Origin of the sequence: Botrimarina sp. (assembly GCF_040219535.1) — a bacterium.
Taxonomy (GTDB): Bacteria; Planctomycetota; Planctomycetia; order Pirellulales; family Lacipirellulaceae; genus Botrimarina.
In genome coordinates, this window is record NZ_JAVJSH010000020.1 from 1 (window position 1) to 55,192 (window position 55,192).

Sequence of the window (55,192 nt, forward strand, 5' to 3'; positions counted from 1 at the left end):
AGAGAGGCTAACTAGCTTTGCCAGCCGCCGCGTGTCGCGCGGCGAGGTTTCGCCGTAGGCGAGCCGAGACCGCCTAGCAACGCAGCCCGTGAATCGATCGACCCAGAACCAACGCATTGGGGGAGGCTGTAGGCTGGAGGCTGGAGGCCGGAGGAAGCGCCGGGGGCGTTGCTTGGGCGCCTAAGTTGGTTTTCGAAGCCGGATCGGCCGACCGGCGGCCGCGGAGCGGCCTGCGCGCGTCCTGCAGCCCTCGGCCTCCAGCCTCCAGCCTGTCGCCGCAGGCTACGCCTGCGCCAGCTTGTACTCGACGAAGCCGACCATGTCGCGCACGGTCAGCTGCTTGCCGAGCTTCTGGACTTGGGGGTCTTGCTCGAACGCGGACAGGTCGGCGAAGGGCATCCGCTCCTTGAGCTTCGTGATGCCCACGTCGTTGACCTTGCCGTCGGACACGTAGTCGGCGTTGGTGAGGATGTCCTCGGGGAACAGCTCGCCGCGCTCGATCTTGATGTCGAACGCCTTTTCCAAGCGGAACACGATGTCCAAGAAGTCGATGCTCTCCGCGTCGAGGTCGCCCTGGAGGGTCGCCTCGGGAGTGACCTCGTCCTCTTCGACGCCCAGCGCGTCGACGAGCGCCTCCTGCACCTTCGCGAAGATCTCTTCTTTGGTAGCCATGCCGGTTTCTCGGACTCGGTTACGGGAGTCAGCGGGCCGCAGACGCTCGCCCGCCACGCTATCGGCGCCATCACGCCGGGGTTCTGGCCGCGGCGCCGCTTAGTCGCATCACCGCTTCGATCGACCTCATGTAGCGGACAACATGAGCGTCGACTTCCGCCAGCGCGGGATCTTGGTCTCTGAGGTTGTATCGTTGCATCACCAGCCGCCCGGTGAGGCTCACGCTGTCGCCCACCGTGCCGGTGACCTTGAACGTCGCGTGCACGTCGTCTTTTTTCAGCAGCTCGGTCACCACCTCCAGCCGCGAGCCGGGGCGTACGAAGTCGGCGTACTTGACGTTCTTCGCCTCCTTCAGCTCGACCACGCTGTGCGCGTAGTCCTCGGTCAGCCGCAGCAGCCAGGCCGACGCCTGCGTGGCCGCCTCGAGCATGAACACGCCCGGCAGCACCGGGAACTCCGGGAAGTGGTCCTGGAGGTACTCCTCGCTGTAGCTGACCTGCTTCGACGCGACCAACCGCTCGGCGCCATCGAACTCTTCGATCTTGTCGAGCAGCCAAAACCGCATCGAATTTACGGAACGCTGTAAAAATGGGGGGGATGGGTCGAGCGAGCCGCGGATTATAGCGGCGCCACCGATCGGCCACAACGCGGTCATCGGCCGCCGCGTTCGACCAGCGAACCCCACGGCGAGCCGGCGACATGAGTCGTCGGTGGAAGCACCGGGTCGGGCCGCCGACCGCGAATGGCTACAACACCCACGACTCACGTCGTGGGCTCGCGGGCTATCGCCGGTGCTCTAGCTGGCTTGGGCTGCCGGCTTACTGACGAGGGCGGCGGCGGCGGCCGGACGGCTTGAAGCGGTCGCGCACCGAAGCGATGGCCTCCGCCAGCCGCTCGACCTCGCCCGGCGTGTTGTAGAGATAGAAACTGGCCCGCGTGCTAGCGGTCAGCCCCAGCCGGTCGTGCAGCGGCTGCGTGCAGTGGTGCCCGGCCCGCACGGCGATCCCTTCACGGTCCAGCAGCTGCGCGATGTCGTGCGCGTGGGGGCGGTCCAGCACGAAGCTCACCAAGCCGGCCCGCTCGTGCTCCGCCGGGTCGGGGCCCAGCAAGCGGATCCCCTCGATGCCCGATAGCCGCTCCCACGCGGCCTCGCCCAGCGCGAGCTCGTGCTCGTGGATCGCGTCGAGGCCGATCGCCTGCAGGTAATCGATCGCCGCCCCCAGGCCGATCGCCTGCGTGATCGGCGGCGTGCCCGCTTCGAATTTCGCGGGCAGGTCGGCCGGCGTGAAGCGGTCGTCGTAAACGCGGTTGATCATGCTCCCCCCGCCCATGAACGGGGGCATCGCTTCGAGCAGCTCCTCGCGCCCGTACAAGAGGCCCACGCCCGAGGGGCCGCAAAGCTTGTGGCCGCTGCAGACGAGGAAGTCGCAGCCCATCGCGCGCACGTCGGTCGGCATGTGCGGCGCGCTCTGGGCCGCGTCGACCAGGGTGACCGCGCCGGCCAGCTTCGCGAGCCCGCATAGCATGGCGACCGGGTTGACCGTGCCGAGCGTGTTGCTGACCGAGCTGAAGGCAAAGAGCCTCGTGCGGTCGGTGAGCACCTCGCCCAGGCGGTCGACCTCCAGCCGGCCGTCGTCGGTCATCGGCACGTGCTTGATGACCGCGCCGGTCCGCTCGGCGAGCTGGAACCACGGGACCAGGTTCGAGTGGTGCTCCATCGGCGTGAGGAGGATCTCGTCCCCCTCGCGCACATTGGCGTCGCCCCAAGAGCGGGCGACCGCGTTGATGCCGGCCGTCGTGCCGCCGGTGAAGATCACCTCGTGCTCGTGCTCGGCGCCGAGGAACGCCTGCGCTTTGCGGCGGGCCGCCTCGTAGGCGTCGGTCGACCGCTCGCTGAGCGTGTGCACGCCGCGGTGCACGTTCGCGTAGTCGCGCTCGTACGACTGCAAGACCGCGTCGATCACCGCCTGCGGCCGCTGGCTGCTGGCCGCGTTGTCAAGAAACGCCAGCGGCTTGCCGTTCACCTCCTGCGCAAGGATCGGGAAGTCGTCGCGCAGCGACTCGGGGAGCAGGGCGGCGGGGTTGGCTTCGGCTAGCTTCATTGATTCACCGCGGAGATCGCGGAGCACGCGGGGTAAAGAATCGGACGCGGATCAACGCTGATCGAGCGGATAGTCGCGGACTACGCGCCGACGGATGTCATAGGGACTTCTACGCTCAAGTCGTCCGACAGTTTACCGGTGACCTCGCGAAGCCTTTGCAACTTGCCGTGTTTGGCGTCACGCAGTGCATTGTGGAAGCGGTAAGTCTGCGGTTGTCGCCATGGCCGGAGGATGACAACGATAGGGTTGAACTCCTTCTCGCCGGCGAAGAAGCGAAACGCCAGCGTACTCCACGACAGAGTCGGCCACCGCTTTCGTTCCGACCAGTTCAGCACGGCCCCACGACGTCCGATCGCGGGGATGACGGCCCCTTCGAAGTAATCTTGCCAGTTGGGGCTATTCGAGTAGACGATTAGCGTGTCGAGCCCACGCGCCCGCCAAGCAATCCAGAGGCAAACCAAGAAGGTCGCGTTCCGAACCGCTAGGCAGAGGAGGAAAGACGCAACGATTGGCAGCAGAAGCAGAACCAACGGGAAGAAGACAACTCGCTTCGCCAACCGGAGCCATCGCGACCCGTGTTGATCCGCGCTCATCAGCCCAATCCGCGTTTATCCGCGTTCCGTTCTTCCTCTCCGCGTCCTCCGTGCTCTCCGCGGTGAATCCCCCCGGCTCCGTGGTTACCCCGCCACCGGCGAGTGCACCGCCTGCCGGATCACCCGCCAGCCGAGCAGCGCGCACTTTTGGCGGTTGGGCGTCAGGCGGGGGCCGTAGAGCTTCAGCATGTCCTCGGCCGAGAACCGCTCGACCTCGTCGACGGTCTTGCCGCAGAGCTCCTCCAGCAGCATCGAGGCCGACGCCTGGCTGATCACGCAGCCGTCGCCCTCGAACGCACAGTCCGCGACCTTCCCGTCCGCGTCGAGCTTCAGCGCGATCCGCACGACGTCGCCGCACAGGGGGTTCTTGTCCTCGTGCGCGTGGGTCTCCCCTTCGAGGGGCCCGTTGTGGAACGGGTCCTCGTAGTGGTCGAGGATGTGCTCTTGGTAGATCTCTTCTTCGTCGGTCATCGCTGCTGGTACGGGGGACGTCAGGGTTTGGGCCTCTCCGGTCGACCACCCTCAACTCTAGAGCCCACGCGGCTTTGCGGCAACGCGGCGGACGCCTCCGGCCCGATGGATTATCGTAGAAGCCTCGTTCGATCGTCCGCTGCACCCCAACACTTCGTCGCTGCGTTATGCGAGTCGCCCGATCCCTCGTTGCTGTGGGGGCCTGCGTCGGTGCGGCCGCCGTGGCCCAGGTCTTGAACGCCCAAGCCCCAACGCCGCAGGCCCCGGCCGGGCGCGGTGAGGGGGTCGACCCGCGATCGATGGTCACGATGACCATCGCCAACGCTCAAGAGCTCGTCGCCGCGGCGCCGGACCCGGGTCTCTCGCACGACCTTCTCAAGGCCCTCGGCGAGCGTGAGCTCGCTTTCGAAGCGTTTCGCCGGAAGAACAAACCGGGCGAGGCCGGCGCACAGGAACTGGTCGTCGCGCTGGTCCACTTGGCCGCCCCGGACGGGGTCGAGGCCGTCCTGCCGATCGGCGCCCAGTTGGGCGTCGGGCCGGTCGCCGACTTCGACGCGTTTGTCGACTCGATCGACTACGCAAGGGTCCTCAGCAAGAGCGCCGACCGACGCGTGCTGCGTGTCGAGGTCGATCCAGCCGAGATCACCCTTGAGAAACTGCGGCAGCGTTACGAGTCGCACCCCGCCCCGCACTTCTCGGCAAGGCGGCTCTTCGAGCAACCCGCTACCGGATTCGGCGACATGCACGCTGCGCTCCCCCAGCCCTCGCAGGTCCGGGACTTGCTCGGCGGCGGGCCAGAGCAACTGGGGGCAGCGATCGAGGAGGGCAACCGTGTCGAGATCGACCTGGCGAAGACCCCGTTCCGCGCGACGGTCCGCGACATGGAAACCGACGCGTTCGGCAACCGATTGGCCTTGGTCGAACTCCGCGACACCTCGCCGCTCGAGAAAGGATTGCGCGACGCCGGGCTGCGCGCTCGGGTGCGACGCTCCGAGTCGATCGCTTTTTGGGCGCCGGTCAGCCGGCTACGCAAGGCGACCGGCCCCGATATCGCTCCCGCACACGAGCGGACCTGGACCGACGCTACAGGCAAGTTCCGCATCGAAGCGACTTACGTGGGCCTCGACGGGGAGAGCGTTCGGATACGAAAAAGCGGCGGTAAAGAAACCCTCGTCCCGCTGGCCAAGCTATCCGACGCCGACCGGCGGTACGTCGCCGACCGGCGAGCCGCCGAGGCGGCGCCCATCGAGAAAAACCCTTTCGCCGACCCGAAGGAATCAGAGTCGCGATCGCTACGCGCCGACTGGAGCGGCGTGGCCGCGGTCCGTGTGCAACCCGACGCCCGTCAGGCCCGCTACGCGCCGCCCGCGGCGGCGAGCCCGGTCGAGCCCGCGGTCGATTCGCTGCAACTCGGCCGGCCGCTCGACCCGGGGCCCCTCGGCGAGCGGCTGATTCGGCTCGACGTGGCGCCCGACGGCTCGGCGGCGATCGCGGTCGTCGAGTCGGGCTTGCCCGCGGAGGAACGCCACAGCGTGCAGTACCTCGATTTCTCCGACGGACGGGCCGAACCGCTCTACGCAACCCCGGCGGGCTCGGTCGTGCTCGACGCGGACGCCGCCCAGCGTGTGGTGCTCCTCAAGGGCGGCGATGTCGCCGATCAGTCCGCAAGGCTTTTCGTGTACCACTTGGCGCCCGACGGCCTGCGTCCGAGCGTCGATTTCGACGCGGCGCCTCCCGACGCGTTCCACGAGCAGCTCGAAGCGGCCTACTCACTCGCCGGCGGCCGCGTCATGACGCGCTGCCTCGCCGGCGACTACGTCGTGTGGCGTCGCGACGACGCGAAGGCCCTGCACCGCCTGCCCGGTTCGATCTCCGGTTCTGCCGTGCAGGTGGCGCCGGACCGGCGTCACGTCGCGATCGGCGGCGACGGAATCGCTTTAGTCGACACGCAAGCGGGCGCAACGGTGGTCGCCATCCCCGATCGGTTCGGCCGCGTCCACTCGATCGGCCTCGACTCGACGTTGTCGCGGATCGCGTTCGCCACGTCCGAGGGCTTAGTCCTTGGCGGCGACCTGCGAACCGGCAAGAGGTTATTCCTGCTGACCGCGTCGTCGAGGGACGCGATGCAGATCGACTGGATCGGCGGCTGGCTGCTGCTCGATGGCGCCGACGTGATCGAGCCGCATTACCCCGTGACCCTGTGGCGATACTTCGTCGCCGACAGCTTCAACGAGCACTACGCAACCGCCCGCGCCGGGAGGGTTTGGTACGGCCCCAAACGCGGCGGCAAGGGCGGCCTCTACGTAGGGTCGATACCCGCGCCGCACGACGCGATGACCCGGACCCATGGCGAACTGCCGCCGGTCGACGAGTTGCTCCTGGTCGAGCGGGGTGACGATGTGCGGCTCGAAATCGACACCGACCTTGGCCCGCAGACCGCGGAGCGGCTGCGAGACTCGGTCGGCGAAGCGCTCGCCAGCGCGGGCTACCGGGTCCGCCACGAGGACGACCCCGAGCCCTTAGCCGCTCGGGTGCGGGTCTCGTGCAAAGCGCTGCCTCAGCAAGAGCTCCGCATCAACACCACCGGCCGTCCCTTCCCAAAGGACAAAGATCTCGAGCGACGCACCGTCAGGCCCTACGCGTCGAGCATCGAGATGCTCGTCGACGAAGAGGTCGTTTGGTCACAGGGGTGGACCGCGCGGCCTGGCCACATCATTCACTTGCTTCCCGGTGAGGAGCTAGACGACGCACTCAAACGGCTCACCACGCCCGACGTCGACAGCTTGGCCGAGGCCAACTTCCCGGTCGAGGTCACCCAAGACGGCCGGGCCACGGCCGGCGGGCACTACGGCGCGTCGATCCTTTCGCACGAGGGAGTCGTGCAAGACTGGAACGACAGTTCCGAGGTCCGCTGACAGCGACGCCACGCCCGGCCAATTCCGTTAAAGCGCCCCGCCGATCGGGCGACAATAGACCGATTTTCGCGGCGTCGAACGTGACCACCGAGCGTCGCGCGTCACGGTGTAACGAAACGCGGCAGTGTAACGCATGCCTAAACCCTGGCGCGGCAACGGCTTAACGGCGGTTTCGTTACCGTTTCGCGGGCACTGGCGGATTAGTTGGTTGCTGGGGAGTTTTTTCGGGGGCGGCCGCGCGGTTTGCCCGATGGCGGGGCGTCTGGCAACAATTCGCCGGCCTTGCCAGAGTCGCTAGCGGCTGCGTACTATCAGCGGGATGGCGGAGGAAGCATCCGGCACGAACGGCACGAAGAATCCTACTTCCACGGCAGATGTCGCCGTGGCACGCTGGCGCACGATTCGCACGCTGGGAATCTGCGGCTGCGTTGCCTATTGCGTCTATCTGATCACTGACGCCGTGAAGGAGCTATTTGGTCAGCCCGTTTGGGTCACGGTGCTAGTGGCCGTTTTGGGCGCACTGACTGCCGCGCTGCCTCAACTGCTGGTTTGGTGGAAATTCCGGAAGTTCACGAAGGAGCGTCTTGGCCGAATCGCGGTGCTAGAATCGGAGAAGGATCCGCAGCGTTCGTCCAGTGGCCTTGAGTCAGATGGAGGACACCAAAGTGATACTTGAATACGCACAGCTATTCTTAGGCACTTTCGGCCTGACGCTCAGCGTGTCCTATCTGATTTGGTGTCGGGTGCGGATCACTGTGGTGCGCCAGGAGCTATTCGAGGTTCGGGACCGCCTATGGGATGAGGCTCGCGATATTGGCGCACTCAACGACCCGGCCTACTTGTACGCCCGCGATCGGCTAAACGATGCGATCGTGTTGGCCTACCGCTTGTCGCTGCCTGCTTTGATCGCAGCGATGATCCGGCAGAGCGAATCGCCGCGAACCGAAGTGCCGAAGAGCGACAACCAGGCGCTGCAAGCGGCCATCGAAGGGGCCCAGAGAATGGCAGCCCGACATATCGCACGGTCGGTCGTCATCTACCGTCCATTCACGGGAGTGCTCGTCCTGCTGACCGTCGGTACGATGGGCATCGTTGTCGAAAGGATTTATTGGCTCTTGTCTCAGCCTTTCGGCAGCGGCGGGAACCACGGTCGACTTGCTCACGCCTGATAGGCTGCCTCCGCGGCCGTTTCGAGCAGCTCCTTAATCGTCCAAGCCTTCTCCGCCAGCCCGCTGGCCATCGCTGGAGTCTGCTTGCCCTCCAGGCCCGTGTTGACGCGGCACCAGTTGTACCAAGCGAAGAAGATCGCTTGCATCGCGACGTGGTGTTCCATGCTCTTGCTGTGGCCGTTGGTGAGCCGCGTAAAGCGACGCAGGTGCATCCGCAGGCTGAGGTTGACGCGCTCGACGTGCGACGTGCTGACCCGCTCTAGGTCCGGGTCGCCGAAGCGGGGCTTTTTCTCGGCGGCTATTATCTTGGCCGGCGAGTAGCGGGTGGTGACCTGCGTGCTCGCGTAGGTCTTCACGACCTGGGCGAAATCGACCCGCTCCCCCAGCGTGAACGGCACGGCCGATCGGTAGGCTTGCAGGCCGTCGCTGGTGACCTGCATGCGGCCCGTCGTCGCCTTGCGGAGCTTCCGCACGACCCGGTAGCAGTCCTCAAGCTCGCGGGCGCCGACGTGGTGGGCGAGCACGAACTTGGTGTTCGCTTCGATGGCGATCCAGGTCCAGGAGTCGCCGCATTCGTCGCCGTAGCCGCGATCGATCCGCCGCTTCTCCTTGAGCCCCACGAAGCTCCAGATTTCGTCGATTTCGACGTGGTCGGCTTGGACCCCTTCGACGCTGTCCAGGAGCGCTTGGCAGTTCTCGCCCACCGCGAGGATCAGGTCGCCGATGGTGTTGCGGTCCAGGCCGGTCAGCCGGCTGGCGGCCCGGATGCTCATGCCCTCCAGGAGCATGCCTAGGACGGTCTGGGCGTCCCGCAGGCTGATCCGCATATCGCCGATCGGCTTGGCGGTCTCTTCTAGCCAGGTGTGGCCGCAGAGCTTGCAGCGAAGCCGCTGCTTGCCCGAGGCGTTCTTGCCGTGCTTCTTGTGGCTCTCGTGCGTGCAGACGGAAATGACCATTGCGTTTGCTCCCGGGTGGGGGCTCCCGCTATGATCCAGGTACTAGGCTGGGATCGGGCGAGAGCCTGATTTCGGTTGCTCAGGGCCGGTTGCCGCCGGCTCTGAGCTTTCTTCACTGCCTGTTATTGTAGCTACAACTACCCTCGGCACAAGGGTTGACGGAAACGTTTTTGTGGCTACCTTTACGGCATGGCCCGACCCGAAAAGCCGCCCGAAGAGCGCAAAGAAAACGTGCTCCGTATCCGCATGACGGAAGCGGAGCGCGCCGAGCTTGACAAGGCTGCCGACGGCAAGACCTCTAGCTGGGCGCGTGCGGTGCTCTTGAGGGCTGCCCGTAGAGTCAGCCGCTGAGCGGAGAGAGGGGGTTACGATCCCTTCCGTAGGCGCACGGAACCCTCCGGCAGCTTATAAGGCTGCTGCGCCGCCAAGACGCGGGCCGCTCTCCGAAGAGAGCGGACTTACGGCCGCTTAAAAGAAAACGCTCATGGCCGCTGTAGACAGCCACGAGCGTTTTTGGGTTCGTTCGATTCGGCTACGACGCCAAACAGTGCAAACCAAAATTGATGATTGTCGTCGTGCCTCCGATGGAGCGGTGCCTAGCCCAAAAGTAAACGCCGACGAGAGTCCCGTCGGCGTCTGGTAGGTAGCAATTTGACGCTACGCTGCTCGATCCCTGAGCCACGCTTTTTTGAATCTCCGATTCCGCGTGCATTACGAGGGCGTCGGCAACTTGCGCAGAAACCCCTAGCCCGGCGATCCGGTCAGCGATCGGTTCCGCCCAAACGACGCTTGAGTTCATCGCGTAGCTCATCCGTGGTTAGCACATCGCCTCGCTCGGCGGCGGCGACGCACTCAGATTCAAACTCCATGTCCCATTCGGGCGACGGTCCCAAGACGCCCAAGCCGGCCAGAGCGCGACTGATCGCCTTTTGTACCGTTTCGATGCTGTTAAGGCTATCGGTAGAACCAACAGCCATTAGCTCCTCGACAATGCGGGCGCGTACGACGGGCGCATATTCTCCAATTAGCCGCCTGACTGGGGCCGGCAGGGCGCTGCTTTGGTTGCCTAGAGTTCCGGTTGCCATGTGTCCCTCGCGCAATATGAGGCCCCAATGCCAGTTGATTCGGCATGGGGCCAGTCGTCTCTTTCCGTAATCCGCCGTGCGATGCACGGGAGCGTGCGAATTTCGCCCTTGCTCTTGTTGACTCTGACCCTCCTCAAACCTACTACGCAAAGAGTACGCATTAGGCGGACCAAAAGCGAGATCCGTTGCGAGATAGCGTAGCCACAAAATCCCGGTTGCGATAACGTTGACAGTTTGTCAACGTTATCGCAAAAACCTGCCTCCGTCAACCTTGACATCGCTTTAACCGCCATTCGCGCCGTCATATTGACCGCCTACCCGTAGGGTAGCCACCCCCCAGACCCCACCCTCGCACCAAAACCGCTCCCGGTGCCGCAGCATCGAAACCCGCAGCGTGCCCTTGAGCGACGCCGGCCCCCGCTTGCTGACGTAGCCGGCGTCGGCCACCGCGACAGCCAACTCCAGGAGCGTCAGCGGCCCCCGCTCGGCAAGAATCCGCTCGGCGATCGCGATAGAGGACTCGGCCCGGAGCGGCTTCTTCGCCCTCGCTTGCGGGCACTCCCGCAGCAGGCGGCGCTCCACGGCCCGTATCTCTTTCTTGGCGTGGGCGTAGTCCAGTTCGGCGGCCCGGATCGCGGCGTCTCGCCGCGCCTTGGCCTGCGCCTTCAAGCGGTCGATCAGTTCCATGCCGCCGAGGGTAGAATCGGCGGAGAGCCTCGGGAACGGGGCGGGCGGCCAGCAACCGTTTAGTCAGCCAGTGCCGTTTCGCGTGACACGCCGTTTTTTAGGCCGTGTCGCGTTTCAAACCGAGAAGCCGCGGCGCCGTGTGGCGATGCGCCGCAGGCCGCTCAGCGGCAGCGGATCAGTAGCAGCCATCGGGCGGCAGCGGATCGGGCGTGTCAGCTGCGCTGGCCCAGGTCGCGGATGTCGGCCGCCGTGAGCTTCTTCTTTTCGAGCGGCTCGGGCAGGGCCTCGGGTTTCGCGTCGCCCGGGTCGGGCAGCCGTTTGTCGGCCAGGGGCTGGCCGCACACGGGCTGCTCGCGGCGGAGCGTCATCTGGCCGTTGGCGATCGCCAGGATGTCCTTGGCGGTCAGCATCCGCCGGCCGCGTGGGCCGGTCGGCTCCTCGGGCTGCGAGTCGGCGGCCGAGCCGGACTGGGCCGACTCGTCGGCCGCGGGCTTCTTGGCGGCGCGGGCCGCTGCGAGGATTTCTTCGGTTGTCATCGCCAAGCACACCCCTACGCCGCGGCTTCCCTGGTGAACCCCGCCTGCCGGTATCGGACCTTGCGGCCGGCCCTCCGTTGCTCCCCCGATTTTGCCTGCCGGCGGCCCCCGAGGGAAGGCGCATCGAGCGCCGGCGGCCGGTCGGTGGCTCGTTGCGGCGGCCGCGCCGGCGGGGCATACTCGCAAGTCTTATCGACAGCTGCCGATCCGCCAGCCCGCTCACCCCGCTTGAGGCCCCACGAGATGCGCCACTCGACCCGCCTGGCCGCCGCTGCCTGTTGTCTGTTGTTCGTCGCCGGCTCGGCGGCCGCGCTGGAGTACCTGCCCGGCATGGCGTGGGACGAGCCGCGAGTGGTCGACCCCGGCCCCACGGACGACGCGCCGCCCTCGGACGCGGTCGTGCTGTTCGGCGGCGAGGACCTGTCGGCCTGGGAGAACGCGCAGGGGTGGAGCGTCGAGGACGGCGCGATGGTCGCCGGCAAGGGGATGGTCCGCAGCAAGGAACAGTTCGGCGACTGCCAGGTCCACATCGAATGGTCCGCCCCCGAGCCGGCCGAGGGGAGTGGCCAAGCCCGCGGCAACAGCGGCGTGTTCTTGATGGGCAAGTACGAGCTCCAGGTGCTCGACTCGTACGACAACAAGACCTATCCCGAGGGGCAGGCCGGGTCGATCTACAAGCAGATCCCGCCGATGGTCAACGCGATGCGGCCGCCGGGCGAGTGGAACACGTACGACATCTTCTGGACCTGCCCGAAGTTCGCCGACGGCGAGCTGCTGTCGCCGGCCACGGTGACCGTGGTCCACAACGGCGTGCTGGTGCTGAACCACTTCACGCTGCTGGGCGACACGCCGTACCACCGGCCGCCGCAGTACGAGGACATCGGACCGAAGGGCCCGATCGCGCTGCAAGACCACGGCAACCCGGTCCGCTTCCGCAACATCTGGGTCCGCGAAATCGCCGCCCCGACCGGCGCGCAGGGCGAGCCGATGTTCCGCGAAGGGGACCGCACCTGGCCGGTGGAGCAGGGCGCGGCGGGCGAGTGACGCTAGCCGGGCCGCACGCCGGCTAAACCAAATCGAGCGGCGAGGGCCGCCGGTGGCGCTTGGCAGCGCAGCCCTTGCACAGGCCGCTGATCGTTAGCCGGTGGCCGGTCACACGGAAGCCGTGCTCGCGGGCGACCGCCTCGCGCAGAGCGAGCAGCTCGTCGCTGCGGAACTCGATCAAGCCGTCGCACTGGGTGCAGTGCAGGTGGTCGTGCTGGGGGTAGCCGTAGTCGGGCTCGTAGACCGCCCGGCTGCCGAGGGTCATCTTCCGCAGCAGGCCGGCCTCGACCAGCTCGTCGAGGGCCCGGTAGACCGTCGCGCGGCTGACCCGCTCGCCGCCGCGGGCCTTGCGGTTGAGCTGGTCGATCAGCTCCTCCGCGTCGAAGTGGTCGTGGCGGGCGAACACGTGGTCGACCAGGGCCCGACGCTGCGACGTGGTCCGCTTCCCCTTGCTCTGCAGGTACTCGTCGAAACGCTCCTGCGGCGTCATCGACACACGGACCTCGCCCAGCGAGAAGTCGCTGGCCGTCGAGTCGACGGCGCCGTCGGTCAACGGAGCAGAGTGGGGAATCATCCGGTCGCGATGGCGGGGCGGGTTCGGTTGGGCCTATCGGCCATCCTAGGGACCGCAGCCACGAGGAACAACCAACCGGCTCAGCGACCAAACACCCCAGCCTACAAAACACCGGAGCCTCGGGCGTCGGCCCGGGGAGTGCTAGCCGAATCCCTCGACGGCAAACTCCCCGGGCCATCGCCCGAGGCTCCGGTAAGGGATTTCCGGGGGCCGGCCGCTGGACGATCGGGGCTAGCCGATCTGGTCGAGCAGCCGGTCGAGGGCCGTATCGAACTTGTCGATCGACTCGTAGCGGCCCGCGGCGATCTCGCCCTTCAGGCGGTTCACCAAACCGCTCCGCACGCCGTCCGGCCCGGGGATCCCCTCCGCGGCGCGGGCGTCGAGCGCCTCGGCGGCGGCGGAGGCTTTCTGAGCCTCGGCCGAGAACGTCACCTGGTCGGACGCCTGCGCGCCGGCGGCCGGCGCGGCCGAGCGGCGGAAGTGGGGGCCTGACAGGGCTTGGGGACCGTGGATCTGGGTGGGGCCGTTGACTTGCATCTTGCGTTGGACTCCTAACTCGCGTGGCAGCCACGCCGACGGGTCGGCGTCATCGAAGGCTACGCCATCGGGCGTGGTGGCTGGTGGGTCGATTCTACGGGGAACTGGCGAACTCGTTCAGAGCGTCGCCTAGGCCCTGGGGCACATGGCGCCGCTCGCTGGACTCTTCTGGCCAGTTCCTTCTGACCCGTACGCCGAACCAACTAGGCTGACCGAGCGTCGCGGGCCGTACGCTCCGTACGGCCTGGCTCGGCGGTGGTTCGGCGACTCCGCCTCCTTGTGGCGGCCGCTCACTAGCGGTGCTAGCGGGCGGCTTTGCGATGAGTCTGTTCGTTGCTTCGGGCCCGCAACCGGCCTGGCTGCAACGAATTGAGCCCCCGGCCGATCAGCACACACACGCCCGGTTTGCCGGGCGGGCAGGATAGTACGTCTGCGTGATGCTTCGGGGCAACAGCGGATCGGCCCCGAGCGTGGCGGCCGGGCAACACGGGACGTGTCGGACGGGGTGGTTGGGGGCTGATAGGCGGGGTGGGGCGCCGGTTGGTTCGGGCTGGCCCGACGCGGCGTGTCGGGGCGGTCTTGGCGAAGAGTCGGCGGGCGCCGGACGGGCCGCCCGCGCGGCGGCTGGCCGCACTATCGACGCATTCGCCAATCCCCAAGCGAACCCCCGAACCGGCCTGCGATGTCCCTCGTATTGCAAGCACCTGGAACGCCTATCCCGCGGTCGCGGGCGCGAGTCGTTCCGCCCCCCCCACGGAGCACAGAGGAGGCGAACGATGAGCGCCGAGGCCCTGCCGAGCGAAGTTTTCGCCGTCGATCAGAATAGCCAGTTCCACCCGATCCGCCTGCCGCTGGAGGCCTTCGCCGACCTGCACCGCGAGACGCTCGACTCGCTGCGCGAGTTCGTCAAGAGCCACCGCGAGCGGTTCCCGCAGGGACCGCCACGGCGCAAGCCGCGGCCGCGGTAGCGGACCCAACCCGACACAACGGCCACCCATCAACGGCCGGCGCTCCCGAGCTTCGGAGGGCGCCGGCCGTTTTTTGTGTTGGGCCGGGGCCGTATCATTCGGTTCTGTGATTGCCCAATCGATCGAGCCGAACCCGACCCGCCGCCAGATGAAAGTCCTCCTCGCCAGCCCCCGCGGATTCTGCGCCGGGGTCAACATGGCGATCGATTCGCTCGAGCTCGCGCTCGAGGCGTTCGGATCTCCGATCTACGTGTACCACGAGATCGTGCACAACCAGTACGTGGTGAACCACTTCCGCTCGCGCGGCGTGACGTTCCTCGACTCGGTCGACGAGGCCCCCGAGGGCGCCACGCTGCTGTTCAGCGCGCACGGCGTGTCGCCGGAGGTCCGCGCGGCGGCCAAGGCCCGCCGGCTGCGGGCGATCGACGCGACCTGCCCGCTGGTCACCAAGGTCCACCTCGAAGCGATCAAGTACGCCAAGCAGGGCCGCACGATCGTGCTGATTGGCCACGAGGGGCACGACGAGGTCATCGGCACCATGGGCGAGGCGCCCGAGGCGATCGTCCTGGTCGAGTCCCCCGAGGACGTCGATCGCCTGGAGATCGCCGACCCCGACAACATGGCCTACCTCACGCAGACGACGCTCAGCGTCGACGACACGGCCCGCGTCATCGCGCGGCTCCGCGAGCGCTTCCCGAACATCGCCGGCCCCGCCAAGAGCGACATCTGCTACGCGACCCAGAACCGCCAAGAGGCGGTCAGCAAGCTCTCCGCCGAGGCCGACCTGACGCTCGTGCTCGGCAGCCAGAACAGCAGCAACAGCCAACGCCTGGCCGAGCTTTCCAAGGAGTCGGGCGTGCCAGCCTACCTGATCGACGGCCCGCAGGACCTGCGGCCCGAGTGGTTCGACGGCGTCGAGACGGTCCTGGTCACCGCCGGCGCGAGCGCCCCGGAGAAGACCGTCGAAGCGGTGCTCGACCTCCTGGCCGCCGAGCACAACGCGACCGTCGAGCCCCGGCTGGTCCGCGAAGAAAGCGTGTCGTTCCCGCTGCCGCGCGAGCTGCGGGCGCTGGCTTCGTCGTAGGTCGCGCGCAGAGTCGCAGAGACAGCAGAGGAGTCGGCCGAGCCGACGGGTGACTGGCGAGCCCACGACGTCAGTCGTGGGTGGGTCTCACGCAAAGGCGCGAAGGCGCTAAGACAGTTCTTGAGAGACCGCCGCGTGGCAGCCAGCCGTCGATCGCTAGTTCGCCGCATGTCTCTTCGCGAGGCGGGGCAGGAAGCTGTCCGCTTGGCGAGTCTAGCCGTTGAAAGACCTTCATACGCTGAGTGGTCCCCCTTCATCTATCACGCCGCGCCGCATCGACATGAACCGTGCCTGATCGGGAAAACGCCATCTCGGTGGACAGTGCACGTTAAATCGACCCACCGTCACGAACCCGATGCGGTCTTCGATGGTGGCGATGGCTTTGTGGTCGTTGATCTTGTCAAAGAGAATGCCGAGTGGGCGTGAGCTGAACCACCCTTCCTTTGCGACTTCGCGCCTTTGCGTGAGACCCACCCACGATTAATGTCGTGGGCTCGCCAAAAACTCTCAGGATCGCCGTTCTCTCTGCTGTCTCTGCGACTCTGCGCGAGACCCCCTATGACCCACCAAGACAGCTTCACCCTCGAGACCGCCGGCCGGCGGGACATGCACGACGTCACGGCCGAGGTCGCGCGGATTGTCGGGGAGAGCGGCGTTCGGACCGGCACGGTGCAAGTGTTCAACGTGGGCAGCACCGGCGCGGTGGGGGCGATCGAGTTCGAGCCGGGCCTGGAGCGCGACTTGCCCGAGGTGCTCAACAAGCTGATCCCGCCGGGCCGCGACTACGGGCACGAGCAAGCCTGGCACGACGGCAACGCCCACTCGCACCTGCAGGCGACCTGGCTCGGCCAGTCGTGGTCGTGCCCGGTGGCCGACGGCCAGCCGCTGCTGGGAACCTGGCAGCAGGTGTTCCACCTGGAGTGCGACGTGAAGCCGCGCCGGCGGCGGATCGTCGTCACGGTGATGGGCGAGTGACATCAATCAGCGCATCAGCCCCGTTAGGGGCGATGTCGGGTGGCTTTAGCTGCTTTAGCTGCTCGCCGAGCGGTAGCTCTGGAGCGCCTTCTTGAAGACCCAGCGGCTGGCGAGTAGCGATACGGCGGTCGCGGCCAGCGCGAAGACCGCGAGGCCGGCGTACTCGGTCGAGAGCGGCTTGGCGAGCACCCGCGCGGGCACGTTGATCACGACCAGGATTGGCAGCAGGTACGTGAAGGTGAGCCGCAGCGCGTCGCCGAGGAAGTTGCCGCCGTAGATCTCCATCGGGTAGCGGCTGAAGTTTGTGATATAGAACCAGAAGTCGTAGAGCGTCTGGTTCCGCCCGAGCCAGATGCTGGTGGCCGCCAGCGCGATCATCACGCTGTACATGATCGACACGCCGCAGACGACATAGACCGGGTACAGCAGCCACGAGAGCAGCGACGGCGCCGCGGCGAGCCGCGGCAACGCGTAGGCGATCAGCGCGATCGCGACGAACAGGTTGCCCAGCGCCGACCACTTGCTCTTGCGGAGCGAGACCAAGAACTGCGTGTCGACCGGCTTCAAGAGGGCGAAGTCGAGCCCGCCGGCGCGGACCAGCTCGCTCAGCTCCTGCGCGTTCGGCATGAAGAACGCCTGCATGATCGAGTTGATGATCATCGTCGTGGCGATGAAGACCAGGAACTCGGGCTTCGCCCAGCCGGCGATGGCGGCGGTCTCGCCGGCGGGCTGGTTCTGCTCGATCTGGAAGAACACGAGCAAGTAGAACGCCAGGTTCATCACCATCCAGACGACCGAGCTGATCGCCTCGATGACGAAGTTCGAGCGGAACGTCATGTCGCGGATCAGCGAGTTCCGCGCGAACGTCCACAGGAGTTTCGGGTACAGGCGGATGGCTTCATTCATTTTTAACCGCCAAGACGCCAAGAGCGCCAAGAGCTTGTAGTGGGGCCGGGGCTATTTGCAGCAGTCGATCGATTTCCGGCTAGACGACTCAGTGTGTGATGGCGGGTAGGTCTCGTTGCTTCTTCCTCTGCGGCCTTGGCGCTCTTGGCGACTTGGCGGTTCCCTTTTTCACCCCCCAAAGCCGCTGTAGCGGGCGAAGCCGCGGCGCATGGCGACCCGCGCGGTGACGACGAAGAACGTGACCCAGAACGCTTGCAGCGCGAGGCCCTGCCAGAGGTCGGGCCCGGAGATCTTGCCGAGGTACACGGCCGCCGGGAAGTACGCGAGGAACTGCAGCGGCTGCCAGTAGAGGAACGGCTCGGCCCAGGCGGGCACGGCGCCCTCGAGGAAGTCGAGCGGGAACATGTGGCCTGAGAAAAAGAAGTTGGCCAGCATGTAGACGAACAACAGCGAGCTGACCTCCAGGAACCAGAAGCCGATCATGCCGAGGGTGGCCTCGAGGAAGAAGCCCAGCGCGAAGCCCATCAGCAGCGAGGCGACGAACGCGGCCCAGACGTGGCCCGGCGGCCACTCGGGGAAGTAATCGCCGCAGAGCCAGAACACCAGCGCGAACGGGCCGGCGGCCACGGTGTAGTAGACCAGCTTGTGCGCGACCCGCGCCAGCAGCAGGTAGTCCAGCAGGTCGATCGGCTGGATCATGAACTTCTTGATCTCGCCTTCCCGGATCTGCAACGCGATCCCCGACGCGAGGCCCGGCATCGAGCTGAACGCGCGGCCGAGCATCGTCAGCAGGTAGTAGGCGATGACGTCGTCGCCCGAGAAGCCGTTGATCGTCCCGCCGTTGAGGGAGTTGAAGACCGCGGTCCAGAGGAAGATCTGGGTGACGATCGGCAAGAACCGCATCAGCGTGCCCAGCGCGAAGTCGCCCCGGTACACGAGGCGCTCCTGCACGGCGGTGCGGAAGATCGTCCACCCGGCGGACAAGGCGGTCGGCGTCGCGGCGGTGGCTTGCATCGTCGTCGGGTGGTCGGGGGGGGGAACCGCCAAGACGCCAAGAGCGCCAAGGCCGCCAAGTACCGGTTCATCGAGTCTTCAATAGGATCGACTCTATCGCTTCGCTAGCCCTGAAATCGAGGATGGTTGTCGGGCGCCACGTTCGCCGCTCGCCGGGCCGCTTGGCGCTCTTGGCGACTTGGCGGTTAGACCGAAGCAGAGGCCAGCTCCTGCGAGTCGCCGGCGGTGGCGAACATGTCCGCGATGACTTGCTCCAGGGGCGGGTCTTCGACGCTCACGTCGGCCACGGTGTAGTCCCGCAACACGTTCGAGAGCACGTCGGAGATCCGCTCGCGCTCGACCTTGACGCGCGCCTTGGGGGGCTCGGCGTCGAGCGGCTCGCCGAAGCGCGACAGGTCGGGCAGGGGCTGGTCGTTGGCGAACTGCAGCGTGAGCACCTTGTGGCCGCTGAAGCGGTCGACGATCCCGGCGAGCGACCCGTCGTACATCAGCCGCCCCCGGGCGATGATCACCACGCGGCGGCACAGCGCGGCGATATCCTTCATGTAGTGGCTGGTCAGCAGGATCGTGATCCGCCGTTCTTCCTGGTAGCGCTTGAGGAACTGCTGGATGTTGTGCTGCGCGACGACATCCAATCCAATCGTCGGCTCGTCGAGGAACAGCACCTCCGGCTCGTGCAGCAGCGCGGCGATCAGCTCCATCTTCATCCGCTCGCCGAGCGACAGCTCGCGGACCGGCTGGTTGAGCAGCTCACGCACGTCGAGCAGCTCGGTCAGCTCGCCCAGCGTCGCGTCGTACCGGTGGGGTTTCAGCCGGTAGATTTGCTGGTGCAGGCGGAACGACTCGGCCGCGGGCAGGTCCCACCAGAGCTGGTTCTTCTGGCCCATCACCAGGGCGAAGCGGCGGCGGTACTCGTTCGCCCGCTTCCAGGGGACGAAGCCCATGACCTCGGCCTCGCCGGAGGTGGGGCTGATCACGCCGGAGAGGAGCTTGAGGGTGGTCGTCTTGCCGGCGCCGTTGGGGCCGAGGAACGCGACGAACTCCCCCTGCTCGACCTCCAGGTCGATCCCGCGCACGGCCTCCACATCGCGGAACTCCCGGTGGAACAGCCCCCGCACCGACGCGAGCACGCCCTCCTGCTTCTGGTAAACGCGGTACGACTTCCGCAGCCCGCGGATCTGGATGATGGCCATGGCGGTCGATTGTAGGGGCGCAGGGGGCGGGGGGACAGAATCGGGGGGCCGCGGGGCGGGGGAAGCTGGGAGTGGGCGGTTCGCGGGACGGTTCCCGCTCCGGCTTCCCGCTTCCCCACACCGGCTTCGCGCTTCCCCGCCTTCCCGCTTCCCTACACCGGGCCTTCGCGACTCCGCCTTTGCCGTGCCGGGACGCTCGGTTATGTTTTCAGGGGTAGCACTTCACCGGAGTTTCCTATGCTTCCCGATATCAAGATCGCTCTGCCCATCCTGTTCGTGCTGTGGTGCGCGGGGAGCTTGTGGGCGATGCAGAGCCCGGTGATGCTGATTTACCCGGCGATGTGGGTCGCGGTCGGACTGTTGTTCCTCGTGATCAGCAAGATGTTCGGCGCCGCCTCGGGCGACGCCAGCTAGCGGCCCCGGCGATGAAGCAGCTCGACCGGCTAGAGAAGCGCTTCGGGCGGCTGGCCGTGCCGAACCTCGTGCCGGCGATCGTCATCGGTCAGGTCGCGGTCTACGCGCTCGCCGCGTTGCAGGACGCCCGCGGCCGAGGGCCCGCCGCGCTCGACGTCGACGCTCTCGTGCAGCTGCGGCCCGACCTGGTTCTGCGGGGCCAGGTCTGGCGGGTCGTCACGTTCTTGTTCGAGCCGCCGCGGTACTCGCTCATCTTTCTGCTGCTGCACTGGTACGTGCTGTGGTTTATCGGCCAGGCGCTGGAGCAGATGTGGGGGGCGTTCCGGCTGACGCTCTACCTGCTTGTCGGCTACGCGGCCACGGTCGCCGTGGCCTTCTTCTTGCCGCCGGGCATGGCGACCAACGCGTACCTGTACAGCTCGCTGTTCCTCGCGTTCGCCAGCCTGTACCCGGACTTTGTCTTCCACATCTACTTCGTGCTGCCGATGAAGGCGAAGTGGCTGGCGGCGATCACCTGGGCGGTGTTCGCGCTGCGGGTCTTCACGGGCGGGTGGCCGGTCTTCTGGCTGGTCCTCGCGACGGTCGCCGACTACCTGCTGTTCTTCGGCTACGGCGCGGTGAAGCGTCTCGGCGAGGCGCGGCGGCGCCAGGAATTCCGCGCCAAGGCCGAGCGGGCGGCCAAGCCGATCGTGCACGAGTGCCGCGTGTGCGGCCTGACCAACCAGATGGCGCCGCGGACCGCGTTCCGCTACTGCTCCAAGTGTGCGGGGCAGCAGTGTTACTGCCCCGACCACCTGGGGAACCACGAGCACGTGGTTTAGCGGGCAGCCATGTGGCGGGCGCCGGGCGCCGTTAGGCGGCGCGCCGGAGCCGGCCGGCGTCGGGCAGGAGTTTTTGGACGAGGTCGGCGGTTCGGCCGGCCGCGCCGAGCTGCACCGCGACCATCCCCTGCGCGCGGCGGCCCAGCTCACGGGCTTCGGCGGGCAGCTCCAGGCAGGCGGTGACGAACGCGGCGAGGGCGTCCTCGTCGGCGACGACCCGCGCGCCGTCGGCCTCGACGAGCGCGGCGACGATGTCGCGGAAGTTGCGGGTGTTCGGGCCGAAGCAAGTGGCCACGCCGTACGCGGCCGGCTCGATCATGTTCTGCCCGCCCCGGTCGCCGAAGCTGCCGCCAACGAAGCCGATGTCCGCCACGCCCCACCACGCGCCGAGCTCGCCGATCGTGTCGACGAGAAGGATTGCGGGTTTCGGATTGCCGATTGCGGATTGCAATTCGCTGCGGCGGGTCCACGGGAGGCCGCTTTGGTCGAGCACGCGGGCGACCTCGTCGAAACGCTCCGGATGCCGCGGCACGAGCACCAGGCGCAGCCCGGGGTGGTCCTGGCGGGCCTCTTCGAACACCCGCAGGCAGATCGCCTCTTCGGGCGTCTGGGTGCTGCCGGCGAGCCACACGGTGTGCCGGTCGGTGTAGCCGGCGAGCGACCGCAGCTGGCGCGTGCGTGGGTTGTCGCGGCGGGTCTGGGCGCCGTCGTACTTGAGCGAGCCGGTGACCGCCGAAACCCGGCGGCGGGCGCCGAGTCGGATGAACCGCTCGCGGGTGGGGGCGTCCTGCGTGGCGACCAGGTCGAGCGAACGCAGCGTGGGGCCGAGCAGCGGCCGCACCCGGCTGTAGCCGCGGAAGCTGCTGTCGCTGAGCCGGCCGTTGACCACGCCCACCCGCGCGCCGTGCCGCTTGGCGGCGGCGATCAGGTTGGGCCAGAGCTCGAGCTCGGCCAGTAGCAGCACGTCGGGCCGCACGCGGCGGACCGCCTCGTCGGCGGCCCAGGAGAAGTCGAGCGGGCAGTAGAAGACCGTGTGGCGGTCGCCGTAGCGGTTCGTGGCGAGGTCGTAGCCGGTCTTGGTGGTCGTCGACACAACGATCTCGGCGTCGGGCCGGCGGTCGCGGAGCTCGGCGATCAGCACCGCGAGCAGGTTCACCTCGCCGACGCTGACCGCGTGCAGCCACACGCAGGGCCGGTCCCCGCGGCGCTCGGGCGCGTGGCCGAGGAGCTTCTCGGCGTAACCCTCGCGGTGTTTGCCGGTCCGCCAAGCGGACCAGGCGATAGCGGGCGAGGCCGCGGCGAGCGCGGCGGCGTAGGCCGCGTTGAGCGACCAGCGGGAGATTGGGTGCATCGGGAATCCTTTCCCGGGACGAACTAGTCAGCGAACTCTTCGCCGTCGAAGAGGTCCTTTGGTCGAAAGTCGCGGCTGGTGTGCACAACCGCTAGCACCTCGACCGCGTCCTCGCTGCGGATCTGATAGACGATTCGGTACCGACCGTACAAGAGGTTTCGCACCTCGCGGTCGGGCAACGCCGGCTCGCGCCAGCCGAGTCGGGGATGAGCGGCGAGCGTTTGCGTGGTTTCGAAGATCCCCTCCACCACGCGAGCAGCGGCGTCGAAGCTGTGCGTGGCGAGGTAGGAGTCGATTCTGCGCAAGTGATCACGAGACCGCGTGCTCCAGATCACTTTCGCCACGAGTCGATCTCCTGCCGCATCTCTTCGCTGGTGAGCACACGTCCTTCGTCGACTTCCTTCATTGCGAGGCGCACCTCGCGGCGGAGCAACAACTCGCGGATCAATTCGTCGTAAGTGCTGTCCGCGGGCTGAGCCTGCAGGACCGAAATCAAGTCGTCCTTCGGCAATGGCCGGGTCGTTGCGTCGGCGGTGGGTCGCTCGGCGGTCGCCATGGCGGAGGCTCGCTATCGGGAGGTGGCTCGTGTGGCTTTACCGGATTGGAACCGGTCCGGTTGCGGCATCTAAAAGCATAGCCCGGTCGACGTCGCCGGGCACGCCGACGTTGGACACGTCGAGCGAAACCGTCAGCGGCTGGGCCGCTTCGAGCGTGGCGACGCGCCGCTCGAGGTGCGTCACCTCCTGCCGCAGCACGCGGACCCACGTGACCAGAGCGGCAACGAGCGCCAGCAGCGGCGCGAGCAGCAGCAGCGAGCCGAGGCCGAGACGCTTGGGCATGGCTGGACCTTCGCTTGGCTGGGAGGGAACCACGGATCAACACGGATAGACACGGATGAAGGCCGCGCTTCGAGCCTACTGTGCCACGCCAACCGCTACGCCGCGATCAGGCAGCGTTGTTCCTCAGCCTCTAGTCTGTCGTGCCCTTCCGAAGGCCCTATACCATCGCAAGTTGCACAATGAGGACAGCTATCCCGAGGATCCCAGCGGCCGACAGAAGCAACACTGCCCCAGCATTCACAGATGGGCGAGCCTGTTGAACTTCCGATCCGTGTTCATCCGTGGTTCCTTACTAAGCGGCCGAGCCCGCGCCGGCCTTCAGGCAGCACTGCTTGTACTTCTTGCCGCTGCCGCAGGGGCAGGGGTCGTTGCGGCCGACCTTCTCGCCGTGGTTGCGGATGGTCTCGACCTTCTGGTCGCTCTGCGGCTGGCTCGGGTCGTCGGGCTGCTGCTGGGCGGCCTCGCTGAGGGTCGCAGCCTCCTCGTGCTTCGCGGTCGCGTCGGCCCAGGTGTTACTCACGAAGTCTTCGTTGAGCTGCTCCATGCGGAACACCAGGTCGGTGACGTACGCGCCGACCGAGCCCCACATCTGCTCGAACATCCGCATGCCCTCGCGCTTGTACTCGACCTTCGGGTCGACCTGGGCGTAGCCGCGTAGGCCGACGCTCGAGCGCAGGTGGTCCATCGCCAGCAGGTGCTCTTTCCAGCCCTGGTCGAGGATCTGCAAGAGGAGCTGGCGCTCCATGCGGCGCATCTCGGGGCGGTAGCGGTCCTCGACCAGGCGGTCGACGCGGCGGACCGCTTGCTCGCGGTCGAGCGTGGCCAGCTCGGTGGTGTCGATCGACTGCCCGGTTTCGCCGCGGAGCCACGCGGCCAGGTCGTCGAGCTTGCCGTTCATGCCGCTCGCGGCGCCGAGCGTGGCGCCGTGGTCCGGCGCGGCGTCGAACAGCCGCTCGACCCGGTCGCGGGCCTCGGCGGCGACGCGCTTGGCGTGCTTGTTCGCCTCGCGGCTGTACTCCACCAGCTGCTGGCGGATCTCTTCGCGTTGCTTGCTCTTGAGGTCTTCGACCGTCAGGTCCACGCCGAAGCGGCGCTTGGCCCACTCGACCAGGCCCTCGCGGTCGAGCGTCTGCTTCCGCGCGCCGAAGCGGTACATGGCCGCCAGCACCGGGTACTCGGCCTCGCGCGCGTCGTAGGCCAGCTCGGCCCGCTCGTGGGCGATCGACTTGACCTCTTCGGGCTCGAGCTCGACCAACTCGGCCGGGTCGATCGGGACGCCGAACTTGTCGCGCATCCAGCCGCACGCCGACTCGACGCCGAAGCGCGGCTCCAAGAGCGGCGCGCCCTGCGACAGGTCGACCTTGTCGAGCTGCTCGTGGGCGCGCTCGATCAGCTCGGTCGACAGGTGGTCGCGGCCGGTCTTCTTGAGGTCGCGGTCGCGGTAGTTGAGGCCGAAGCGGGCGTTGGCCCACTTGGCGAGCGCGTTCCAGTTCCACTCCTCCTCTTCGTTCTCGGGGAGGTTCTCCTCGATGGCGTCGAAGATCTGCGACTCGGCCTGGCGGTTGGCCTCGTCGTGGGCCAAGCGGTCGGCCTCGTCGAAGGTGAGGTTGCGGAAGTCGCGCGGGTCGAGGTCGACGCCCAGCGCCTTGCCCGCGCCGGCCGCGAACGACTCGACGCCGTACTTGGGGTCGAGCAGCACGGACAGTCGCTCGTCGATCTGCTCGCGGATCATGTCGAGCAACAGGTCGCGGCAGTTGGCGCCGTCGAGGATCTGCTGGCGGTAGCCGTACACGCGCTTCCGCTGCGAGTTCATGACCTCGTCGTACTCGAGCAGGTTCTTCCGCGCCTCGAAGTTCATCTCCTCGCGTTTCTTCTGCGCGCCCTCGATGCGGCGTTGGACCATCCCGGACTCGATCGGCTCGCCGTCCTTGAGGCCGAGGCCCTGCATCATCTTGCGGACCCAGTCGCCGAAGAAGATGCGGAGCAGGTCGTCTTCGAGCGACAGGAAGAAGCGGCTGGAGCCGGGGTCGCCCTGCCGGCCGGAGCGGCCGCGGAGCTGCAGGTCGATGCGCCGGGCCTCGTGGCGCTCGGTGCCGATGATGTAGAGGCCGCCGAGCTCCTTGACCTCCTCGCCCTGCTCGGACATGCCGTACTCGCGGTCGATCGATTCGACCAGCGCGTCCCACTCCTCGTTGGGCACCTCGAGGCGGCTCGGGTACTTCTCTTGCAGCCGCGCCCAGGCCATCGTGTCCGGGTTGCCGCCGAGCACGATGTCGGTGCCGCGGCCGGCCATGTTCGTGGCGATCGTGACCGCGCCCTTGCGGCCGGCTTGGGCGACGATCTCGGCCTCGCGTTTGTGCTGCTTGGCGTTGAGCAGCTCGTGCTTGATGCCGCGTTTGGTGAGGAGGCCGGAGAGCCTCTCGGACTTCTCGATCGACACGGTGCCGACCAGGATCGGCCGGCCGGGCTTCTGGAGGTCTTTGATCTTCGAGCGCGGGATGACCTCACGCTCTTTCTTGCCGGCCAGCTGGATCTCGACCTCGCTGTCGGTCTCTCGGGTTAGCACGCCGGTGCGCCAGTCGCCGCTGGTGAGCTCGACGGTCGTGTGCTTGTTCAGGCGCTCGATCTCGTCGGCGACGGCCTGGTACTTCTCTTTCTCGGTGCCGTAGATGACGTCCGGGTACTCGATGCGTTGCATCGGGCGGTTGGTCGGGATGCCGACCACGTCGAGCTTGTAGATCTGCCAGAACTCGCCGGCCTCGGTCAGCGCGGTGCCGGTCATGCCGCTGAGCTTGTCGTACAGCTTGAAGAAGTTCTGCAGGGTGATCGTGGCGAGGGTCTGGTTCTCCTTCTTGATGGGCACGCCTTCCTTGGCCTCGACCGCCTGGTGCAGGCCGTCGGACCACTGGCGGCCCTCCATCTTGCGGCCGGTGTGCTCGTCGACGATGACGACCACGCCGTCGTCGACGACGTAATTCACGTCGCGCTTGTACAGGTGGTGGGCCTTCAGCGAGTTGTCGATCAGGTGCGGCCACTGCATGTTGCCGGCCGTGTAGAAGCTCTCCACGCCGGCCAGCTTCTCCGCCTCGCGCACGCCCTCCTCGGTGAGGTTGGCCGTGTGCTCCTTCTCCTTGACCTCGAAGTGCACGCCGGGCTTCAGCGCGCGGGCGACCCGGTCGGCGCGCTGGTACTTGGTGACGTCGTCCTGCGCGGGGCCGGAGATGATCAGCGGCGTGCGGGCCTCGTCGATGAGGATGTTGTCGACCTCGTCGACGATCGCGAAGCAGAGCCGCCCCTGGGCCTGCTGCTGGTGCTTCGGGAAGCGGTCGTCGCCGAGGGCGGCGACGCGCATGTTGTCGCGCAGGTAGTCGAAGCCGAACTCGTTGTTCGTGCCGTACGTGATGTCGCACGCGTACGCGGCCTGGCGCTCGTCGGGCTCCATGCCCGAGTAGATCGCGCCGATGGTGAGCCCGAGGTTGGTGAACAGCGGGCCCATCCACTCCATGTCGCGGCGGGCCAGGTAGTCGTTCACGGTGACCACGTGCACGCTGCCGGCCAGCGCGTTGAGGTAGGTCGGCAGCGTGGCGGTGAGGGTCTTGCCCTCGCCGGTGACCATCTCGGCGATCGCGCCGGAGTGCAGGATCATGCCGCCGATGAGCTGCACGTCGTAGTGCTTCATGCCGAGGAAGCGCACGCCCGCCTCGCGGCACACGGCGAACGCCTCGACGAGCAAGTCGTCGAGCGTCTCGCCGCGCGCCAGGCGTTCGCGGAACAGGCGCGTCTGGTCGCGCAGCTCCTCGTCGCTCATGGCCTGGTACTTCGGCCCGAGCGCGTTGATGGCCTGGACCTTGGGCTCCAACCGGCGGAGGTTCCGCGCGTTGGCCGATCCGAACAGGCCGGTCACGGTGCGTTCGAACCGCCCGAGGATCGTGTTGACGATCGTGCCGAGGGTTTCCCAGAGACGTTCGAGCAGCTCCATAGCCGGGCTCGCGGTAGAGCGTGTCGGCCGCGGGGGGCGACACGCGTCAGAAAGGAAATTTAGGAATCGGTGGTAGCCACAGCGCCGCGACGCCCAGCGGGCTCGGGTCGGCGAAGCCCCGGACGCGGCGCCCCCTCACGCTGTGCGGCGCCGCCCGCCACGCGGCGGGAGGCGCCCCGCGTCTGCCAATTTGGCCGAGCCTACCGCCCCCGGGCGCCGCGGCAGGCGGGCTCGGGCGGGGGGATTGCGTTACCGGCCGGGGTGGGGTGGGTGGCGCCTCGCGAGGGATGTCGTAAATGCTTACAGAAACGAACTTTATTGCTGATCGGCCGATGGGTCAACGCTGGACAGGCGGGGCCACGCGGTGGGGTGGCGGGCGCCGGTTGTCGCGGTTGCCGCGGCGCCGCGGCGATGTTTCCCGGCAACTGGCGTACCCTGCGGCGGGCGGAGGCGCTGGGATAAAGGTAAGCTGAAGCCTTGTGTTGGAACCCGGCGCCGGCGCGGTGCGTAACAGGAGTCTCTGCGGCGCCGCCGCAAGTTGTTAGAGCAAAACACTTTTCGCGGCCCCGCCCCTGGGAAGCCACCGGCGGGCCGCCCCCTGAAGGAAACGCCATGGCAGCCGCCTCAATTTCCCCCGCCGCCCAAAGGATGGCTCGCTTCGCAGCCGGATTGCTGAGCCTGGCCGTCGCCGCCAACGTGGCCACCGCCCAAACCGGCCAAGCGACCGATCAGAGCGTCGAGGCGCTGATCGGCGACAGCGTCAGTTCGCCCAGCGACGAGCGGTACAACAACGTGCGTGAGGCGATCCAGCGGTTCGCCAACGGCGACCAATTGGCCGCCGAGACGCTCCTCGAGCGGGCCGTCGAAGAGAACCCGAGGCTGCCGCCGGTCGGCGTGTTGATGGCGAAGCTGCAGCTCATCTCGGGCAACGCCGCGGCCGTCCGCGGCGCCCTCGAGCGGGCCGTGCAGAACGACGCCGCCGACGACCCCGAGCCCTACCTGCTGCTAGCCGAAGAGGCCCTCAGCGGGCAGCGGACCATCGAGGCCGACGCGTTGTTCGACAAGGCGGTCGAGCTGATCGAAGCCTACGACGCCAACGCCAAACGCAAGCGCCTGTTCCAGATCCGCGCCTACCGCGGCCGCGCGGAGATCGCCCAGCGACGGCAGAGCTGGGAGAAGGCCGAGAGCGACCTCCGCAAGTGGATCGAGCTGGAGCCCGAGGAAGCGTCCGCCCACCAGCGCCTGGGCCAGGTCCTGTTCATGCACGAGCAGGACGCGAAGGACCAGGAGGGCTTCAAGGCGTTCGCCCGCGCACAGCAGCTCAACAACGATTTGCCCAACCCGTACGTGTCGGCGGCGCTGATGTACCAGCGCCGCGACTCGACCTCCCGCGCGATGGAGGCCTTCGAGCGCGCATTCCAGCAGAGCGGCACCGACGCGACGACGCTGGTCTCCTACGGCCAAGCCCTGCTGCAGAACGGCGACATTCAAAAGGCCGAGCAGGTGCTCAAGCAGGCGCGGTCCGCGGCGCCGGACCAGGTCAACGTGTGGCTGCTGTCGGGGGTCGCTGCGCGGATGGCCGGCGACGCCGAAACGGCCGAGCAGCACTTGCTGCGGGCTCTGGCCCTGCAGCCCTCCAACCGCGAGGTGCTCAATCAACTCGCGCTGGTGCTCGCCGAGAGCCCCGACCAGGACGACAAGCAACGCGGCCTGCAGTTCGCCTCGATGAACCGCCAGCTCAACCAAGACAACGCCGACATCAACGTGTCGCTCGCGTGGGTCTTGTACCAAAACGGCCGCGTGCGTGAGGCGAGCCAGCTGTTGCAGCAGGCGCTAACGAACGCGTCGCTGACGGCCGACGGCAAGTACCTGGTGGCCGAGATCTTGGCCGCTTCGAACAACCCGACGACCAAGAAAAACGCGAAGACGCTGCTGGAGTCGGCCCTGAAGGACAACCGCGGCATCTTTATCGAACGCAAGGCGGCCGAGGAACTGCTCGCCACGCTCTGATCGAGCAGCCAGCGAGGGCGCCGGCTGAACGGCGACCGCGGCGCATAAAAAAGGTCGTGGCAGCGCGTTCCGTCGCCCTGCCACGACCTTTGTCCTGAAGCAAAACACGAGCCGTGTTTCGCCCTCCCGGTGGTAGGATCGGCGGCGGGGGCCACGGGCGTGCAGCGAAATTTCGACAAAAGTGGCGCGAGCCGCACCGGCCGGCGTGGCGGCAGAAACCGGATTACCCCTCTGGGGTGGCCATCATCTGGCGGCCGATCGTTTGGATCGCGTTGAGCCAGTCGCCTTCGCCGCCAGCTTCGGGCCGCGGCGGAAGCGGAGCGGCGGCCGGCGGCGCCCCGCGACGCGGCGCCGCGTCGAGCGGCTGGCGCTCGAGACCGGCCGCCAGCGCGATCGAACCGAGCGACTCGCTGTGCGCGTCTTCGAGCCCCTCGGGGCCGCCGAAGTCGGCGTTGCCGACCGGCCCGCGGGGCGTGGGGGGAGGCACGTAGACTCCCCACGGGCGCGTGCCGAGGCTGCGGAGGTCGTTGTGCAGCGGCCCGCTCATGCGGCCTCCGCAATAGCCGATGTGGCCCGGGTCGCACCGCCAGTAGACGTTGTGGCTGCGGCAAGCCTCGGTCGACGCGAGGCGCATGCCGTTCGTGTAGGTCACGACCGGGTCGCAGAGGAAGCACGGCTGCCCGGCGTTGCAGCACGCGGCCAACGCGGCAGTGGCGGCGGCGGTAACGGTGAGTCGGAGCATTGGGGGTCCCCGTCAGTTAAGGGGAGGGGCACGCGCCGCGGTCGGGCGCGCAGGCAGGACACCCAAACTCTTGCCGCGCCGCGGCAAGCTGTGGCCGATGGGGGGACCAGAATCTACGCGGCCGGGGGGTCGCCGTTCGCCACGACCGCTGCACGCGGCGGCCCTTCGCCACGCGCCCACGGCGACGCGACCCGCGCCGCTTGCCCAGCCCGATCAGGCCGCGGCCGCGTCCGACGGCGGCCGCAGCGGGAACAGCCCCAGCAGGTCGTCGCGCGACAGGCCCGCCGAGCCGGCGCCGATCCCGTCGCGGAACACCGAGTCGAACAGCTCTCGCTTCTGGCGGAGGACCTGGTCGATGCGTTCTTCGATCGTGCCGGTCGCTAGCATCCGGGTAACCGTGACCGGGCCCGCGGCGCCGATCCGGTGCGCGCGGTTGATCGCTTGATCCTCGACCGCCGGGTTCCACCAGCGGTCGAACAAGAACACGTAGCCGGCGAATTGCAGGTTCAGCCCGACGCTCCCCGCGCCGTAGCTCATCAGCAGCACGGGGCAGTTCGGGTCGTCGCGGAAGCGCTGGAGCACCGCGTCGCGACGCCCGTGGGGCACCCGGCCGTGGTACTGCTCGCACTGGTACGCGCCGCCGCTCGCCGCGGCGAGGCCCTCGGCGATCCGCTGGATCGTGTCGACCCATTGGCTGAACACGATCGCCTTGCGCCCGGAAGCCACGCACTCGTCGAGGTCGGCCGCCAGGCGCTCGAGCTTCGCGCTCGCGCCGGTCACCGGGTCGAAGTTGCACACCTGCTTGAGCCGCAGCACCAGCTCGAACACGTGGTGGATCGTCAGCTCGTGGTGCTCATCGGCGTCGAGCTGGCGCAGGCGCAGAACGCCTTCGTCCTCGGCGCGGGTGTAGGTCTCCCACTGCTCGGGCGTGAGCTCGATGGGCTCGTCGCGGACGAGCTTCGGCGGCAGGTCGTTGAGGACCTCGTCCTTCGTGCGGCGGATGACCGCGTCGGAGACCGCCGAGCCGACCGCGCGGGCGGACATGCCGGGGCGGAGCAGGCCGGGCGACACGAACTCGAAGATGCCGACCAGGTCGTCCAGCGAGTTCTCGATGGGCGTGCCGGTCAGCGCCCAGCTGCGGGCGCGGCGGAGCCCGCGTACGGCGCCGGCGGTCGCGCTGCCGGGGTTCTTGATTCGTTGCGACTCGTCGAGCAGGACCAGGTCGTACTCCCTCTCGTGGGCGACCGGTGCGTCGCGTACGAGGGTCTCGTAGCCGACGAGCGTGACCGCCTCGCGGCCGTGACGCCACCGCCACTCCCGGCGTGCGGGGGCGCCCTCGACGACGGCCACCGTGAGCTCCGGCGCCCACATGGCCAGCTCGCGCCGCCAGTTGGTGACCAGCGGCTTGGGGCACACGAGCAGAACGCGCCGCGCCTGGCCCCGGTGCGCGAGCACTCGGATCGCGGTGATCGCTTGCATGGTCTTGCCGAGGCCCATCTCGTCGGCCAGCACCGCGTGCCGCCGCGGGCACAAGAAGGCGATCCCTTCCATCTGGTAGGTGAACGGGTCGAACGGCAGCGGCAGCGTGTCGGCCGACAGAAGCGTCTCGAGCGGCGGCTGCAACAGGCAGGCGAGCCGGTCTTCGAGCCGGACCATGTCGGCGGGCGGTCGCACCCGCGTGGCGGTGCGGCTGCGCGACGGCGGGCCGCTGGACCGCGGGGGCGCGGCCGGCGCGGCGGGGCGCGGGGCGCCCTCCAACCACGCCCTGCCGTCCGGCAGCAAGCCGCCGATCGCACGCGGCGCCCCCTGACGCAGCGGCAGGCTGATCGCCAGCGGCGCGCCGAGCGTGGTGGCGACCGATCCGACTCCGCAGCCGCCGGGCGATGGCAAGCGGACCGACGCGGCCGTGCAGCTCAGCTGCAGCCCGTCGAAGGTCACCACCGACGGCGCTCGCGACGCGCCGGGCAGCGAAGCAGTGGGCGATGGGCTACGCGGCGACAAGTTCGTCCCCCTCGGCGCCCAGGCGCTGCGCCTCGCGGATCGCGTCCCGCACGCGCCCGAACGGCTCGAGCGGGTCGATCGATTGGGCTAGCTTCGCAAGCGGCGAGTCGCCGGCCGGGTGGGGCGCGTCGGGCGTGAGGACCAGCGTGGGCACGCCCGCCGAGCGGCCGGCGGCGGCCGTCGCGTCGTCGGTGGCGAAGAGCCAGGCGATCGGCAGCTTGGCTTTGGCGAGCAACGCGCCGCCGATCAGCTCGCCGCAGAGGTAGTCCTTCAGCGTGGGGCCGTAGAGGATCTGCTGGGCGTGGCTCGGTTGGACCGGTTCGGTGCAGTGGAACTCGAGGGGGCGGCCTCGGTCGCACACGACGAGCAGACCGCCGGTGTAGCCGAGCGCCGCGTCGTCGACGACCAACAAGTATCCGAACGCCGCGTCGCGGCGCGTTGCGTGGGGCAGGGTCACTCTCAGAGGGGGTTAGTCCGTGGGGGGCTGCGGCTGGCGCCGCGAGCGGGCGTCCTGCGTGGCGCCCGCCTTAGGGATTGGATCGGGGATCGCGGCGGTGGGCCTTTAGCCGCCGGCACATCCGGTGCGACCGGCCGCACCGGGCGCCAGCGGCGCCGGCTACCAAGCGCGGGGCTGGAATCGTGGTTCTGTGATGATTTCGTGTAGCCGGAAGCTGGATCGCGCGGCGGCTGCTCGATAAGCTGGCGGAATCGGCCGCACGGCGACCGCCAGCGGCCACAGCCCGCCCGTCAGGGCGCGGCAAGCCCAGCCCGCCATGCGTCGCAGACGATTCCACGCGGCGACACCTTCGGATACCCGGCTCGATGGCTGAAAAAAGCACGGTCCCTCCGTATTTCTCTCAAGTCGACGTGAGCTCCGGCGCACAGCGGCCGACCCACGTGGGCCCCGCCGACGAGCAGACCGAGCTGCTCCGCGACGTGCTCAACGCGCAGGACCGCACCAACGAGCTGCTGGAGGAACTCGTCAGCACGCTGACCGCCCAGCAGCGCCGCCGCCAGGAAGAGATCGAGCGCTGGCGCGGCGCCAACCCGGGCGTGGCGGACGGCTGCCGCGAGGCGGCCGAGGTCCTCAGCGAGGTCCAGGTCGAGTACCTCCGCCGGCTGACCGACGACGTCCGCGACACGGGCGACGAGATGGTCTACGGCGACTTCCTGCTCTCGGAGTTCGTCGACCGCTACGGACCCCGCCTGGCGCACCTCAACGGCGTGATCCAAGCGCTCGCGCAGCTCGGCGGCGGCCAGCCGACCACGGCCGACGAAGAGCAAGAGGGCTGAGCCGCCCTCGCGCGCTCGCCGCACCGGCGGTCTCGGGTCGGTTGCCGGCCTAGCGTAGCGGACCTATCGTGCAGGCGTTGGTAAACCCGCGCCCCACGCCCCGCCGCGCCATGTCCGCAGTCGCTGACGATTCTCTCGCTGATGGCTCCTCGCTCGCTCAAGCCGCAAAGGCGGCCCGCGAAAAGCTCGACGCCCACACCGTCGAGACCGTGCAGTGGCACTTCCACGAGTCGACGGGCTGCCCCTTCTGGCTCGAGAAGAAGGGCGAACTGAAGTTCGACCCTCTGACCGAGGTCAAGTGCTTCGACGACCTCAAGAAGTTCCCCGACTTCGAGGACGAGTGGCTCCGCGGCGGGCCGGTGCGGCGGTGGGTCCCCAAGGGAATCGCCGACAAACCGATCTACGTGTTCGAGACCGGCGGCACCACGGGCATCCCCAAGAGCCGGATCGCGGCGGAAGACTTCCGCACCGACTACTCGATGTTCAGCGACACGCTGCCGGACAAGTACTTCCCGCCGGGGAGCAACTGGCTGATGCTCGGCCCCTCGGGCCCGCGCCGGCTGCGGCTCGCGGTGGAACACCTCGCGCAGCACCGCGGTGGCATCTGCTTCTGCATCGACCTCGACCCGCGCTGGGTCGTGAAGTGCCTCAAGAAGGGCTGGATCGAACAAGCGAACGAGTACAAGAAGCACTGCATCGACCAGGCGATCACGATCCTCACCGCCGGGCACGACGTGCGGTGCATGTTCGGCACGCCCAAGCTGATCGAGGCGCTCTGCCTGGAACTCGAAGAGCGCGGCACGAGCCTAGCCGAGAGCGGGATCACCGGCATCTTCTCCGGCGGAACCGAGTTCACGCCGCAGTGGACGAAGTTTTGCGTGGAGGAGCTGTTCGGCGGCCCGCCGGAGGAGTCCGGCGTTTACATGACGCCCACCTACGGCAACACGCTGATGGGCCTCGCTTGCAGCGAGCCGGTCACCAAGGCGAACGGCTACAAGATCACCTACCACGCCCCCGAGCCGCGGGCGGTGCTGGAGGTGGTCGACTTCGACAACACCGACCAGATCGTCCCTTACGGCGAAACGGGCCGCTCGAAGCTCACCACGCTGACCAAAGAGTTCTTCGTCCCCGGCTTCCTGGAGCGCGACGAAGGCGAACGCGAACCGCCCTGCCCGCAGTACCCCTGGGACGGCATCAGCGGCGTGCGGCCCTTTAGCCGGTTGGAGGGCGGGACGACGGTTGGCGTATACTGATGAAAGTTGGCGAGGTCTTGAAGCTCTTGAAGAAGGACGGGTGGGTGCTTGCTCGTCAGCGTGGCAGCCATCGGCACTTCCGGCACGAGACCAAACCCGGGACGGTGACCGTGCCGGGCAAACCGAGCGATGAGTTGCATCCCAAGACCGAAGCGAGCATTCTCCGGCAGGCTCAGCTCCATAGGTGAGACGTTGCGATACCTTGTGATGATCCGAAAAACACGCACCGGCTACAGCGTCGACGTGCCGGACCTTCCCGGATGCGTCTCTACCGGCTCGACGATCGAAGAAGCCCGGGAGATGATCGCCGAAGCGATCGCGGGCCACATCGAGGTGACTAGGCAGGCCGGCGAGTCCGTGCCGTCCCCCTCGTCGAGCGTCGAGTTCGCGATCGACGAGAACGCCGACGAGGAACTCTGCACATGGGTCGACGTGCAGCCCGAGGAGGCAGCCACGCCGGTCTAGCATCATCGGCGGCAGTCGGTCGTTTGGCCGGCTCAAATAAGGTGCAACGGTGGAGTTTATTAGCCACAGATGGACGCAGATGAACCCAGATGACGAATGCACCACGCTCATCTGACGGCGCCGAGGTGATCTGCTTCGTCGAGTTGGATGAAACAACCCCGCCAACAGGTAACTGCACCCATAGCGTTAACGGAGCAGAATTTCCACCTGTGAGTTTCGCAGGATTGATCGTTGCCCAGTACGCAGGCGAGAAGTCTTTCTTCCTTTTCTACTGCGACGACGGATGGAACGTCATTACCGACACTTGGCATCAGACGCTCGAAGACGCGATATCCCAAGCCAACTTCGAATTTGAGAATTTGAGCAATCGTTGGGCAACCCCGTAGTCGACATCCGCGTTCATCTGCGTTCATCTGTGGCTAATTCATGATCGAACTAAAGGCAATCCGCTGGGGCGAGCCGTACGAGTCGCTCGAGGTGGACGAGGTCAACCACTTCTACACGGGCGAGCCCGTCGCGCGGGTGCACACGGTCGGCGCGGGCATTGTCCAGCGCGACGCGAAGAAGGCGCCCCGCGCCCGCAAGGCGCTCCAGTCGATCCCGCCGGCCGACCTGATCGCGATGTGCAAGCGGGCGGGCGAGCTGTTCGAGTCGGGCACGCTCCGGGTCGGCGACAGCGAGCAGTCGCCCGAAGACTTCATCCAGCAGCAGTCGGCCACGACCGGCATGCCGGTGTCGATGTGCCGCGCGAACGTGAAGAAGAACGCGTTCGTGCTGCAGAACATGGAGCGGATCCTCGACTGCCTCACCCGCGGCCTGTCGCTCGAGATCCTCGCCCGCGGCTACGGCGAGGAGGGGCGCGGCGTCACGGTGAGTTATCAGGCGCAGTGCGACGCGCTCGGCGCGGTGCTCCCCAGCAACTCGCCCGGCGTGCACACGCTGTGGCTGCCGGTGATCCCGCTGCAGATGGGCCTGGTGCTCAAGCCCGGATCGAGCGAGCCGTGGACCCCCTACCGCGTTTACTCCGCCATGGTCGAGGCGGGCGTCCCGCCGGAGACCTTCTGCCTGTACCCGGGCGCCGGGGCCGACATCGGCGGGGCGATCCTCTCGAGCTGCCGCCGGTCGATGATCTTCGGCGGGCCGCAGACGGTCGCCCAGTACGAGAGCAACCCGAAGGTGCAGGTGCACGGCCCGGGCTACTCGAAGGTGCTGCTGGGCGAGGATTGCGTCGATGACTGGGAGCGGCACGTCGACCTGCTGGTGGACAGCGTGTACCGCAACGGCGGCCGGAGCTGCCTGAACGCGAGCAGCGTGTACGCGCCGCGGCACTCGAAAGAGATCGCCGAGGCGATGGCCGCGAAGCTCGGCCCGATCGAGGTTCTTCCGCCCGACGACCCGGAGGCGGGCCTCGCCGCGTTCACCATCCCCGGCGCCGCGAAGGCGATCTGGGGTTCTATCGAGAACGACGCCAAGGCGCTCGGCGTGACGCACATGACGGAGAAGTACGGTGACCGCCTTGTGGAACGCGACCCGGTCGCCTACCTGCGGCCGGTGGTGCTGCACCACGCGTCGCACGAGAGCGAGACCCGCAACAAGGAGCAGATGTTCCCGATGGTGAACGTCGTGGAATGCCCGCAGGACCAGATGCTGGGGGCCATCGGCCCGACGCTGATCTGTTCGGCGATCACGAATGACGAGAAGTTCCGCCGCGACCTGGTGAACAGCCTCGACATCGACCGCCTCAACTTGGGAGCGATCCCCACCCCGCAGGTCGATTGGCTGCAGCCGCACGAGGGGAACCTGATCGAGTTCCTCTACCGCGGCCGTGCGGTGCAGGTGGCCCCTTAGGCTAGCAGCGCAAGGGGCGGCGGGGCTCACGGAGTCGGGGCGACAAACAGAGAGGGGCCGAGCGTGCGATTGTTCCGGAAGCGACGCGCCGAGGCCTCGCCCTACCCGCCCACGCTGCAGCTCTACCGCGTGTGGCAAGCGATGATCGAAGCCCGCCCGGGCCTCGCCGTGCCGGGATCGGTCGCCAACGCGCTGCGGGGCGACCCGCTCGTCGGGGACCGGCTGCGGTGGAGCACGACCGCGGCGCCGCCGCGCAGCCTCGAGCCGCGGATCGACCACGCAACGCCGCGGACTCGTGTCGGGGCGTACCAGCAGCCGATCATCGCGCCGCGGTTGATTGTCGATCACCTCCGCGAGCGGTGGCCGGTGGAGCGAGAAGCCCACGCGGTCTTCTGCGGCTTGTTGACCCCGCAGCGCGAGGAGCTGTTCGCTTCGCACGGCTTGTTGGCCAACGGCAGGGTGCGGGTGGTCGCGTCGACGCGCGGGCGGGAGTGGCCCGGCAAGGCGTGGGACGCGGAGTACTTCGACGCCTTGCTCGGCGCCCGGTTCGCGCTCTGCCCGCCGGGCGACCACGCCTGGTCTTACCGGTTCATCGAATCGACGCTGTGCGGCGCGATCCCTGTCGTGTTCTGCGACCACCCGATCCAGAGCAGCTTCGCCGTGCTCGCGCCCCACGAGCTGGCTGCTGGCCGGTACGATGCGGACGTAGCCGAGAAGAACCGCGCGCTGGCCGAAGAGCGTTTCGGCGCGGACCCGCAGCGGCTCGGCGCCGCGATCGACGCCGCCCTAGGGCCCTGACGGCTCTCGGCCATTCCTCCCCGCTGACCCGCCCCTGCCCCAGAACGGCCCTCCCTGTCGGCCCCGCCATGCCCCCTTTCGATTTCCATTGTCCAACACGGATCGTGTTCGGGCCGGGCCGGGTGGCCGAGCTGGGCGGGCTCGTGGCGGGGCTCGGCGTGGGGAGGTTGCTGGTGGTGTCGGACCCGGGCGTCGTGGAGGCCGGGCACACCGGGCGGTGCGTCGAACTGCTCGAGGCGTCCGGCTTGCAGACGCTCTTGTTCGACGGCGTGCAGGAGAACCCGACCACCGACCACGTCCGGCGCGGCGTCGAGGTCGCCCGCGACTACCGGCCCGACGCGATCGTCGCCGTCGGCGGCGGCAGCAGCATGGACTGCACGAAGGGGATCAACTTCGTGTACTCGTGCGGCGGGCGGATGCAGGACTACTGGGGCGTGGGCAAGGCGACCGCCGACCTGTTGCCGATGGTCGCCGTGCCCACGACGGCCGGCACCGGGAGCGAGGCCCAGTCGTTCGCCCTGATCTCCGACGCCCAGACGCACGCGAAGATGGCCTGCGGCGACAAGCGGGCCGCGTTCCGCCTGGCGCTGCTCGACCCCGAGCTCACGCTCACCCAGCCGCCGGCCGTCACGGCCCTGACCGGCGTCGACGCGATCGCCCACACCGTCGAGACGCTCGTCACCAAGAAGCGGAACCAGGTCTCGCTCGCGTTCAGCCGCGAGGCGTGGCGGCTGCTCTCCCAAGGGCTGCCGCGCGTGTTCGACGACCCCAAAGACCTGGTCGCCCGCGGCTGGGTCCAGCAGGGGGCGTGCCTGGCGGGGCTGGCGATCGAGAACTCGATGCTCGGCGCGGCCCACGCGCTGGCCAACCCGCTGACGGCCGCCTATGGGATCGTGCACGGCCAAGCGGTCGGGTTGATGCTGCCACACGTGGTGCGTCACAACGCGGCCCGCGACGAGGGCGCGAGGCTCGCCTACCAAGAGCTGCACGGCGAGAACGACCACCTCGGCGTGCTCGACCCGGAGGAGGCGGTCCGTCAGCAGGCGGGCCACCTCGCGCAGATCGTCCGCCAGGGCGGCCTCGCGGATAGACTGGGGGACCTCGGCGTCGAGCGCGAGCGGCTCCCCGAACTCGCCGCCGACGCGGCCCGGCAATGGACCGGGACCTTCAACCCCGTCGAGATGAGCGAGCATGACTACCTGCGGCTTTACGAAGCGGCGTTCTAACCCTCTCGCTTCACAGGTAAGCCTCACGCAAAGTCGCAAAGGCGCTAAGAACCGTGCAGCGAGGCTCTTCGCGCCCTTGCGCTTTTGTGTGATTCTTTTTTGCGCGTCGGTTGCGAGTGGCGATTGGCCGTTCGCGCGCGGCGGGCTCGACTCCAGCGGCGCGAGCGAAGTGTCCTTGCCGGACGAGCCGAAAGTCCTCTGGACTTACGAGCCCGGCGAGACCGCCTTCGAGGCCACGCCGGTCGTCGCCGACGGGGTCGCCTACCTGGGCGACGCCGACGGCACGGTGCACGCGGTCAAGCTGGCCGACGGGTCGCCGGTCTGGACGACGGCGTTCGACAAGACCGGCTTCCTCTCTCCCGCGGCGGTCGACGGCGGCTTCCTTTACGCGCCAGACATGGACGGCGTCGTGCACTGCCTGGCGCTCGCCGACGGCGCCGAGCGGTGGACCTTCGAGACCGGCACGGAGACCTACGCGGGGCCGATCGTCTACCGACCCGAGGAGGGCCGGCCGGAGAAAGGCAAGCCGCTGCTGCTCGTGCCGACCGAAGGGGGCACGCTCTTCGCGCTCGACGCGGCGACCGGCGAAGAGCTGTGGACGTTCGTGATCGACGCGCCGCTCCGCTGCTGCCCGACCGTCGTGGGCGGCCACGCGCTGTTGGCCGGGTGCGACGGCCAGCTGCACGCGGTCGACGTGGCCACGGGCCTCGAGACCGGCGCGTGCGACATCGGCGGGCCGACCGGCAACACGGCGGCCGTCGCCGAGGGCGTCGCGTACTTCGGCACCGAGGGGGGCCAGTTCTTCGCGATCGACGCGTCGGACCCCACCAGCCCGGCGGTCAAGTGGACCTACCGCGATCCGCGCGGCGGCCAGGGCATCCGCACCGCGGCGGCCCTCTCGCCCGAGGCGGTCGTGTACGCGAACCAGGCCAAGACGGTCTACGCGCTCGAGCCGGCCGCCGGGAAAGTCCTGTGGACCGCGCGCACGAGGAGCGGGGTGGACGCGTCGCCGCTGGCGCTGGGCGGGGGGCGCGTGGTGGTGCTCACCGGCCGCGGCCGCGTGCTGCTGCTCGACGCGGAGTCCGGCGACGAGCTCTGGGCCTACGACGCCGGCGGCTCGTTCGTCGCCAGCCCGGCGGCCGCCGAGGGCCGCGTGCTGGTGGCCAACACCGACGGGGTGCTGATCTGCCTCGGGGGTGAACCACAGATGAACGCAGATGGACGCAGATGAGAGACTTGAATCAAGTCACCGAACAAGTGATTGGCGCCGCGTTCGCCGTGTCGAACTCGCTTGGGGCCGGGTTCTTGGAAAAGGTCTACGAGAACGCTCTCTGTCACGAACTGCGCAAGAGGGGTCTGCATGTCGAACAGCAGAAGTCGATTCAAGTTGTTTACGATGGAATTGTGGTGGGCGCGTACGTCGCCGACTTGGTTGTCGAGGGCGGCGTTCTGGTCGAGCTAAAGGCCGTGCGATCACTCGACGACGTCCACGCCGCACAAGTCCTCAATTATCTCAAGGCGACGGGTCTAACCGTGGGTCTGCTACTCAACTTCGGAGCGCCTCGCGTCGAGGTCAAGCGATTCCGCAACGGTTAACCGACGCTTGCGATCCCCGTCCATCTGCGTTCATCTGTGGTCCCATGTCAGAAGCAACCAAAACCGAAGTCGGCTCCTACTTCATCAGCAACTACCCGCCCTTCTCGCAGTGGTCAAAGGACCGCACCGGCGAGGCTTGGGAGGCGCTGCGCTCCGAGCCCCGCGACGTGCCGCTCGGGCTGTACCTGCACCTGCCGTTCTGCCGCAAGCGGTGCAAGTTCTGCTACTTCAAGGTCTTCACCGACCGCAACGCGAAGGAGGTCGAACGCTACCTGGCCGCGCTCTCCAAGGAGATCGAGCTCGTTAGCGACCTGCCGGTGATGGGCGGCAGGCCGTTCCGCTTCGTCTACTTCGGCGGCGGCACCCCCTCCTACCTGTCGAGCCGGCAGCTCACCCGGTTGGTCGACCGCCTGCGGGCGAACATCGATTGGTCGGCGGCCGAGGAGGTCACGTTCGAGTGCGAGCCCGGCACGCTCAGCGAGGCCAAGGTCGGCACGATCAAGGAGATCGGCGTAACGCGGCTGAGCCTCGGCGTGGAGCACTTCGACGACCAGATCCTCCGCGACAACGGCCGCGCGCACGAGTCGATGGAGATCGACCGCTGCTGGCCTTGGGTGAAAGCGGCCGGCTTCGACAGCGTGAACATCGACCTGATCAGCGGCATGGTCGGCGACACCACCGACAAGTGGCAAGCCGCCGTGCGCCGCGCGACCGACATGGGGCCCGACAGCGTCACGATCTACCAGATGGAGCTCCCCTACAACACCGAGATCTCAAAGGGCGTGCTCGCCGGCGGGGAGTCGCCGGTCGCGTCGTGGCAGCAGAAACGCGACTGGCTCGACTGGGCGTTCGACACGCTGCTCGACGCCGGCTACGAGCAGTCCAGCGCTTACACGGTCGTCAAGCCGGGCGTGGAGTTCAGCTACCGCGACAACCTCTGGCGCGGCAGCGACCTGTTGCCGACCGGCATCGCCAGCTTCGGCCACGTGTCCGGCGTGCACTACCAGAACCACCCCGAGTGGGAGCAGTACATCGGCACGCTCGAAGCGGGCGAACTGCCGATCGGCCGCGCGCTGAAGATCACGCCCCACCAGGCCCTGATCCGCGAGATGGTGCTGCAGCTCAAGAAGGGCCAGATCGCGCCGTCGTACTTCCAAGACAAGTTCGGTGTCGACATCGTCGAAGAATGGCGCGGCGTCTGGGACGGCTACGTCGAAGAGGGCCTCATGAAGCTCGGCGACGACCGCATCGAGCTCACCCGCGACGGCCTGCTCCGCGCCGACTCGCTGCTGCCGCCGTTCTTCGAGCCGGAGCACCAGGGCGTGCGGTACACGTGATCCCGGGCGGCTACCCAACCGGGCACGGCCGGGTTAAGAACGTCGGCGAACCGCTCAAACCGCTCGAACCGCAGCCCGCTGAGCCGCCGATGCACGACACGCCCGAAGCCCGTTTCGCCCTGGCCGCCGTCGGCGAGGCCGCGCTGCTCGCCCGCCGCGTGCAGGCCGAGATGGTCACGGCGGCCCTCGCCAAGGGGGACAAGTCGCCGGTGACCGTGGGGGACTTCGCCGCTCAGGCGGTCGTCGGCAAGCGGCTGAGCGAATCGGGCTTGCCTTGCGGCGTGCTGGTGGGCGAGGAGTCGTCGGCGGACCTCCGGGCCGACAGCGCGACGCTCGACCAAGTCACCCACTTCGTCCGCACGCTCTACGCCCACGCCACGCCGGGCGACGTGTGCCGCTGGATCGACGTCGGCGCGGCCGATCCCGGCGAGGCCTACTGGACACTCGACCCGATCGACGGCACCAAGGGCTTCCTCCGCGGCGACCAATACGCCGTGGCCCTCGCCCTCGTTGAGAACGGCCAAGTGAGCCTCGGCGTGCTGGGTTGCCCCGAGCTCCAGGAAGCCCGCGTGCCGGCGGGCGGCGCGGCCGGGTCGCTGCTGCTCGCCGTCCGCGGCCGCGGCGCCGCTTGGCGCCCGCTCACCGGCGAGGGCGACTGGGCGCCACTGGCGGTCTCGCCGACCGACGACCCGTCGCAGGCCCGCGTGCTCCGCTCGGTCGAAAAGGGGCACACCGACGTCGGCGCGATCGACCACCTGGCCACGTCCATGGGCGTGGCGGTCGACCCGGTCGGCATGGACAGCCAAGCGAAGTACGCGGTGCTGGCCGCCGGCGGCGGCGAGATGCTCGTCCGCCTGCTCTCGGCCGACCGTCCCGACTACCGCGAAAAGGTCTGGGACCAAGCGGCCGGCTCGATCGTCGTGGAGGAGGCCGGCGGCCGTGTCACCGATCTGGAGGGCCAGCCGCTCGACTTCTCGCAAGGCCGCACCCTGGCGAAAAACCGCGGCGTGATCGCGACCAACGGCCACCTGCACGAAGCGGCCCTGGCCGCCCTGAAAGAGATCGGAGCCTAGCGGCCAACAGCACGGGCGAACCACGGAGTAGCGGTTGCGTATCAACCGACGGCCCTCAAGCCTCCCGCCTCGAGCCTCAAGCCTGCCCATGCTCACGCTCCGCCCCGCCGCCGAGCGCGGCCACGCCGACCACGGCTGGCTCCGCAGCGCCCACACGTTCTCATTCGCCGGCTACCACGACCCGGCCCACATGGGCTACCGGTCGCTCCGTGTGGTGAACGACGACCGCGTCGCCCCCGGCCAAGGCTTCGGCTCGCACCCGCACCGCGACATGGAGATCCTCTCCTACGTGGTCGAAGGCCGGCTCGAGCACCGCGACAGCCTCGGCCACGGCGCGGTGATCGGCCCCGGCGACTTCCAGCGGATCACCGCGGGCACGGGGGTCGTGCACAGCGAGTTCAACCCGTCGGACGACGAACCGGTCCATTTCTACCAGGTGTGGATCACGCCCCGCGCGACGGGCCTGCCGCCCGGCTACGAGGAGCTGCGCGCCGACACGCTCGCCGCGAACCCCGCGCCGCTGCGGCTGGTCGCTTCTCCCGACGGCCGCGACGGCTCGCTGACGATCCAGCAAGACGCCCTCGTCTGGCTCGCCCGCTTGGCGGACGAACAGAGCGAACGCTACTCGCTGAGGCCCGGCCGTGGCCTGTGGGTCCAGGCGGTCCGCGGGGCCGCGGTTGTCGCCGGCCGGCCGCTCACCGAGGGCGACGGCCTGGCCGTTGAAGACCTCTCGGAGGTCGAGTTCGCGGGGGGCCAGTCCGGCGGCGGCGAGCTGCTGCTGTTTGATTTGCCTTGAACGCGTCGTGACGCCTGCGCCGATCTTTCGGGCCCACGCCGCCCGCGCTGTCGCTCGCCGTGCCCCGCAGCCGATGACGGAACTCCCCGCGCCCGCTTGCCCCCGAGGGCGGCAGGGGTCAGAATACGGAGCCCTTCACGAAGGGAAGGGCTACCTGGGCACCCCTAGCTCAACTGGATAGAGCATCGGACTACGAATCCGAAGGTTGCAGGTTCGAATCCTGCGGGGTGTACTCGAAAACGGTGGGCGTCGACGCTCTGGCGGGCTCTATTCTGAGGCCCACACGCCCCAGCCGTGCGGCGGCAGGTGCGAGTCCCCGTGGCCGGCCGCGTGGTTCAGGCCGGGAGGCAGTTGAAGGCTGACCGGGTGGTCCTCGGTGCTCAGCGCGACGAACACGCTGGCGCCGTCGTTGCGGACCTCGTACGTCATGAGCCGGTTCTCGAGCCCGACGACACGGACCTCGCCCTCGGCCAGCCACGGCCGTTGGCGCCGTGCCGCTATCAACTCTTGATGCCTCAGGTAACTGGCGAGCCGCTCGCCGGACAACTGGCCGGGCGCCTCCGGCGGCGGGCGCCGGATGCGGGCGTCGCCGCCCGGGCGGTCGAACTTGCGCCCGCGCGCGGCCTGCTCGTCGCCCGCGTACACGGCCGGCACGCCCGGCAGGGTGAACAACAGCGCCAGCGCGAGGTCCAGGTGGCGCTTGTCGTCGAGCCGCGTGGCGATGCGGGTCGTGTCGTGATTGCCTACGAAGGTCCAGGGCGTGAAGCGCTCGCAAAAGCCGGCTTGCCTCTCGAGGGCGTGGGCCAACTCGAAGAAGTTGCCGTCGTTGAGCGAACTCCACATGGCCTTCCACAACTCGTACTGAGTCACCGACTCTAGTCGCGCGTCCTGGGCGATCTGGCTGTAATCGCCGTGGATCACCTCGCCGACGAGGAACAGGTCGGGCCGCGCCGCGCGGACACGCTCGGCGAACGCGGCCACGAAGTCGACGGGGAGGGCGTACGCGGCGTCGAGGCGGTAGGCGTCGACCCCGCGCTGGGTCCAGTAGTTCGCGAAGTCGACCGCCCAATCGAGAACCAGCGGGTTGGCGTGGTTCAGCTTGACCAGCTGGCCGTGCCCCTCGAAGTTCGTGTACGCGAACCCGTCGTGCCCGGGGCGGCCGAAGTCGATCTCGAACCAATCGCGGAACGCCGACTGCTCGCCCCGAGCCAGCACGTCCTGGAAGTGCGGGTGGCGCCGTCCGACGTGGTGCAGCACCGCGTCGAGGCCCACCTTGAGCGAGCGCCGGTGGCACTCCTCGAAGAGGGCGACCAGGTCCGCCTCGTCGCCGAGCCGGCGGTCGACGCGTAGCGGGTCGACCGTGTCGTAGCCGTGCGTCTCGGACTCGAAGACCGGACCGAGGAGCACGCCCGTCACGCCCAAGCCGACCAGGTAGTCGAGCCAACCGACGAGCGCTGGCAGGCGGTGCGTGACCGCCCGGTGCTCGCCACCCGGGTCGGGGTTGGCCTCTTCGGCTTCCAGGAAGCCCAGCGGGAAGAGGTGATACCAAACGTCGCAATCGCTCATCGTGGGCCCGCCGTGGTGCTGGGGTCGTTCGTCGAGCCGATCGGGGACGGCCCGGTCGGCTTCTGATCCGCTGGGCGACCCGCCGTCGAGCCGGACCCGGCCGGCGTGCTAGCGGATCACGTCGGCGAAGGCCGCGTTGGCGGCCTTCAGGGCCCGGGCGCCGTGCTCGCCGGCGACCACCACGCTGAGCTTCACCTCGCTGGTGCCGATCAGCTCGACGTTGATCCCCTCCTCGCTCAGCGCGCGGAAGATCCGGGTCGCCGCGCCGGTGTGGCTCCGCACGCCCACGCCGGTCACCGACAGGATGCCGATTTCCTTCTCGCTCGCCACGCCCCCTTGGAAGCGCTTGGCCATCTCGGCGACGATCTGCTCGGCCGCCGCGAGGTCCTTGCGCGGCACGGTGAGGCCGATGTCGGTGCGCCCGTCCTCGGCGATCCCCTGCACGATCAGGTCGACCATCAAGCCGCGGTCGGCGATCGCCTCGAACACGGCGGCCGAGATGCCCGGCTGGTCCGGCGCGTGGCGGAGCGACACGAGGGCCTGGGTCTCGTCGAGCTCGCACCCGTCGATCGACAGCTCCTCCATCGCTTGCAGGCGGGCGATCACGGCGCCGGCGTCGGCCGCCTTGGCCTCCTTCGCGGCGGCGAGCGACTCGCCGGCCGTCGTGCAGTTGGCCGGCTCTCGGCCCAGCTCGAACGCGCGGTGCACCGCGCGCAGGGCCTCTTGCCCCTGGTCGCGGTTCACCAGGCACGAGACCTTGATCTCGCTGGTGGTGATCGCCTGGATGTTCACGCCCGCGTCGGCCAGGGCGCGGAACATCACCTGCGCGACGCCCGCCTGGCGGGCCATGCCCAGGCCGACGACCGACACCTTGCTGACCGGCTCGCTGCGGCGGACCTCGCGGGCGCCGATCCTCTCCGCGGCGAGGCGCGCCGCCATCTCGGCCGCCTTGAGCTCGCTGTCGAGCACCGTGAACGAGATGTCGGTGCGCCCGTCGCGCGCGCGGTTCTGCACGATCATGTCGACCGTGGTGTTCGCGGTGGCGAGCGCCTCGAGCAGCGCGAGGCTCACGCCGGGCGTGTCGGGCACGCCGGCCACGGTGAGCTGGGCCTCGTTCTTGGTGAGCGCGGCGCCGCTCACCGGGCGGTCGGGCGACTCGGGGAGCGGGCCGATGATCGTGCCGGGAGCGTCGGTGAACACGCCCGAGTTGCGCACGTGGATCGGCACGTTGAACTTCTTGCCGAACTCGATCGAGCGGCTGTGCATCACGCCGGCGCCGAGGCTCGCCAGCTCGAGCATCTCGTCGTGCGACACGCAGTCCATCTTCCGCGCGGCCGGCTCGATCCGCGGGTCGGTCGTGAACACGCCGTCCACGTCGGTGTAGATCTCGCACGCGTCGGCGCCCAGCACGGCCGCCAGGGCCACGGCCGTCGTGTCGCTGCCGCCGCGGCCGAGCGTGGTGATGTTGAGGTCCTCGTCGATCCCCTGGAAGCCGGCCGCGATCACGATCCGGCCCGTTTCCAGGTGCGCGCGGATGCGGTCGGCGCCGATCGAGCGGATCCGCGCCTTGCCGTGCGCGCTGTCGGTGCGGATCTCCATCTGCGCGCCGGTCAGGCTCACCGCCTGGCCGCCCAGGTCGTGGATGGCCATGGCCATCAGCGCGACGGAGACCTGCTCCCCGGTCGACAGGAGCATGTCCATCTCGCGCGCCGGCGGCGAGTCGCACACCTGGCCGGCCAGGTCGACCAGCACGTCGGTGTTCTTGCCCATCGCCGACACGACCATCACGACCTGCGCCCCCTGCTGCTGGGCGCGGAGCGCGCGGCGCGCCGCGGCGCGGATCTTCTCGGCGTCGGCCACGCTGGTGCCGCCGAACTTTTGGACTATCAGTGACATGTCTTTTAACCGCCAAGACGCCAAGAGCGCCAAGGTCGCCAAGAGGTTCTTTAGCGGGTCAACGCGATTCGTTTGACGCCGTCTTTCAGGAGGGGGACGTTGAAGTTGATCAAGAGGCCGAGCTGGAGTTTGGTGGCTCGGAGGTAGTTGATGACTTGGGCTTGGTGGACGGGGGCGAGCGTGTCGACGGCCTTCAATTCAACGACGACCAGCCCTTCGACAAGCAGATCGAGCCGAGCGTCGCCGACAGAAACGCCCTTGTAGGCTAGAGCGATCGGCTTCTGTCGCTCGATGTTGATTTGCCGCAAAGACAGCTCGACTGCCAAAGCCGATTCGTAGGTCGATTCAAGAAATCCCGGCCCTAACACCCGATGCACTTCCAAAGCCGCATCGAGTACAGCGCTTGCGACGCGGTCAGCGGCTTCATCAGGCTCAGCCTTCATACTCTTGGCGACCTTGGCGCTCTTGGCGTCTTGGCGGTTCACTCCTTCCCGATAAACCATCGCATCGCGTCCCAGCCCCGCGGGAAGGCCAGCTCCGATGTGGCCGCCGCTCGGTCGTGGTACTCGGTGGCGCCGTCCGGCTCGACGCCTGCGCCGGCCAGGCAGACGGGCACGTCGCCGTGGGTGTGTTTCTTGGTGCTGAGGTAGGTCGGGTGGTCGGGGCTGATCATCACGCGCCAGTCGCCGTGGGAGCGGAGCGCCTCGGCCAGCGGGCCGACGATGTCGCGGTCGATCGCCTCGATCGCCTTGACCTTCTCATCCGCGCGGCCCTCGTGCGATGCCTCGTCGGGGGCCTCGACGTGCACGCATACCAGATCGTACTTGCCGAGGGCGTCGATGGCGTAGCGGCCCTTGGCCGCGTAGTCGGTGTCGAGGTAGCCGGTCGCGCCGGGCACCTCGATCCGGTCCCAGCCCACCAGCGCGGCGATGCCCCGCAGCAGGTCGACCGCCGTGATCATCGCGCCGCGGGGGCCGTACTTCTCGGCGAATGGCTGCAGGGTCGGCGCGCCGCCCTGGCCCCAGAGCCACACGCTGGTGACGGGCCGCTTGCCCGCTTCGAGCCGCTTGTTGTTGACCGGGTGCTCGGAGAACAGCCGCTCGGACGCGTCCATCAGCTCGACCAGCACGCCGCCCCCGGGGCCCTTCGGGTGGGCCTCGGCGATCGTGAGGTCGGTCCAGTCGTGGGGCGCCTCGGTGCGGGTGTCGGCGGTGAACGGGGCGGCGAGCTTCTCGCCGCGCCAGATGAGCAGGTTGCGGTAGCTCACGCCGGGCACGAACTCCAGCGCGCCGCGCCACTTCGGGTCGCTGGCGACCTCTTCCTGGAGCGACTTCAAGAGCGCGGTCGATTCTTCGGTCGATGCGTGCCCCGCGGTGAAGTCGACCATCACGGGCCCCTCCCCCTGGTCCTCGACGGTGACCGTGTTGCACCGCACGGCCCAGTCGCCCGGGGCTAGCTCGATGCCTTGGGCGGCCGCTTCCATCGGCGCGCGGCCGGTGAAGTGCTCGAAGGGGTTGTAGCCGAGCAGCGACAGGTTGCCGATCTCGCTCCCGGCCGGCAGCTCCCGGGGCGTGTGGCAAGCGCGGGCGACCACGCCGGCGCGGGCGAGCGCGTCCATGTTCGGCGTGGCGGCCGCCTCGAGCGGCGTCTTGCCCCCGAGCGAAGACTGCGGCTCATCGGCGGCGCCGTCGGGGATGATGATCGCGTATTTCATGGTTGGATTGGATTTGACCACGACGGGCACGACGGGCACGACGGATCGATCACAGGACCAGCCGCTTCATGCCGTCGCGGAGCATGATGGAGTTGAAGTTGAGGAGGAAGCCAAGGCGGACGTTCGCCAGCTTCATGTAAGTCAGGAGCTGGGCCTCGTGGATCGGCGCCATCTGGTCGATGGCTTTGAGTTCAACGATGACACTGCCGGCAACCAGCAGATCGAGGCGCAATCCGCTCTCGATCCTGATCCCGTCATAGAAAATCGGGAGCTGCGCTTGCGCGACAAAATCGATCCCCAACTTCCGAAGCTCGTGGCACAGGCACGTCTCGTAGACCGACTCCAACAGCCCGGGGCCCAGTTCGCGATGCACCGCGAACGCCGCGTCAAGGACTTTAGTCCCTACGGACTCGATGTCTCTAGGTATTGGAGGCGGCATGTCCTGGCTCCCGGCCGTCGTGCTCGTCGTGCCCGTCGTGGTTCAAATACCTCTTCACCCCAGCACGCGGAGGCGGACCGGTTGGCTGGTCACGGGCTTCAGGGCGGCGATCTTTTGGCAGGCTCTCTCGGCGGCGCCTTCGGTGGTGGCGTGGGTCATGAGCACCAGGGGCACGGTGGCTGTGTCGCTGGCGTGTTGCTGGAAGCTGGCGATCGACACGCCCTCGGCGGCCAGCGCGCCGGCGATCTGCGCGAGCACGCCGGGCTCGTCGGCCGCTTCGACACGCAGGTAGAAGCGCGCGACCGAGTCGCTGGGGTCGGCGACCGGCGTGCGTTCGGACTCCTTGCTCCAGAGCTTGAGCGTCTGGAAGGTGAGCCGCGTGCGGCCCACAGCCGTGTCGATCAGGTCGGCGACCACCGCGCTGGCCGTGGGCATCTGCCCCGCGCCGGGTCCCTCGTAGAACAGCTCGCCGACCGCGTCGGCCGTGACCTTGACCGCGTTCATCGGGCCCGGCACGTCGGCCAGCGGGCTGCCGCTACGCACGAGCGTCGGGCCGACCGAGAGCTGCAGGCCTCCCACTCCCTGAGAAACCGGCGTCAGCTCGGCCACGCCGAGCAGCTTGATCGTGTAGCCCAGCTGCTGGGCCATCCGCACGTCGGCCAGGTCGAGCGTGTCGATGCCGCTGCGTGGGATGGCCGCCCAGTCGGGCCGCGCGCCGAACGCCAGGTGGGCGAGGATCGCCAGTTTTTGGGCCGTGTCCGTGCCGTCGACGTCCATCGCCGGGTCGGCTTCGGCGTAGCCCAGGCGCTGCGCCTCGGCGATGACCTCGCTGTAGGGGACCCCCTCGGCGTGCATCTTCTCGAGGATGAAGTTGCACGTGCCGTTGAGGATGCCCGTCAGCGAGAGCACCTGGTTGGCCGACAGGCACTGGCTGAGGTTGGCGATGATCGGCACGCCGCCGGCGACCGCGGCCTCGAACGCGATCGTGCGCCCCGCCTCGCGGGCCGCGTCGAATAGCTCCGGCCCGTGCGCGGCCAAGAGCGCCTTGTTGGCGGTCACCACGTCCTTGCCGGCGGCCAGCAGCGCGAGCACGACCTCCCGCGCCCGATCGACCCCGCCCATCAGCTCGGCGACGACCTCGATCTCCGGGTCGTTGACCACGTCGTCGATCTGGCCGGTGAGCACCCCCTCGGGCAGCTCGCAGCCACGGGGCTTGGCCGGGTCGCGCACGGCGGCCTTCTCCAGCCACAGCACGCGGCCCGCCTGGCGAGCGGTGCGGTCGCCGTGGTCGAGCAGGATCCGGGCCACGCCCGACCCGACGGTTCCGAGGCCGACAAGGCCGACTTTGGACTTTTCCATAGCGCGAACGACAGGGAGCGGGGTCGCGGTCGGGGGAGAGTCCGGCCAGTAGACGCACGCCGCGACCGAAGGTCAACGGACGGCGTGGTTTGCGCTAAGCGGCGGCCCCGATAGACTCTGCGCATCGAAAACTGCAGCGATCTCAGTGACCGTTGCCGGAGCCCGGGGCGTCAGCCCTGGGAGGAACCCGGCTACCCGGCACGCTCCCAGGGCTTAGGCCCTGGGCTCCGGTGTCGATCCGCCTTGGCTCCGCATTCCGCAATCCGCAATCCGAACTCCGCAATCGCGTGCCCCGCTACAACCCCGCTGTGATCGAGCCCAAGTGGCAGGCTTTTTGGGACGAGAAGAAGACGTTCTCCGCGCCGCGGCTGCCGGAAGACCCCGCGAAGAAGCTCTACGCGCTGGACATGTTCCCCTACCCGTCGGGCGACGGGCTGCACGTGGGCCACCCGGAGGGATACACGGCCACCGACATCGTGTGCCGCGCGCGGCGGATGCAGGGCTACTCGGTCGTGCACCCGATGGGATTCGACGCGTTCGGCCTGCCGGCCGAGGAGCACGCGATCAAGACCGGCGAGCACCCACGCAAGCAGACCGAGCAGAACATCGCAACGTTCCGCAGGCAGCTGAAGATGCTCGGCTTCAGCTACGACTGGGACCGCGAGGTCGCCACGACCGACGTGGACTACTTCCGCTGGACGCAGTGGATCTTCCTCCAGCTCTACGACACGTGGTTCGACCGCGAGCAGCAGAAGGGCCGCCCTATCGCCGAGCTCGACATCCCGGACGACGTGAAAGCCCTCGGCGAGGACTTCGCGCGCCAGTGGGTCGACGAGCGCCGCCTGGCGTTCCAGAGCTCGGCGCCGGTCAACTGGTGCCCCGCGTTGGGGACGGTCTTGGCCAACGAAGAGGTCCAGGACGGCAAGTCCGAACGCGGCGGCCACCCGGTCGAACGCCGGCCGCTACGCCAGTGGATGCTGCGGATCACCGAGTACGCGGACCGCCTGGAGAAGGGCCTCGACAACCTCGACTGGCCCGAGGGCGTCAAAGCGCTGCAGCGGAATTGGATCGGCCGCAGCGTCGGCGCCGAGGTCGATTTCCGATTAGCGGGATTAGCCCCCGGTGAATCACCCATAGCCCCCGGTGACTCACCGGGGGCTAAGAAGACTTTCCCCGAAAAGCCCGCCGACGGGGTCCTGCGCGTTTACACGACGAGGCCCGACACGCTCTTCGGCGCAACCTACATGGTCATTGCGCCGGAGCACCCGTACGTGGAGCGGCTGACAACGGCCGACCAATCCGACGAGGTCAGGAAGTACGTTGAAGCAGCCTCCTTTAAGAGCGACCTCGACCGGACCGAGCTGTCGAAAGACAAGACCGGCGTGTTCACCGGTTCGCACGCGATCAACCCGGTGAACGGCGAAGAGATCCCGATCTGGATTGCCGACTACGTGCTCGTCAGCTACGGCACCGGCGCGATCATGGCCGTGCCGGCGCACGACGAGCGCGACTTCGAGTTCGCCCGGCAATTCGGCATCCCGATCAAACCGGTCGTCGACCCCGGCTCGGCCGCGCCGGACGAGGAGCGCGACGCGGTCCTTGCCGGCGAGCAGGTCTACCCGGGCGCGGGGATCGCGATCAGCTCTGGCGAGTTCGACGGCACGCCGACCGTTCAGTTCAAGCAGGCGATCACCGAGTGGCTGGCCGAGCGTGGCCTCGGCCGCGCGGCGGTGAACTACAAGCTCCGCGACTGGCTCTTCAGCCGGCAGCGGTTCTGGGGCGAGCCGTTCCCCCTCGCGCACGAGCTGGACGACGAGGGCCGCCCGACCGGCCGCGTACGCACCGTGCCCGAAGACGAGCTGCCGGTCGACCTGCCCCACCTAGACGACTTCAAGCCGCACGGCCGCCCCGAGCCGCCCTTGGACAAAGCCCCCGACGAGTGGCTCTACCCCAGCTACCCGGATCATTGGGGCGACGGCGTGCGCTGCAAGCGCGAGACCAACACCATGCCGCAGTGGGCCGGCAGCTGCTGGTACTACCTGCGCTTCCTCGACCCGAAGAACCGCGAGCTGCCGATCGATCCCGAGATCGAGAAGGCCTGGATGCCGGTCGACCTCTACATCGGTGGCGCCGAGCACGCGGTGCTGCACCTGCTGTACGCGCGGTTCTGGCACATGGTGCTGTACGACCGCGGCGTGGTCAGCACGCCCGAGCCGTTCGCGAAGCTGGTGAACCAGGGCATGATCCTCGGCGAGAACGGCGAGAAGATGTCCAAGAGCCGCGGCAACGTGGTCAACCCGGACGAGGTCGTGCGCGAATACGGCGCCGACGCCCTCCGGCTTTACGAGATGTTCATGGGCCCGCTGCCGGACTCCAAGCCGTGGAACATGGAGGGGGTGGCCGGCGTGCGGAACTTCTTGGGCCGCGTGTGGCGGCTGATCGTCGACGAGCGCGCCGAGGAGACCAAGCTGCACGCCGCGCTCACGCGCGACGACCCGACCGACGAGCAGCTCCGCGTGCTGCACACGACGATCAAGGCGGTCACCGAGGACATCGACAAGCTGTCGTTCAACACGGCGATCGCGCGGATGATGGAGTTCGTCAACTTCTTCAACAAAGAAGAGAAGCGGCCGCGGTCGTGCGTCGAGCCGCTGGTGCTGCTGCTGTCGCCCTTCGCGCCGCACCTGTGCGAAGAGCTTTGGACGATACTCGGCCACGATGGTTCGTTGGCGTACGAGCCGTGGCCCCGGTTCGACGAAGAGCGCCTAAAACAAGACACGATCGAGCTGCCGGTGCAGATCAAGGGCAAGGTCCGTGCTAAGATCACCGTCCCGGCCGACGCCGACCAGGCCGAGATCCTGGCCGCCGCGAAGGCCGACCCGAAGATCGCCGAGCAAATCGCGGGCAAGGAGATCGTCAAAGAGATCGTCGTGCCGGGGCGGCTGGTGAACCTTGTTACGAAGGGCTAGGAGTTAGAACCGCCAAGTCGCCAAGAGCGCGAAGGACGCCAAGAAACCGACATGAAGCGAGTCGTGATTGGCAGTCATCCAGCGATTACGAGAAGCCTTCAAAGAACAATTTGACCGCGGTGAGGCGTCCGACGCGGCCAACAGCCTCTCCAAAGACATCTTGGCGGCCTTGGCGCTCTTGGCGTCTTGGCGGTTGAAAAAAAGGAAAGCATGAAAAACGTCGTCGCAGTCGTCCTCGGTGGTGGTCGCGGGACCCGCCTGTTGCCGCTCACCGGATACCGCTCCAAGCCGGCCGTGCCGCTGGCGGGCAAGTACCGGCTGATCGACATCCCGATCAGCAACTGCATCAACGCCGGCGTGAACCACGTGTACGTGCTCACGCAGTTCCTCTCGGTCAGCCTGCACCAGCACATCCGCGGCGCGTACCGGTTCGACGCGTTCAGCGGCGGCTTCGTCGAGATCCTCGCCGCGCAGCAGACGATCGAGGACGACGCCAACATGGACTGGTACCAGGGCACCGCCGACGCGGTCCGCAAGAACCTGCTGTACATCCTCGACGCGGGCTTCGACTACGTGCTGATCCTCTCCGGCGACCAGCTCTACCGGATGGACTTCGAGCGCATGCTCGACGACCACCAACGCTCCAACGCCGACGTCACGATCGCCGCCAAACCGGTCACCCGCACCGAGGCCAGCGCGCTGGGCCTCATGCAGGCGGACGAATCGGGCCGCGTCACGGGGTTCGTCGAGAAGCCCAAGACCAAGGAGGAACAGGACCGCGCGGCCGTGGACCCGGCGTGGATCGACGCCCGCGGCGTCGACTCCCAGGGCCGCGACTGCCTGGCCTCGATGGGCATCTACCTGTTCAACCGCCAGGCGCTGCACGACGCGCTGGCCGACGGGAGCCAGTCCGACTTCGGCAAGGAGATCTTCCCGTCGGTGATCAGCAAGCAGCGGGTGCAGCTGCACCTGTTCGACGGCTACTGGGAAGACATCGGCACGATCCGCTCGTTCTACGAGGCGAACCTCCAGCTCGCCCGGCCCAACGCGCCGTTCGACCTGTCGTCGCCCGTGTCGCCGATCTACACCCGCGCGCGGTTCCTCCCGCCGACCCGCGTCGACGGCGCGGACATCACGGGCTCGCTGATCGCCGACGGGTGCGTGATCGAGCCCGGCGCGAAGGTCGAGAACAGCGTGGTCGGCCTGCGCTGCCGGATCGGCCGCGACGTGACCATCCGCAACGCGGTGCTGATGGGCGCCGACTTCTACGAGTCCGAGGCCCGCCTCGACGAGAACGACGCGGCCGGCCTGCCACGCATGGGGATCGGGCCCGGCGCGGTGATCGACGGCGCCATAATCGACAAGAACTGCCGGATCGGCGCCGGCGCGCGGGTCGTGAACGACGCCGGCCACCAGGACCACGACGCCGACCACGGCTGTGTGGTCCGCGACGGGGTGATCGTCGTGCCGAAGAACACGGCTCTGCCGGCGAACTGGCGGCTGGACTGAGCCCCGATCGCCGGTCGCTCCGTGGACTCGGCGCCGGGGGGCGTTAAAATGCGGGGCTACGGCCCGCCCGGCCGCCGCTTCCCCCCGGCCCGTCGCCGCTTCCGAGCATCGTCCCCCGCGCTCCCCGTCCGACCAGCGCAAGGTCCCTATGTCGTTCGCTCCCGCTGACCGCCCCGCTTCCCCGCCGCCGGTCGCCCCGGCGCCCGCCCGCGCCGCTGCGCGACGGATCCTCGCCGCGATCCTCTCGGCCGCGTTCGTGCCGGCCGCGGTGGCTCAGCCGTCGCGGCCCGCGGAAGCCCCTGCGGCCGACGCGCCGCGGGGCGAGACCGCGACCATCGAGCCCTACACGGGCCCGCCGATCTACCTGCCCGAAGACGAGCCGCCGCCGCCGGCCACGGTCGTCGAGCGACGCAACCA

The 55,192-nt window shown here is 68.2% G+C and carries 53 protein-coding genes and 1 tRNA gene (1 of these 54 cut by a window edge); 27 read left to right on the top strand and 27 right to left on the bottom strand.

Annotated elements, in window-relative coordinates; genetic code table 11:
- Positions 1–282 precede the first annotated feature (282 nt).
- From RIC11_RS10195 to sufU, 5 genes are all read right to left on the bottom strand, one after another.
- On the bottom strand, positions 283–672 hold the full coding sequence (locus RIC11_RS10195) for an acyl carrier protein (RefSeq protein ID WP_350210882.1): 390 nt from the start codon (positions 670–672) through the stop codon (positions 283–285).
- 70 nt (positions 673–742) lie between these two features.
- Entirely contained in the window at positions 743–1,237 is a 495-nt protein-coding gene (locus RIC11_RS10200; RefSeq protein WP_350210884.1) for a 3-hydroxyacyl-ACP dehydratase FabZ family protein, read from the bottom strand.
- Positions 1,238–1,490: 253 nt separating this feature from the next.
- On the bottom strand, positions 1,491–2,774 hold the full coding sequence (locus RIC11_RS10205; RefSeq protein WP_350210886.1) for an aminotransferase class V-fold PLP-dependent enzyme: 1,284 nt from the start codon (positions 2,772–2,774) through the stop codon (positions 1,491–1,493).
- 80 nt (positions 2,775–2,854) lie between these two features.
- Complete coding sequence (locus RIC11_RS10210; protein ID WP_350210888.1) at positions 2,855–3,367, bottom strand: hypothetical protein; 513 nt, start codon at positions 3,365–3,367, stop codon at positions 2,855–2,857.
- Positions 3,368–3,451: 84 nt separating this feature from the next.
- Positions 3,452–3,838 (bottom strand): Fe-S cluster assembly sulfur transfer protein SufU, encoded by a 387-nt coding sequence (sufU, locus tag RIC11_RS10215; protein ID WP_350210890.1) that lies wholly within the window; start codon positions 3,836–3,838, stop codon positions 3,452–3,454.
- A 308-nt stretch (positions 3,839–4,146) separates the two neighbouring features.
- Between sufU and RIC11_RS10220 the strand changes: the two genes are divergently transcribed.
- The 3 genes from RIC11_RS10220 to RIC11_RS10230 all read left to right on the top strand — a co-directional run bounded on the left by RIC11_RS10220 (position 4,147) and on the right by RIC11_RS10230 (position 7,922).
- Entirely contained in the window at positions 4,147–6,753 is a 2,607-nt protein-coding gene (locus RIC11_RS10220) for an SHD1 domain-containing protein (RefSeq protein ID WP_350210892.1), read from the top strand.
- 319 nt (positions 6,754–7,072) lie between these two features.
- On the top strand, positions 7,073–7,429 hold the full coding sequence (locus RIC11_RS10225; protein ID WP_350210894.1) for a hypothetical protein: 357 nt from the start codon (positions 7,073–7,075) through the stop codon (positions 7,427–7,429).
- Positions 7,404–7,922, top strand: a complete 519-nt coding sequence (locus RIC11_RS10230; protein ID WP_350210896.1) for a hypothetical protein — start codon at positions 7,404–7,406, stop codon at positions 7,920–7,922. Before RIC11_RS10225 ends, RIC11_RS10230 begins: the two co-directional genes overlap by 26 nt.
- Here RIC11_RS10230 and RIC11_RS10235 read toward each other — a convergent pair.
- From RIC11_RS10235 to RIC11_RS10245, 3 genes are all read right to left on the bottom strand, one after another.
- The gene (locus RIC11_RS10235) at positions 7,913–8,878 is read right to left on the bottom strand and encodes an IS1/IS1595 family N-terminal zinc-binding domain-containing protein (protein ID WP_350210898.1); all 966 of its coding nucleotides are present in this window, start codon (positions 8,876–8,878) and stop codon (positions 7,913–7,915) included. The two genes, RIC11_RS10230 and RIC11_RS10235, sit on opposite strands and share 10 nt — an antisense overlap.
- 1,367 nt (positions 8,879–10,245) lie before the next feature.
- Entirely contained in the window at positions 10,246–10,650 is a 405-nt protein-coding gene (locus RIC11_RS10240) for a hypothetical protein (protein ID WP_350210899.1), read from the bottom strand.
- 212 nt (positions 10,651–10,862) lie between these two features.
- Complete coding sequence (locus RIC11_RS10245; protein ID WP_350210901.1) at positions 10,863–11,186, bottom strand: hypothetical protein; 324 nt, start codon at positions 11,184–11,186, stop codon at positions 10,863–10,865.
- A gap of 243 nt (positions 11,187–11,429) precedes the next feature.
- On the opposite strand from RIC11_RS10245, the gene RIC11_RS10250 reads away from it, so the two are divergent.
- Positions 11,430–12,230 carry a 3-keto-disaccharide hydrolase gene (locus RIC11_RS10250; RefSeq protein ID WP_350210903.1) on the top strand — a complete coding sequence of 267 codons (801 nt, stop codon included), beginning with the start codon at positions 11,430–11,432 and terminating at the stop codon, positions 12,228–12,230.
- A gap of 22 nt (positions 12,231–12,252) precedes the next feature.
- On the opposite strand, the gene RIC11_RS10255 is transcribed toward RIC11_RS10250, so the two are convergent.
- Positions 12,253–12,783, bottom strand: coding sequence for a Fur family transcriptional regulator (locus tag RIC11_RS10255; RefSeq protein WP_350210905.1), 531 nt, complete (start codon positions 12,781–12,783; stop codon positions 12,253–12,255).
- A gap of 252 nt (positions 12,784–13,035) precedes the next feature.
- Positions 13,036–13,341, bottom strand: a complete 306-nt coding sequence (locus tag RIC11_RS10260; protein ID WP_350210907.1) for a flagellar biosynthesis anti-sigma factor FlgM — start codon at positions 13,339–13,341, stop codon at positions 13,036–13,038.
- Positions 13,342–14,117: 776 nt separating this feature from the next.
- Here RIC11_RS10260 and RIC11_RS10265 point away from each other — a divergent pair.
- From RIC11_RS10265 to RIC11_RS10275, 3 genes are all read left to right on the top strand, one after another.
- The gene (locus RIC11_RS10265) at positions 14,118–14,309 is read left to right on the top strand and encodes a hypothetical protein (protein ID WP_350210908.1); all 192 of its coding nucleotides are present in this window, start codon (positions 14,118–14,120) and stop codon (positions 14,307–14,309) included.
- 148 nt (positions 14,310–14,457) lie between these two features.
- Positions 14,458–15,393, top strand: a complete 936-nt coding sequence (ispH, locus tag RIC11_RS10270) for a 4-hydroxy-3-methylbut-2-enyl diphosphate reductase (protein ID WP_350210910.1) — start codon at positions 14,458–14,460, stop codon at positions 15,391–15,393.
- Between the two features lie 558 nt (positions 15,394–15,951).
- A complete protein-coding gene (locus RIC11_RS10275; protein WP_350210912.1) occupies positions 15,952–16,368 on the top strand; it encodes a secondary thiamine-phosphate synthase enzyme YjbQ in 417 nt (138 codons plus the stop codon).
- Between the two features lie 54 nt (positions 16,369–16,422).
- Here the strand turns inward: RIC11_RS10275 and RIC11_RS10280 are convergent, their stop codons facing one another.
- The 3 genes from RIC11_RS10280 to RIC11_RS10290 form a co-directional block, all read right to left on the bottom strand.
- Positions 16,423–17,274: an ABC transporter permease gene (locus RIC11_RS10280; RefSeq protein WP_350210914.1), complete on the bottom strand. Its 852-nt coding sequence runs from the start codon at positions 17,272–17,274 to the stop codon at positions 16,423–16,425.
- 168 nt (positions 17,275–17,442) lie between these two features.
- On the bottom strand, positions 17,443–18,288 hold the full coding sequence (locus RIC11_RS10285; RefSeq protein ID WP_350210916.1) for an ABC transporter permease: 846 nt from the start codon (positions 18,286–18,288) through the stop codon (positions 17,443–17,445).
- A gap of 185 nt (positions 18,289–18,473) precedes the next feature.
- Positions 18,474–19,481 carry an ABC transporter ATP-binding protein gene (locus RIC11_RS10290; protein ID WP_350210918.1) on the bottom strand — a complete coding sequence of 336 codons (1,008 nt, stop codon included), beginning with the start codon at positions 19,479–19,481 and terminating at the stop codon, positions 18,474–18,476.
- A 237-nt stretch (positions 19,482–19,718) separates the two neighbouring features.
- Here RIC11_RS10290 and RIC11_RS10295 point away from each other — a divergent pair, with 237 nt between their 5' ends.
- Positions 19,719–19,895, top strand: a complete 177-nt coding sequence (locus tag RIC11_RS10295) for a hypothetical protein (protein ID WP_350210920.1) — start codon at positions 19,719–19,721, stop codon at positions 19,893–19,895.
- Between the two features lie 11 nt (positions 19,896–19,906).
- Positions 19,907–20,716, top strand: a complete 810-nt coding sequence (locus tag RIC11_RS10300) for a hypothetical protein (protein WP_350210922.1) — start codon at positions 19,907–19,909, stop codon at positions 20,714–20,716.
- A gap of 31 nt (positions 20,717–20,747) precedes the next feature.
- Here the strand turns inward: RIC11_RS10300 and RIC11_RS10305 are convergent, their stop codons facing one another.
- From RIC11_RS10305 to secA, 5 genes are all read right to left on the bottom strand, one after another.
- Positions 20,748–22,067, bottom strand: a complete 1,320-nt coding sequence (locus RIC11_RS10305; protein WP_350210924.1) for a 3-deoxy-D-manno-octulosonic acid transferase — start codon at positions 22,065–22,067, stop codon at positions 20,748–20,750.
- A 23-nt stretch (positions 22,068–22,090) separates the two neighbouring features.
- Positions 22,091–22,411: a type II toxin-antitoxin system RelE/ParE family toxin gene (locus RIC11_RS10310; protein ID WP_350210926.1), complete on the bottom strand. Its 321-nt coding sequence runs from the start codon at positions 22,409–22,411 to the stop codon at positions 22,091–22,093.
- The gene (locus RIC11_RS10315; RefSeq protein WP_350210928.1) at positions 22,399–22,623 is read right to left on the bottom strand and encodes a hypothetical protein; all 225 of its coding nucleotides are present in this window, start codon (positions 22,621–22,623) and stop codon (positions 22,399–22,401) included. Before RIC11_RS10315 ends, RIC11_RS10310 begins: the two co-directional genes overlap by 13 nt.
- Before the next feature lie 37 nt (positions 22,624–22,660).
- The gene (locus tag RIC11_RS10320) at positions 22,661–22,906 is read right to left on the bottom strand and encodes a hypothetical protein (RefSeq protein WP_350210930.1); all 246 of its coding nucleotides are present in this window, start codon (positions 22,904–22,906) and stop codon (positions 22,661–22,663) included.
- Between the two features lie 292 nt (positions 22,907–23,198).
- Entirely contained in the window at positions 23,199–26,885 is a 3,687-nt protein-coding gene (gene secA / locus RIC11_RS10325) for a preprotein translocase subunit SecA (protein WP_350210932.1), read from the bottom strand.
- Positions 26,886–27,533: 648 nt separating this feature from the next.
- On the opposite strand from secA, the gene RIC11_RS10330 reads away from it, so the two are divergent.
- Positions 27,534–28,895 (top strand): tetratricopeptide repeat protein, encoded by a 1,362-nt coding sequence (locus RIC11_RS10330; RefSeq protein WP_350210934.1) that lies wholly within the window; start codon positions 27,534–27,536, stop codon positions 28,893–28,895.
- Positions 28,896–29,118: 223 nt separating this feature from the next.
- Here the strand turns inward: RIC11_RS10330 and RIC11_RS10335 are convergent, their stop codons facing one another.
- The 3 genes from RIC11_RS10335 to RIC11_RS10345 form a co-directional block, all read right to left on the bottom strand.
- Complete coding sequence (locus RIC11_RS10335; protein ID WP_350210936.1) at positions 29,119–29,637, bottom strand: hypothetical protein; 519 nt, start codon at positions 29,635–29,637, stop codon at positions 29,119–29,121.
- 213 nt (positions 29,638–29,850) lie between these two features.
- The gene (locus tag RIC11_RS10340) at positions 29,851–31,578 is read right to left on the bottom strand and encodes a DEAD/DEAH box helicase (RefSeq protein WP_350210938.1); all 1,728 of its coding nucleotides are present in this window, start codon (positions 31,576–31,578) and stop codon (positions 29,851–29,853) included.
- Between the two features lie 46 nt (positions 31,579–31,624).
- Positions 31,625–32,095 carry a hypothetical protein gene (locus RIC11_RS10345; protein ID WP_350210940.1) on the bottom strand — a complete coding sequence of 157 codons (471 nt, stop codon included), beginning with the start codon at positions 32,093–32,095 and terminating at the stop codon, positions 31,625–31,627.
- A 365-nt stretch (positions 32,096–32,460) separates the two neighbouring features.
- Here RIC11_RS10345 and RIC11_RS10350 point away from each other — a divergent pair, with 365 nt between their 5' ends.
- The 14 genes from RIC11_RS10350 (at position 32,461) to RIC11_RS10415 (ending at position 43,555) form a co-directional block, all read left to right on the top strand.
- The gene (locus RIC11_RS10350; RefSeq protein ID WP_350210942.1) at positions 32,461–32,931 is read left to right on the top strand and encodes a hypothetical protein; all 471 of its coding nucleotides are present in this window, start codon (positions 32,461–32,463) and stop codon (positions 32,929–32,931) included.
- Positions 32,932–33,041: 110 nt separating this feature from the next.
- Entirely contained in the window at positions 33,042–34,184 is a 1,143-nt protein-coding gene (locus RIC11_RS10355) for a phenylacetate--CoA ligase family protein (protein WP_350210943.1), read from the top strand.
- A complete protein-coding gene (locus RIC11_RS10360) occupies positions 34,184–34,372 on the top strand; it encodes a type II toxin-antitoxin system HicA family toxin (RefSeq protein ID WP_350210945.1) in 189 nt (62 codons plus the stop codon). Before RIC11_RS10355 ends, RIC11_RS10360 begins: the two co-directional genes overlap by 1 nt.
- 19 nt (positions 34,373–34,391) lie before the next feature.
- A complete protein-coding gene (locus RIC11_RS10365; RefSeq protein WP_350210947.1) occupies positions 34,392–34,649 on the top strand; it encodes a type II toxin-antitoxin system HicB family antitoxin in 258 nt (85 codons plus the stop codon).
- An 89-nt stretch (positions 34,650–34,738) separates the two neighbouring features.
- A complete protein-coding gene (locus tag RIC11_RS10370; protein WP_350210948.1) occupies positions 34,739–35,035 on the top strand; it encodes a hypothetical protein in 297 nt (98 codons plus the stop codon).
- 40 nt (positions 35,036–35,075) lie between these two features.
- Positions 35,076–36,497: an aldehyde dehydrogenase family protein gene (locus RIC11_RS10375; RefSeq protein WP_350210950.1), complete on the top strand. Its 1,422-nt coding sequence runs from the start codon at positions 35,076–35,078 to the stop codon at positions 36,495–36,497.
- Between the two features lie 63 nt (positions 36,498–36,560).
- On the top strand, positions 36,561–37,295 hold the full coding sequence (locus RIC11_RS10380) for an exostosin domain-containing protein (RefSeq protein WP_350210952.1): 735 nt from the start codon (positions 36,561–36,563) through the stop codon (positions 37,293–37,295).
- 68 nt (positions 37,296–37,363) lie between these two features.
- Complete coding sequence (locus RIC11_RS10385; RefSeq protein WP_350210954.1) at positions 37,364–38,521, top strand: iron-containing alcohol dehydrogenase; 1,158 nt, start codon at positions 37,364–37,366, stop codon at positions 38,519–38,521.
- A 169-nt stretch (positions 38,522–38,690) separates the two neighbouring features.
- Positions 38,691–39,752 (top strand): outer membrane protein assembly factor BamB family protein, encoded by a 1,062-nt coding sequence (locus RIC11_RS10390; protein WP_350210956.1) that lies wholly within the window; start codon positions 38,691–38,693, stop codon positions 39,750–39,752.
- Entirely contained in the window at positions 39,749–40,117 is a 369-nt protein-coding gene (locus tag RIC11_RS10395) for a GxxExxY protein (RefSeq protein ID WP_350210957.1), read from the top strand. The genes RIC11_RS10390 and RIC11_RS10395 overlap by 4 nt, the downstream gene beginning before the upstream one ends.
- A gap of 44 nt (positions 40,118–40,161) precedes the next feature.
- A complete protein-coding gene (locus tag RIC11_RS10400) occupies positions 40,162–41,454 on the top strand; it encodes a coproporphyrinogen-III oxidase family protein (RefSeq protein WP_350210959.1) in 1,293 nt (430 codons plus the stop codon).
- Positions 41,455–41,543: 89 nt separating this feature from the next.
- Complete coding sequence (locus RIC11_RS10405) at positions 41,544–42,527, top strand: 3'(2'),5'-bisphosphate nucleotidase (RefSeq protein WP_350210961.1); 984 nt, start codon at positions 41,544–41,546, stop codon at positions 42,525–42,527.
- An 88-nt stretch (positions 42,528–42,615) separates the two neighbouring features.
- Positions 42,616–43,323 (top strand): pirin family protein, encoded by a 708-nt coding sequence (locus tag RIC11_RS10410; RefSeq protein ID WP_350210963.1) that lies wholly within the window; start codon positions 42,616–42,618, stop codon positions 43,321–43,323.
- Between the two features lie 158 nt (positions 43,324–43,481).
- A tRNA-Arg gene (locus RIC11_RS10415) sits at positions 43,482–43,555 on the top strand.
- 35 nt (positions 43,556–43,590) lie between these two features.
- Here the strand turns inward: RIC11_RS10415 and RIC11_RS10420 are convergent.
- The 6 genes from RIC11_RS10420 to RIC11_RS10445 all read right to left on the bottom strand — a co-directional run bounded on the left by RIC11_RS10420 (position 43,591) and on the right by RIC11_RS10445 (position 50,297).
- Positions 43,591–44,889, bottom strand: a complete 1,299-nt coding sequence (locus tag RIC11_RS10420; protein WP_350210965.1) for an alpha-amylase family glycosyl hydrolase — start codon at positions 44,887–44,889, stop codon at positions 43,591–43,593.
- A gap of 108 nt (positions 44,890–44,997) precedes the next feature.
- Positions 44,998–46,785, bottom strand: a complete 1,788-nt coding sequence (locus RIC11_RS10425) for an aspartate kinase (RefSeq protein WP_350210967.1) — start codon at positions 46,783–46,785, stop codon at positions 44,998–45,000.
- A gap of 50 nt (positions 46,786–46,835) precedes the next feature.
- Positions 46,836–47,270, bottom strand: a complete 435-nt coding sequence (locus RIC11_RS10430) for a GxxExxY protein (RefSeq protein ID WP_350210969.1) — start codon at positions 47,268–47,270, stop codon at positions 46,836–46,838.
- Complete coding sequence (locus RIC11_RS10435; RefSeq protein ID WP_350210971.1) at positions 47,267–48,499, bottom strand: cofactor-independent phosphoglycerate mutase; 1,233 nt, start codon at positions 48,497–48,499, stop codon at positions 47,267–47,269. The genes RIC11_RS10430 and RIC11_RS10435 overlap by 4 nt, the downstream gene beginning before the upstream one ends.
- Before the next feature lie 49 nt (positions 48,500–48,548).
- Positions 48,549–48,938 carry a GxxExxY protein gene (locus tag RIC11_RS10440; protein WP_350210972.1) on the bottom strand — a complete coding sequence of 130 codons (390 nt, stop codon included), beginning with the start codon at positions 48,936–48,938 and terminating at the stop codon, positions 48,549–48,551.
- A gap of 54 nt (positions 48,939–48,992) precedes the next feature.
- The gene (locus tag RIC11_RS10445; protein WP_350210974.1) at positions 48,993–50,297 is read right to left on the bottom strand and encodes a homoserine dehydrogenase; all 1,305 of its coding nucleotides are present in this window, start codon (positions 50,295–50,297) and stop codon (positions 48,993–48,995) included.
- Between the two features lie 308 nt (positions 50,298–50,605).
- On the opposite strand from RIC11_RS10445, the gene leuS reads away from it, so the two are divergent.
- The 3 genes from leuS to RIC11_RS10460 all read left to right on the top strand — a co-directional run.
- Positions 50,606–53,266, top strand: a complete 2,661-nt coding sequence (gene leuS / locus RIC11_RS10450) for a leucine--tRNA ligase (RefSeq protein WP_502879388.1) — start codon at positions 50,606–50,608, stop codon at positions 53,264–53,266.
- A 210-nt stretch (positions 53,267–53,476) separates the two neighbouring features.
- A complete protein-coding gene (locus RIC11_RS10455; protein ID WP_350210978.1) occupies positions 53,477–54,775 on the top strand; it encodes a glucose-1-phosphate adenylyltransferase in 1,299 nt (432 codons plus the stop codon).
- A gap of 148 nt (positions 54,776–54,923) precedes the next feature.
- A protein-coding gene (locus RIC11_RS10460) for a toxin-antitoxin system YwqK family antitoxin (protein ID WP_350210980.1) crosses the window boundary here: on the top strand, positions 54,924–55,192 show its start. 613 nt of this gene lie beyond the right edge of the window; only the first 269 of its 882 coding nucleotides appear in the window; the start codon lies at positions 54,924–54,926; its stop codon lies beyond the right edge, outside the window.

Excerpts from the sequence above, each read along its gene's own strand:
- RIC11_RS10320 (WP_350210930.1), bottom strand. The coding sequence starts at position 22,906 with ATGCCCAAGCGTCTCGGCCTCGGCTCGCTGCTGCTGCTCGCGCCGCTG.
- RIC11_RS10225 (WP_350210894.1), top strand. The coding sequence starts at position 7,073 with ATGGCGGAGGAAGCATCCGGCACGAACGGCACGAAGAATCCTACTTCC.
- RIC11_RS10230 (WP_350210896.1), top strand. The coding sequence starts at position 7,404 with ATGGAGGACACCAAAGTGATACTTGAATACGCACAGCTATTCTTAGGC.
- ispH (WP_350210910.1), top strand. The coding sequence starts at position 14,458 with ATGAAAGTCCTCCTCGCCAGCCCCCGCGGATTCTGCGCCGGGGTCAAC.
- sufU (WP_350210890.1), bottom strand. The coding sequence starts at position 3,838 with ATGACCGACGAAGAAGAGATCTACCAAGAGCACATCCTCGACCACTAC.
- RIC11_RS10210 (WP_350210888.1), bottom strand. The coding sequence starts at position 3,367 with ATGAGCGCGGATCAACACGGGTCGCGATGGCTCCGGTTGGCGAAGCGA.
- RIC11_RS10365 (WP_350210947.1), top strand. The coding sequence starts at position 34,392 with ATGATCCGAAAAACACGCACCGGCTACAGCGTCGACGTGCCGGACCTT.
- RIC11_RS10360 (WP_350210945.1), top strand. The coding sequence starts at position 34,184 with ATGAAAGTTGGCGAGGTCTTGAAGCTCTTGAAGAAGGACGGGTGGGTG.
- RIC11_RS10305 (WP_350210924.1), bottom strand. The coding sequence starts at position 22,067 with ATGCACCCAATCTCCCGCTGGTCGCTCAACGCGGCCTACGCCGCCGCG.
- RIC11_RS10455 (WP_350210978.1), top strand. The coding sequence starts at position 53,477 with ATGAAAAACGTCGTCGCAGTCGTCCTCGGTGGTGGTCGCGGGACCCGC.
- RIC11_RS10400 (WP_350210959.1), top strand. The coding sequence starts at position 40,162 with ATGTCAGAAGCAACCAAAACCGAAGTCGGCTCCTACTTCATCAGCAAC.
- RIC11_RS10370 (WP_350210948.1), top strand. The coding sequence starts at position 34,739 with ATGACGAATGCACCACGCTCATCTGACGGCGCCGAGGTGATCTGCTTC.
- RIC11_RS10195 (WP_350210882.1), bottom strand. The coding sequence starts at position 672 with ATGGCTACCAAAGAAGAGATCTTCGCGAAGGTGCAGGAGGCGCTCGTC.
- RIC11_RS10300 (WP_350210922.1), top strand. The coding sequence starts at position 19,907 with ATGAAGCAGCTCGACCGGCTAGAGAAGCGCTTCGGGCGGCTGGCCGTG.
- RIC11_RS10200 (WP_350210884.1), bottom strand. The coding sequence starts at position 1,237 with ATGCGGTTTTGGCTGCTCGACAAGATCGAAGAGTTCGATGGCGCCGAG.
- RIC11_RS10350 (WP_350210942.1), top strand. The coding sequence starts at position 32,461 with ATGGCTGAAAAAAGCACGGTCCCTCCGTATTTCTCTCAAGTCGACGTG.
- RIC11_RS10405 (WP_350210961.1), top strand. The coding sequence starts at position 41,544 with ATGCACGACACGCCCGAAGCCCGTTTCGCCCTGGCCGCCGTCGGCGAG.
- RIC11_RS10315 (WP_350210928.1), bottom strand. The coding sequence starts at position 22,623 with ATGGCGACCGCCGAGCGACCCACCGCCGACGCAACGACCCGGCCATTG.
- RIC11_RS10385 (WP_350210954.1), top strand. The coding sequence starts at position 37,364 with ATGCCCCCTTTCGATTTCCATTGTCCAACACGGATCGTGTTCGGGCCG.
- RIC11_RS10445 (WP_350210974.1), bottom strand. The coding sequence starts at position 50,297 with ATGGAAAAGTCCAAAGTCGGCCTTGTCGGCCTCGGAACCGTCGGGTCG.
- RIC11_RS10410 (WP_350210963.1), top strand. The coding sequence starts at position 42,616 with ATGCTCACGCTCCGCCCCGCCGCCGAGCGCGGCCACGCCGACCACGGC.
- RIC11_RS10275 (WP_350210912.1), top strand. The coding sequence starts at position 15,952 with ATGACCCACCAAGACAGCTTCACCCTCGAGACCGCCGGCCGGCGGGAC.
- RIC11_RS10355 (WP_350210943.1), top strand. The coding sequence starts at position 33,042 with ATGTCCGCAGTCGCTGACGATTCTCTCGCTGATGGCTCCTCGCTCGCT.
- RIC11_RS10265 (WP_350210908.1), top strand. The coding sequence starts at position 14,118 with ATGAGCGCCGAGGCCCTGCCGAGCGAAGTTTTCGCCGTCGATCAGAAT.
- RIC11_RS10245 (WP_350210901.1), bottom strand. The coding sequence starts at position 11,186 with ATGACAACCGAAGAAATCCTCGCAGCGGCCCGCGCCGCCAAGAAGCCC.
- RIC11_RS10435 (WP_350210971.1), bottom strand. The coding sequence starts at position 48,499 with ATGAAATACGCGATCATCATCCCCGACGGCGCCGCCGATGAGCCGCAG.
- RIC11_RS10395 (WP_350210957.1), top strand. The coding sequence starts at position 39,749 with ATGAGAGACTTGAATCAAGTCACCGAACAAGTGATTGGCGCCGCGTTC.
- RIC11_RS10240 (WP_350210899.1), bottom strand. The coding sequence starts at position 10,650 with ATGGAACTGATCGACCGCTTGAAGGCGCAGGCCAAGGCGCGGCGAGAC.
- RIC11_RS10220 (WP_350210892.1), top strand. The coding sequence starts at position 4,147 with ATGACCATCGCCAACGCTCAAGAGCTCGTCGCCGCGGCGCCGGACCCG.
- RIC11_RS10335 (WP_350210936.1), bottom strand. The coding sequence starts at position 29,637 with ATGCTCCGACTCACCGTTACCGCCGCCGCCACTGCCGCGTTGGCCGCG.
- RIC11_RS10285 (WP_350210916.1), bottom strand. The coding sequence starts at position 18,288 with ATGCAAGCCACCGCCGCGACGCCGACCGCCTTGTCCGCCGGGTGGACG.
- RIC11_RS10440 (WP_350210972.1), bottom strand. The coding sequence starts at position 48,938 with ATGCCGCCTCCAATACCTAGAGACATCGAGTCCGTAGGGACTAAAGTC.
- RIC11_RS10280 (WP_350210914.1), bottom strand. The coding sequence starts at position 17,274 with ATGAATGAAGCCATCCGCCTGTACCCGAAACTCCTGTGGACGTTCGCG.
- RIC11_RS10250 (WP_350210903.1), top strand. The coding sequence starts at position 11,430 with ATGCGCCACTCGACCCGCCTGGCCGCCGCTGCCTGTTGTCTGTTGTTC.
- RIC11_RS10205 (WP_350210886.1), bottom strand. The coding sequence starts at position 2,774 with ATGAAGCTAGCCGAAGCCAACCCCGCCGCCCTGCTCCCCGAGTCGCTG.
- RIC11_RS10330 (WP_350210934.1), top strand. The coding sequence starts at position 27,534 with ATGGCTCGCTTCGCAGCCGGATTGCTGAGCCTGGCCGTCGCCGCCAAC.
- secA (WP_350210932.1), bottom strand. The coding sequence starts at position 26,885 with ATGGAGCTGCTCGAACGTCTCTGGGAAACCCTCGGCACGATCGTCAAC.
- RIC11_RS10295 (WP_350210920.1), top strand. The coding sequence starts at position 19,719 with ATGCTTCCCGATATCAAGATCGCTCTGCCCATCCTGTTCGTGCTGTGG.
- RIC11_RS10235 (WP_350210898.1), bottom strand. The coding sequence starts at position 8,878 with ATGGTCATTTCCGTCTGCACGCACGAGAGCCACAAGAAGCACGGCAAG.
- RIC11_RS10260 (WP_350210907.1), bottom strand. The coding sequence starts at position 13,341 with ATGCAAGTCAACGGCCCCACCCAGATCCACGGTCCCCAAGCCCTGTCA.
- RIC11_RS10290 (WP_350210918.1), bottom strand. The coding sequence starts at position 19,481 with ATGGCCATCATCCAGATCCGCGGGCTGCGGAAGTCGTACCGCGTTTAC.
- RIC11_RS10425 (WP_350210967.1), bottom strand. The coding sequence starts at position 46,785 with ATGTCACTGATAGTCCAAAAGTTCGGCGGCACCAGCGTGGCCGACGCC.
- RIC11_RS10420 (WP_350210965.1), bottom strand. The coding sequence starts at position 44,889 with ATGAGCGATTGCGACGTTTGGTATCACCTCTTCCCGCTGGGCTTCCTG.
- RIC11_RS10375 (WP_350210950.1), top strand. The coding sequence starts at position 35,076 with ATGATCGAACTAAAGGCAATCCGCTGGGGCGAGCCGTACGAGTCGCTC.